The 57671-nt window shown below is 65.1% G+C and carries 47 protein-coding genes (1 of these 47 running past the window's edge); 30 read left to right on the top strand and 17 right to left on the bottom strand.

What is annotated here, in order from left to right:
* Positions 1-96, top strand: partial view of a methyl-accepting chemotaxis protein gene (locus tag FURADRAFT_RS17605; RefSeq protein ID WP_008955530.1) — the 3' portion only. It extends 1854 nt beyond the left edge of the window; only the last 96 of its 1950 coding nucleotides appear in the window; the start codon falls outside the window, past its left edge; its stop codon occupies positions 94-96.
* 337 nt (positions 97-433) lie between these two features.
* Here FURADRAFT_RS17605 and FURADRAFT_RS17600 read toward each other — a convergent pair whose 3' ends face one another.
* Both FURADRAFT_RS17600 and FURADRAFT_RS17595 read right to left on the bottom strand, forming a co-directional pair.
* Positions 434-1540 (bottom strand): Gfo/Idh/MocA family protein, encoded by a 1107-nt coding sequence (locus tag FURADRAFT_RS17600; RefSeq protein WP_008955529.1) that lies wholly within the window; start codon positions 1538-1540, stop codon positions 434-436.
* Complete coding sequence (locus tag FURADRAFT_RS17595; RefSeq protein ID WP_008955528.1) at positions 1537-2346, bottom strand: ThuA domain-containing protein; 810 nt, start codon at positions 2344-2346, stop codon at positions 1537-1539. The genes FURADRAFT_RS17600 and FURADRAFT_RS17595 overlap by 4 nt, the downstream gene beginning before the upstream one ends.
* A 151-nt stretch (positions 2347-2497) precedes the next feature.
* Here FURADRAFT_RS17595 and FURADRAFT_RS17590 point away from each other — a divergent pair, with 151 nt between their 5' ends.
* The 4 genes from FURADRAFT_RS17590 to FURADRAFT_RS17575 all read left to right on the top strand — a co-directional run bounded on the left by FURADRAFT_RS17590 (position 2498) and on the right by FURADRAFT_RS17575 (position 6318).
* Complete coding sequence (locus FURADRAFT_RS17590) at positions 2498-3481, top strand: helix-turn-helix transcriptional regulator (protein ID WP_236261625.1); 984 nt, start codon at positions 2498-2500, stop codon at positions 3479-3481.
* A 160-nt stretch (positions 3482-3641) separates the two neighbouring features.
* Entirely contained in the window at positions 3642-4304 is a 663-nt protein-coding gene (locus tag FURADRAFT_RS17585) for a dienelactone hydrolase family protein (protein ID WP_008955526.1), read from the top strand.
* Positions 4305-4402: 98 nt separating this feature from the next.
* The gene (locus tag FURADRAFT_RS17580) at positions 4403-4999 is read left to right on the top strand and encodes an isochorismatase family protein (RefSeq protein WP_008955525.1); all 597 of its coding nucleotides are present in this window, start codon (positions 4403-4405) and stop codon (positions 4997-4999) included.
* Positions 4996-6318, top strand: a complete 1323-nt coding sequence (locus FURADRAFT_RS17575; RefSeq protein WP_008955524.1) for a nicotinate phosphoribosyltransferase — start codon at positions 4996-4998, stop codon at positions 6316-6318. Before FURADRAFT_RS17580 ends, FURADRAFT_RS17575 begins: the two co-directional genes overlap by 4 nt.
* A 28-nt stretch (positions 6319-6346) precedes the next feature.
* Here the strand turns inward: FURADRAFT_RS17575 and FURADRAFT_RS17570 are convergent, their stop codons facing one another.
* Positions 6347-7342, bottom strand: coding sequence for a CapA family protein (locus FURADRAFT_RS17570; RefSeq protein WP_008955523.1), 996 nt, complete (start codon positions 7340-7342; stop codon positions 6347-6349).
* A gap of 183 nt (positions 7343-7525) precedes the next feature.
* Between FURADRAFT_RS17570 and FURADRAFT_RS17565 the strand changes: the two genes are divergently transcribed.
* Both FURADRAFT_RS17565 and FURADRAFT_RS17560 read left to right on the top strand, forming a co-directional pair.
* The gene (locus FURADRAFT_RS17565) at positions 7526-7969 is read left to right on the top strand and encodes an archease (RefSeq protein ID WP_008955522.1); all 444 of its coding nucleotides are present in this window, start codon (positions 7526-7528) and stop codon (positions 7967-7969) included.
* A 20-nt stretch (positions 7970-7989) separates the two neighbouring features.
* Positions 7990-9423: an RtcB family protein gene (locus FURADRAFT_RS17560; RefSeq protein WP_008955521.1), complete on the top strand. Its 1434-nt coding sequence runs from the start codon at positions 7990-7992 to the stop codon at positions 9421-9423.
* 213 nt (positions 9424-9636) lie between these two features.
* Here FURADRAFT_RS17560 and FURADRAFT_RS17555 read toward each other — a convergent pair whose 3' ends face one another.
* A complete protein-coding gene (locus FURADRAFT_RS17555; protein WP_008955520.1) occupies positions 9637-11235 on the bottom strand; it encodes a DUF3369 domain-containing protein in 1599 nt (532 codons plus the stop codon).
* Positions 11232-12731 carry a sensor histidine kinase gene (locus FURADRAFT_RS17550; protein WP_008955519.1) on the bottom strand — a complete coding sequence of 500 codons (1500 nt, stop codon included), beginning with the start codon at positions 12729-12731 and terminating at the stop codon, positions 11232-11234. The genes FURADRAFT_RS17555 and FURADRAFT_RS17550 overlap by 4 nt, the downstream gene beginning before the upstream one ends.
* 257 nt (positions 12732-12988) lie before the next feature.
* Between FURADRAFT_RS17550 and FURADRAFT_RS17545 the strand changes: the two genes are divergently transcribed.
* A complete protein-coding gene (locus FURADRAFT_RS17545; RefSeq protein ID WP_008955518.1) occupies positions 12989-13774 on the top strand; it encodes a substrate-binding periplasmic protein in 786 nt (261 codons plus the stop codon).
* A gap of 45 nt (positions 13775-13819) precedes the next feature.
* On the opposite strand, the gene FURADRAFT_RS17540 is transcribed toward FURADRAFT_RS17545, so the two are convergent.
* Positions 13820-14707 (bottom strand): LysR substrate-binding domain-containing protein, encoded by an 888-nt coding sequence (locus FURADRAFT_RS17540; protein WP_008955517.1) that lies wholly within the window; start codon positions 14705-14707, stop codon positions 13820-13822.
* Positions 14708-14830: 123 nt separating this feature from the next.
* On the opposite strand from FURADRAFT_RS17540, the gene FURADRAFT_RS17535 reads away from it, so the two are divergent.
* Together FURADRAFT_RS17535 and fghA are read left to right on the top strand one after the other, a co-directional pair.
* On the top strand, positions 14831-15949 hold the full coding sequence (locus FURADRAFT_RS17535) for an S-(hydroxymethyl)glutathione dehydrogenase/class III alcohol dehydrogenase (RefSeq protein WP_008955516.1): 1119 nt from the start codon (positions 14831-14833) through the stop codon (positions 15947-15949).
* Positions 15950-16285: 336 nt separating this feature from the next.
* Entirely contained in the window at positions 16286-17125 is an 840-nt protein-coding gene (gene fghA / locus FURADRAFT_RS17530; RefSeq protein ID WP_201441970.1) for an S-formylglutathione hydrolase, read from the top strand.
* 234 nt (positions 17126-17359) lie between these two features.
* On the opposite strand, the gene betA is transcribed toward fghA, so the two are convergent.
* Together betA and betB are read right to left on the bottom strand one after the other, a co-directional pair.
* A complete protein-coding gene (betA, locus tag FURADRAFT_RS17525; RefSeq protein WP_008955514.1) occupies positions 17360-19102 on the bottom strand; it encodes a choline dehydrogenase in 1743 nt (580 codons plus the stop codon).
* A 192-nt stretch (positions 19103-19294) separates the two neighbouring features.
* Positions 19295-20758: a betaine-aldehyde dehydrogenase gene (betB, locus tag FURADRAFT_RS17520; protein ID WP_008955513.1), complete on the bottom strand. Its 1464-nt coding sequence runs from the start codon at positions 20756-20758 to the stop codon at positions 19295-19297.
* A 632-nt stretch (positions 20759-21390) separates the two neighbouring features.
* Between betB and FURADRAFT_RS17515 the strand changes: the two genes are divergently transcribed.
* The 11 genes from FURADRAFT_RS17515 (at position 21391) to malG (ending at position 34591) form a co-directional block, all read left to right on the top strand.
* Positions 21391-22326, top strand: a complete 936-nt coding sequence (locus FURADRAFT_RS17515) for a carbohydrate kinase family protein (RefSeq protein ID WP_008955512.1) — start codon at positions 21391-21393, stop codon at positions 22324-22326.
* Positions 22327-22356: 30 nt separating this feature from the next.
* Positions 22357-23955 carry an alpha-amylase family glycosyl hydrolase gene (locus FURADRAFT_RS17510; protein WP_008955511.1) on the top strand — a complete coding sequence of 533 codons (1599 nt, stop codon included), beginning with the start codon at positions 22357-22359 and terminating at the stop codon, positions 23953-23955.
* Between the two features lie 93 nt (positions 23956-24048).
* Positions 24049-24300, top strand: coding sequence for a hypothetical protein (locus tag FURADRAFT_RS17505; protein ID WP_008955510.1), 252 nt, complete (start codon positions 24049-24051; stop codon positions 24298-24300).
* A 246-nt stretch (positions 24301-24546) separates the two neighbouring features.
* Positions 24547-24867: a DinB family protein gene (locus FURADRAFT_RS20350; protein ID WP_086007389.1), complete on the top strand. Its 321-nt coding sequence runs from the start codon at positions 24547-24549 to the stop codon at positions 24865-24867.
* Positions 24868-24950: 83 nt separating this feature from the next.
* On the top strand, positions 24951-25964 hold the full coding sequence (locus tag FURADRAFT_RS17495; protein ID WP_008955508.1) for a substrate-binding domain-containing protein: 1014 nt from the start codon (positions 24951-24953) through the stop codon (positions 25962-25964).
* A gap of 625 nt (positions 25965-26589) precedes the next feature.
* Positions 26590-27870 (top strand): maltoporin, encoded by a 1281-nt coding sequence (locus FURADRAFT_RS17490; protein WP_008955507.1) that lies wholly within the window; start codon positions 26590-26592, stop codon positions 27868-27870.
* 93 nt (positions 27871-27963) lie between these two features.
* Positions 27964-29568, top strand: a complete 1605-nt coding sequence (locus FURADRAFT_RS17485) for an alpha-glucosidase (protein ID WP_008955506.1) — start codon at positions 27964-27966, stop codon at positions 29566-29568.
* A gap of 123 nt (positions 29569-29691) precedes the next feature.
* Entirely contained in the window at positions 29692-30828 is a 1137-nt protein-coding gene (locus FURADRAFT_RS17480; protein ID WP_008955505.1) for an ABC transporter ATP-binding protein, read from the top strand.
* Between the two features lie 51 nt (positions 30829-30879).
* The gene (malE, locus tag FURADRAFT_RS17475; RefSeq protein ID WP_008955504.1) at positions 30880-32088 is read left to right on the top strand and encodes a maltose/maltodextrin ABC transporter substrate-binding protein MalE; all 1209 of its coding nucleotides are present in this window, start codon (positions 30880-30882) and stop codon (positions 32086-32088) included.
* 78 nt (positions 32089-32166) lie between these two features.
* Positions 32167-33690: a maltose ABC transporter permease MalF gene (gene malF / locus FURADRAFT_RS17470; protein WP_008955503.1), complete on the top strand. Its 1524-nt coding sequence runs from the start codon at positions 32167-32169 to the stop codon at positions 33688-33690.
* 10 nt (positions 33691-33700) lie between these two features.
* Positions 33701-34591 (top strand): maltose ABC transporter permease MalG, encoded by an 891-nt coding sequence (malG, locus tag FURADRAFT_RS17465; RefSeq protein WP_008955502.1) that lies wholly within the window; start codon positions 33701-33703, stop codon positions 34589-34591.
* A 70-nt stretch (positions 34592-34661) separates the two neighbouring features.
* Here the strand turns inward: malG and FURADRAFT_RS21275 are convergent, their stop codons facing one another.
* From FURADRAFT_RS21275 to FURADRAFT_RS17450, 4 genes are all read right to left on the bottom strand, one after another.
* Positions 34662-34928: a methyl-accepting chemotaxis protein gene (locus FURADRAFT_RS21275; RefSeq protein ID WP_081455969.1), complete on the bottom strand. Its 267-nt coding sequence runs from the start codon at positions 34926-34928 to the stop codon at positions 34662-34664.
* Positions 34929-35217: 289 nt separating this feature from the next.
* Positions 35218-36684 carry an MFS transporter gene (locus FURADRAFT_RS17460; RefSeq protein WP_008955501.1) on the bottom strand — a complete coding sequence of 489 codons (1467 nt, stop codon included), beginning with the start codon at positions 36682-36684 and terminating at the stop codon, positions 35218-35220.
* Positions 36685-37136: 452 nt separating this feature from the next.
* Positions 37137-37898 (bottom strand): ABC transporter permease, encoded by a 762-nt coding sequence (locus tag FURADRAFT_RS17455; RefSeq protein ID WP_008955500.1) that lies wholly within the window; start codon positions 37896-37898, stop codon positions 37137-37139.
* The gene (locus FURADRAFT_RS17450; protein WP_008955499.1) at positions 37895-38821 is read right to left on the bottom strand and encodes an ABC transporter ATP-binding protein; all 927 of its coding nucleotides are present in this window, start codon (positions 38819-38821) and stop codon (positions 37895-37897) included. The genes FURADRAFT_RS17455 and FURADRAFT_RS17450 overlap by 4 nt, the downstream gene beginning before the upstream one ends.
* A gap of 195 nt (positions 38822-39016) precedes the next feature.
* Here FURADRAFT_RS17450 and FURADRAFT_RS17445 point away from each other — a divergent pair, with 195 nt between their 5' ends.
* Complete coding sequence (locus FURADRAFT_RS17445; RefSeq protein ID WP_008955498.1) at positions 39017-39991, top strand: LysR family transcriptional regulator; 975 nt, start codon at positions 39017-39019, stop codon at positions 39989-39991.
* A gap of 22 nt (positions 39992-40013) precedes the next feature.
* On the opposite strand, the gene katG is transcribed toward FURADRAFT_RS17445, so the two are convergent.
* From katG to purU, 3 genes are all read right to left on the bottom strand, one after another.
* On the bottom strand, positions 40014-42194 hold the full coding sequence (katG, locus tag FURADRAFT_RS17440; protein ID WP_008955497.1) for a catalase/peroxidase HPI: 2181 nt from the start codon (positions 42192-42194) through the stop codon (positions 40014-40016).
* Between the two features lie 352 nt (positions 42195-42546).
* The gene (locus FURADRAFT_RS17435; RefSeq protein ID WP_008955496.1) at positions 42547-44523 is read right to left on the bottom strand and encodes a helicase-related protein; all 1977 of its coding nucleotides are present in this window, start codon (positions 44521-44523) and stop codon (positions 42547-42549) included.
* Between the two features lie 131 nt (positions 44524-44654).
* A complete protein-coding gene (purU, locus tag FURADRAFT_RS17430) occupies positions 44655-45518 on the bottom strand; it encodes a formyltetrahydrofolate deformylase (protein WP_008955495.1) in 864 nt (287 codons plus the stop codon).
* A 374-nt stretch (positions 45519-45892) separates the two neighbouring features.
* Here purU and FURADRAFT_RS17425 point away from each other — a divergent pair, with 374 nt between their 5' ends.
* From FURADRAFT_RS17425 to FURADRAFT_RS17405, 5 genes are all read left to right on the top strand, one after another.
* On the top strand, positions 45893-47146 hold the full coding sequence (locus FURADRAFT_RS17425; protein ID WP_008955494.1) for a sarcosine oxidase subunit beta family protein: 1254 nt from the start codon (positions 45893-45895) through the stop codon (positions 47144-47146).
* 10 nt (positions 47147-47156) lie between these two features.
* Positions 47157-47453, top strand: a complete 297-nt coding sequence (locus tag FURADRAFT_RS17420) for a sarcosine oxidase subunit delta (RefSeq protein ID WP_008955493.1) — start codon at positions 47157-47159, stop codon at positions 47451-47453.
* Positions 47450-50467 carry a sarcosine oxidase subunit alpha family protein gene (locus tag FURADRAFT_RS17415; protein ID WP_008955492.1) on the top strand — a complete coding sequence of 1006 codons (3018 nt, stop codon included), beginning with the start codon at positions 47450-47452 and terminating at the stop codon, positions 50465-50467. Before FURADRAFT_RS17420 ends, FURADRAFT_RS17415 begins: the two co-directional genes overlap by 4 nt.
* Positions 50460-51134, top strand: coding sequence for a sarcosine oxidase subunit gamma (locus FURADRAFT_RS17410; RefSeq protein ID WP_008955491.1), 675 nt, complete (start codon positions 50460-50462; stop codon positions 51132-51134). Before FURADRAFT_RS17415 ends, FURADRAFT_RS17410 begins: the two co-directional genes overlap by 8 nt.
* Before the next feature lie 338 nt (positions 51135-51472).
* Positions 51473-52441, top strand: a complete 969-nt coding sequence (locus FURADRAFT_RS17405) for a dipeptidase (RefSeq protein ID WP_008955489.1) — start codon at positions 51473-51475, stop codon at positions 52439-52441.
* A gap of 234 nt (positions 52442-52675) precedes the next feature.
* On the opposite strand, the gene FURADRAFT_RS17400 is transcribed toward FURADRAFT_RS17405, so the two are convergent.
* Together FURADRAFT_RS17400 and FURADRAFT_RS17395 are read right to left on the bottom strand one after the other, a co-directional pair.
* Complete coding sequence (locus FURADRAFT_RS17400; RefSeq protein ID WP_008955488.1) at positions 52676-53194, bottom strand: ComEA family DNA-binding protein; 519 nt, start codon at positions 53192-53194, stop codon at positions 52676-52678.
* Between the two features lie 293 nt (positions 53195-53487).
* Positions 53488-54141, bottom strand: coding sequence for a peroxiredoxin (locus FURADRAFT_RS17395; protein ID WP_008955487.1), 654 nt, complete (start codon positions 54139-54141; stop codon positions 53488-53490).
* A 448-nt stretch (positions 54142-54589) separates the two neighbouring features.
* On the opposite strand from FURADRAFT_RS17395, the gene FURADRAFT_RS17390 reads away from it, so the two are divergent.
* The 3 genes from FURADRAFT_RS17390 to FURADRAFT_RS17380 form a co-directional block, all read left to right on the top strand.
* Entirely contained in the window at positions 54590-55645 is a 1056-nt protein-coding gene (locus tag FURADRAFT_RS17390) for an HAD family hydrolase (protein WP_008955485.1), read from the top strand.
* Positions 55646-55733: 88 nt separating this feature from the next.
* The gene (locus FURADRAFT_RS17385; RefSeq protein ID WP_008955484.1) at positions 55734-56582 is read left to right on the top strand and encodes a glycine betaine ABC transporter substrate-binding protein; all 849 of its coding nucleotides are present in this window, start codon (positions 55734-55736) and stop codon (positions 56580-56582) included.
* A gap of 517 nt (positions 56583-57099) precedes the next feature.
* On the top strand, positions 57100-57671 hold a 572-nt coding region (locus FURADRAFT_RS17380), incomplete at its 3' end, for a type VI secretion system Vgr family protein (RefSeq protein ID WP_008955483.1).

The raw sequence follows: 57671 nt of genomic DNA, 5'->3' as shown, positions 1-57671 counted from the left end.
GTGTCGCACCACGCCGACGAGGCGGCGAGCCACAGCGTGCAGCTGGTGGAGCTGGCGGGCGGGCTGGGCCAACTGGTGAGCCGCTTCAAGACCTGAGAACCGGTTTACGGTCTGCTGCGCTTTGGCGATACGGCGTTAAAAACGGCTTTGGAAGGCTCGTTTACACCTTGTAAACGCCGCTTCCTCAGCCGTTTTTGCCTTGTCTCGCGCTAGCTCGCGAGATCGTAAACAGGTTCTGAGCCTGGAGCCGGTGACCGCTGCTGGGGGCAGGGAGGAACAGGCTCAGCGAACGATTCGATGTTTCTCCCGATCTGTTGCTGTTGCACGCTGTCGATCGGGGCCATTGTTCCTGCCTGCTAAGGTTGGCCGAAGACGGCGTGCGGCCGGCCATTGCCGCCACCTTGGATGTGGCGCGTCAGGCCGGTCGCTGCTGTTAGCCGCGGGCCGCGCTGCCGATCCTCACCGGTTCGCCCGAGCGGGCGCTGGCGTAGATTGCGTCGAGGATTTCCATCACGATCAGCCCTTCCTCGCCCGGTGCCGGGTGAGGATGCTCGTTCAGGATCGCCTCGGCGTAATCGTGCATCGCCGAGTGCGCCGGTGTCGCCGCTGGATTGAGGCGCATGTCGAACTGCGCGCCGTCCTGCTCCAGGAAGATGTGCGCGTCGAAGGTGTAGCCCTCGCCGACGTTGTGCTGCAGCAGGCCGGCCCGGGTGCCAAGGAGGCGCGTCTCCATCAGTTCGGCTTCGCGGATATTGGCGGCCCAGGACGCTTCCAGCGCCAGCGTGGCGCCGTTGTCGAAACGGATCAGCGCGCAGGCCAGGTCCTCGACGTCGAAGTCCTTGCCGGATTGCGCCGCCAGCGGCCGCGCGATGTGGTCGTAGCTGCCACCCATTACCCAAGTCGGCTTGGGGTAGCCCATCAGCCACAGGGCCAGGTCGAGGCGGTGCACGCCGAGGTCGATCAAGGGGCCGCCGCCGGCCAGCGCCTTGGTGCCGAACCAGCCGCCGAAACCCGGCATGCCGCGCCGGCGGTGCCACACCGAGCGCCCGAAGTAGAAGTCGCCGAAGCGCCCGGCGTCCACCTGCGCCTTCAGCGCGCGCGACTGCGCCGAGAAGCGGTAGGAGAAGTTGATCATCAGGCGCTTGCCAGCGCGCTGTGCCGCGGCGAGCATCTCGCGCCCCTCGTCCGCGTTGAGCGCCATCGGCTTCTCGCACAACACGTGGCAGCCGGCCTCGAACGCCGCCAGCGTCAGCCCCTTGTGGTACTTGTTCGGGGTACACACGCTCACCACGTCGAGCCGCTCCGCCGCCAGCATCGCGTCGGCGCTGTCGTAGCGCGCCGCGATGCCGAACTGCTCGCCGACCTTGGCCAGCCGCTCGAGGTCGGGGTCGCAAATCGCCGCCACCTCCACCTGCGGGTGCTGCAGCCAGCCCTCGATGTGCAAGCGGCCGATGCCAAGGCCGATCACGCCGACGCGCAGGCGGCGGCCGTCGTCGGCGCGCGGTGCGTCTTTCACTTCCACCTTGTAGTCGTCGTTCATTGGATATCTCCCTTGCCTTGCAGGATGCCGACTTTGCCGAAGCTCACGGTCTTTTCGCTCAGCTTTTCCAGCGGCGGCGACATCGGGCAGCGATCGACGATGTTGACGCGCGGGGTGGCCCACTGCACCGCGTTGGCCAGCACGCGCTGCACGTTGGCGTCGTGGTAGGTCGGGTAGGCCTCGTGGCCGGGTCGGAAGTAGAAGATGCGGCCGTGGCCACGCTCCCAGCAGCAGCCGGAGCGGAACACCTCGCCGCCCTCGAACCACGAGATGAACACAGTGCTGTCCGGCTGCGGAATGTCGAAGCGCTCGCCGTACATCTCTTCGTTCGGCAGCTCGAAGTACTCGCCGAGACCGGCGGCGATCGGGTGCGACGGCTCGACCACCCACACGCGTTCCTTCTCGTCCGCCTCGCGCCACTTCAGCGAGCAGTTCGTCCCCAGCAGGCGGCGGAAGATCTTCGCGAAGTGGCCGGAGTGCAGCACGATCAGCCCCATGCCTTCCAGCACGCGGCGCTGCACGCGCTCCACCACGGCGTCGGACACTTGGTCGTGCGCCTTGTGGCCCCACCACAGCAGCACGTCGCAGCCGGCCAGGCGTTCTTCGGACAGGCCGTGCTCGGGCTCGTCGAGCGTGGCGGTGGCAATCTCCAGCGGCAGCGCGCCGGGGTTGAGCGCCGGCGTCTCGGCGAGCGCGGCGGCAATGGTGGTGTGCAGCCCGTCCGGGTAGATGGCGCGTGCCGCCTCGTTCTCCCGCTCGTGGCGGAATTCGTTCCAGACAATGACAGAAATCTTGGTTTTTAGCACAATGCTCCTCCAGGGTGGTTTCACCGCCAGGCAATAACCGAGTTCCGGTCTTCTTGGCTGGTGGTGCCGAATGGTGTGGTCCGACGTGAAAAAGAGTAGCCGTCCGTCGGGCCTTCTCTCAATCTGAAAGAGCGCGAAAAAACTGCGAAGAATGTCAAAAAACCTGGATTCATTGCCGCCGCCGTTCGAAGCGACCGTCCGGCAGCCGAGCCCGCGCCAGGCCGCGCCCGAACAGGCCCCCCGGATGCGCCGCGAGCTGGCGGCGTTTGTACACGGCCTGGCCGACGGAACCCGGCCCTTGCGGCTGCCCGGCGCGGCGGGTGAGTGGGCGGCCGGCGGCGACGGGCACTTCCATCTGGCGCCCGAGCTGTTCCTGCAGGTGGCGGGGTGGACGCGCTTCCGCTTTCCGCACGGTGAGCTGCGGCTGGGGCCGGGCGAGGCGCTGGTGCTCCCTCCCAAGCTGCTGCACGCCGAGCGCGTCGGTGCGGCGGAGGACGGCACGCCGTTCTGCAATATCGTGGTGTACGCCGAGGGGGCGACGCTGATCTGCCACATCGCCCACGAGGAAGCGCCGGGGCAGCCGGGCATCCTGCACCTGGAGGCGCGCCAGCATGCCCAGGCGCACGGCATTCACGACTGGCTGGCCGATGCCGCGCGCCTGGGGCGCAGCTCCGGTGCGGCGACGAACACGGAGCCGGCCTGGGCCGCAGCCCAGGCGCGAGCGCTGGTGGTGGCGGCCACCGCCGGGGTGCTGCGCGCGCTCGACGACGCCAGCGCCGACACCCGGCAGGAGCCGCCGCTGGTGGCGCGGGTGCGCGTTCTGGTGCAGAACCAGCTGGGCGATCATCAGCTCAGCGTGCGGCGTCTCGCCGCGCAGTCGGGCTGCACCGCGGATTACCTGTCGCACCTGTTCAGCCAGACGACCGGCGAACACCTCGCCGCCTTCATCAACCGCCAGCGCATGGAGCGCGCCGCCCGTCTGCTGGGCGAGAGCGCGCGGGCCGGCAAGGAGGTGGCGTGGGCTTGCGGTTTTGCCACCCAGAGCTACTTCATCCGCACCTTCCGGGCGCATTTCGGCGTGACCCCCAAGGCCTGGCGGGCGGCTCGGGAGCAAGGGACTGCGGAGCGCTCATAGCGATCGCTAGGGAGGGGCGAGTCGCCGTGCGCCGCCACGGTGCGGCCATCGCCGCGTGCCCGGCTCCAGGCCCCGGATCATCGCCCGGCACGCAGCGCCATGGGCTACAGTGAAGGGACGATACACCGGCTGACCGGCGTGCCGGTGGCGAGGGGGCAAGATGCAAAGCGGCAAACGTGAAGTGGCCATTCCGGTGCAGGAGGCCTGGCTCGAGGGGCACCTCGAGATTCCCCTGGGGGCGGTCGGCGTCGTGCTGTTTGCCCACGGCAGCGGCAGCGGCCGCTTCAGCCCGCGCAACAACTACGTGGCCGAGGTGCTGCAGGAGGCCGGTATTGCCACGCTGTTGTTCGATCTGCTGACGCGCGAGGAAGACCAGGTCTACCAGACGCGCTTCGACATCGCCCTGCTCACCGAGCGGCTGGAGGCCGCCACCGCCTGGCTCAAGCGCCAGCCCGACACCGCCGCGCTGCCGGTGGGCTATTTCGGCGCCAGCACCGGTGCGGCCGCGGCGCTGCGCGCGGCGGCGCATCAGGGCGCGGACATCGCCGCCGTGGTGTCGCGTGGCGGCCGCCCCGACCTGGCCGGCGCGGCGGCGCTGGCGCAGGTGCACAGCCCGACCCTGTTGCTGGTGGGCGAGCTCGACACCGAGGTGATCCGCCTCAATCAGGAGGCGCAGGCCCACATGCACAGCCCGACCTCGCTCGTCATCATTCCCGGTGCCACCCACCTGTTCGAGGAGCCGGGCACGCTGACCGAGGTGGCCGAGCAAGCCGCGCGCTGGCTGCGCTTTCACTTTGCCCCGGGCCATGCACCGGTGCCCTGAGGCACTTGCTCCGCGGCGCGCAGCCCGGCCCCGCGTCGGCTGCGTCGGGACGGGGCGTCTACAATAAAGCGAGATCGTGTTGCTTCGGGGTAAAAACCATGTCCCCTGCGTCTGTCATAGCGCTGTCGTCGCGCGATGCCCTGATCGTGGTCGACGTGCAGAACGATTTTCTGCCCGGCGGGCACCTGCCGGTCGGCGACGGCGACGAAGTGGTGCCGGTGCTGAACCGCTACATCGACATCTTCGTCGCGCAGGGCCTGGCCGTGTACGCCACGCGCGACTGGCATCCGGCTGGGCACTGCTCGTTCACCCTGCAGGGCGGGCCGTGGCCGGTGCATTGCGTGGCCGGCAGCGACGGCGCGCTGTTCCCGCCCACCCTGCACCTGCCGCGTTCCGCAGTGATCGTGTCGAAGGCGACGCAGGCGGAGCACGACGCCTATTCCGGCTTTGACGGCACCGAGCTGGCCGCGCAATTGCGACGTAGCGGCGTCGAGCGCGTGTTCGTCGGCGGGCTCGCCACCGACTATTGCGTGCTCAACACCGTGCGCGATGCCCTCAAGCAGGGCTTCACGGTGTGTCTGCTGGTGGATGCGATCCGTGCCGTCAACGTCGATCCTGACGACGGCATGCGCGCTGAGGGCGAGATGTGCCGGCTCGGCGCGCATCCGGTGGTGTTTCAGGATCTGGCGGCATGAGCGACTCGTCCGGCAGCGTGCTCCTCACCGACTGGTACCAGCTCACCATGCTGCAGGCCTATTTCGACGAAGGCATGGCGGAGACCGCGGTATTCGAATGCTTCGTGCGCAGCCTGCCGCCGGGGCGCGATTTCCTGATCGCGGCGGGCCTGGAGCAGCTCTTGCAGTATGTCGAGACCCTGCGCTTTACCCCCCTGGAACTGGACTGGCTCGCCGGCCAGCACCGGTTCAAGCCGGCGTTTCTCGATTACCTGCGCGACTTTCGTTTCTGCGGCGACATCGATGCCATGCCCGAGGGCACGCTGTTCTACCCCAACGAGCCGATCCTGCGCGTCACGGCGCCGATCGCCCAGGCCCAGCTGATCGAGAGCCGGCTCATCAACCTGGTGCATTTCCAGACCGTGGTGGCGTCGAAGGCGGTGCGCTGCGCGCTGGCCGCGCCGGGCAAGCGCCTGGTGGATTTCGGCTTTCGCCGCACCCACGGCGGCGAGGCCGGTCTGATGGCGGCGCGCGCCTGCTACCTGGCCGGGTACGACGGCACGGCGACGGTGCAGGCCGGGATGCGGTTCGGCATCCCGGTGTTCGGCACCATGGCGCATTCTTATGTCGAGGCGCACGCCACCGAGGTCGAGGCCTTCGAGCACTTTGCCCGGTCGCAGCCGGACAACGTGGTGCTCCTGATCGATACCTACGACACCGAGGCGGCGGCGCGCAAGGTGGCGGCACTGGCGCCCCGGCTGGCGCAGCAGGGCATCCGCATCGGCTCGGTGCGGCTCGATAGCGGCGACCTCGCCGCGCACGCCCGCGCGGTGCGGGCCATCCTCGACGCGGCCGGCCAGCAAGGCATCGGCATCTTCTGCAGCGGCAACCTCGACGAGGACGAGCTGCGTTGCCTGCTCGCCGCGGGGGCGCCGATCGACGGCTTCGGCGTCGGCACGCGCGTCGACACCGCCTGCGACAGCCCCTACCTCGACTGCGTCTACAAGCTGCAGGAATACGCCGGCACGGCGCGGCGCAAGCGCTCCACCGGCAAGGCGACCTGGCCCGGCCGCAAGCAGGTGTATCGCTGCTACGCCGCGGACGGCCGCTTCGACCACGACGTGGTGGCCTTGCTGGACGAACCGCCGCCGGCCGGCGAGCCCTTGCTGCAAAGCTGCATGCGCCAGGGGCAGCGCGTGGGCGCGGCGGTGACCCTGGCGCAAAGCCGCGACCACGTTGCCGCCCAGTTGCGCCGCTTGCCGGCCACGCGGCCGTATCGCGTCGAGATCAGTCCTGCGCTGCAGGACCTGGCGCAACAGCTCGATCGGGAAGAGCACTAGCTTTCTTCATGTACGGGCGGTGGCGAGCCTACGCCCCCGCATCCCCGCCATCCCCCGCCTGCCAGCGCAGCCGTTCGCCGGCCTCGATCAAGTCGGTGCCGAATTCGGCCGAGAGCGCCCGCATGCGGCGGCACAGCGCGGAGCGCTCGGGCTCCGGCGCGCACTGGACCCGCGCCAGCGTGAGCAGCGCCGGCACCAGCTCCAGCCGCGTCAGTCGGCCGTGTTCGAACGTCACCAGGAACAGGAAGCTCCAGTCGTTGCGCCACCACGGGTCGACCGCGTAGTCGTCGAGGAAATCGCCGGTGTCGTACAGGATGGGTTTGCCGTGGTGAATCTCGACGCCTTGGCACAGGTGGGCGCTGTGGCCGTGGAACAGGTCCACCCCCAGGTCGACGGCGGCGCGGGCGAAAGCGCAGAAGTGCGCCGGCGGGCGCTCGACCATGTTCGGCCCCCAGTGGCAGGACAGCACCACCAGCGCCGCACCGGCGCCGCGTGCGGCCCGCACCTGCTGTTGCAGCGCCGGCAGGCTGGCCGGATCGATCGGCAGGTAGCGCGTGCCGGGGCGTTCGCTCGTGGCGGCGAACGGCGGTTCGTTGTCGGTGATGGCGATCAGCGCCACGCGGCAGCCGCCGGCATCGACCAGCGCCGGCTGGCAGGCTTCGGCCAGGTCGTGGCCGGCGCCGGCGTGGGCGATGCCGGCGCGGTCGAGATACTGCAGGGTGTCGAGCAGGCCGGCCTCGTTGTAATCGAACACGTGGTTGTTGGCGAGCGCGACGGCGTCGATGCGCGCCACGTGCAGCACCTCGATCACCCGTGGGTCGGCGCGGAAGTGAAACACCTTGTCGGTGCGCGTCCAGCGCTGGCGGTGCCGGGTGATGGCGCATTCCAGGTTGACGAGGCGGGCGTCGGCGCCGCCCATGATCGCCAGCAGATCGCCCCAGGGCTGGGCCGGCGGGTTCTTGATCACGATATCGCTCACCAGCCGTCCCAGCATCACGTCGCCCGCCAGCGCCAGGGTGGTCATCGCGCTCTCCTTGCCGTTCGCTCCCACTTCATAGGCTAGTCCGCCGTGACGCCGGGCGGGCGGAAAGAGGCGGATTTTTTGGCGGCCGGTACGGGGGCGCGGCCGCCGTCGCCCGGACGGCTTCATATAATGAAGGATTCACGATGCCCGCTCCCGGACGGGAGCGGGGCGGGAGGCGATGCCATGGCCCCACCCGATGTGCCGGTGACGACGACAACGCCGCGCTACGGCTATTTCGACCACGACGCCGACCTCGGCATCGAGGCCTGCGGGGCGACCCCCGAGGCGGCGATGGAGGCGGCGGCCGAGGCGATGTTCGCGGTGATGACCGATCTCGCCGCGCTGCGCCCGGAGCAGCAGCTGGAGCTGGACTTCGACGAGGCCGACCCGGAGCTGGCGCTGGTGACCTGGCTCAACCTGCTGCTGGCGGAGGCGCAGAGCCGGCGTCTGGTGTGGTGCCGCTTCCGGCTCCAGCGCGACGGCAGCCGCTGGCATGGCGTAGCGGCGGGGCAACCGTGGACGGCGGAACTGGAGCGCGGCGTCGAGGTCAAGGGCGCCACCCTGACGCAGCTCTCGCTGACGCCGCAGGACGGTGGCTGGCGGGCGCGCTGCGTGGTGGACGTGTAGCGCTAGGGGGGGAGGAGACGATGGATATCGCGCGCTTGCGGCAGGCCGGACCGTACGAATGGACGCTGGCGCCGTCCCGCGCCGAGGCGGGCGGCGAGGTGCGGCTGTTCGCCGACGCCGAGCTGTTGCGCGGCATGGACGACAAGGTGCTGGAGCAGATCCGCAACGTGGCGCGGCTGCCGGGGCTGGTGGGCGCGGCGATGACCATGCCCGACGCGCACTGGGGCTACGGCTTCCCGATCGGCGGCGTGGCCGCCTTCGACGCCGACGCCGGCGGGGTGGTGTCGGCGGGCGGCGTGGGCTTCGACATCTCCTGCGGCATCCGCTGCCTGCGCACCGACCTGAGCTGGGAGCAGCTGGCGCCGCAACGGCACCACCTGGCCGACAGCCTGTTCCGCGAGATACCGGCCGGAGTCGGCGAGGAGGGGCGGCTGCGGCTGGCCGTCAGGGAGCTCGAACAGGTGATGCGGCAGGGTGCGCACTGGGCGGTGGCACAGGGTTTCGGCCCGGCCGACGATCTGCCCTACATCGAGGAGCGCGGTTGTGTCGGCGGCGCCGAGCCGGGCTGGGTGTCGGACCTGGCCAAGAAGCGCCAGCTGGGCGAGATGGGGACGCTGGGCTCCGGCAACCATTATCTGGAAGTGCAGGTGGTGGACCGCATCCACGACGAGGCCGCGGCGGCGGCCTTCGGCCTCCGGGTGGGGCAGGTGCTGGTGTCGATCCACTGCGGTTCGCGCGGGCTCGGGCACCAGATCGGCACCGATTACCTGCTGCTGCTGGCCAAGTCGGCGGCCAGCCTCGGCCTGACGCTGCCGGACCGCGAACTCGCCTGCGCGCCGATCCGCTCCGAGGCCGGGCAGCACTACCTGGGCGCGATGAACAGCGCCATCAACTGCGCGCTGGCCAACCGCCAGATCCTGGCTGCGCTGACGCGGGGCGTGCTGGCGCGCTATTGGCCGAGCGCCCGTCTCGATACGCTGTTCGACGTGTCACACAACACCTGCAAGGTGGAACGGCACCGCGTGGAGGGACGCGAACGCACGCTGTACGTGCACCGCAAGGGCGCGACGCGCGCCTTCGGTGCGGGCCACGCCGGCCTGCCCGACGCCTACCGCGCGGTCGGCCAGCCGGTAATCATCGGCGGCAGCATGGGTACCGGCTCCTACATCCTGGCCGGCAACCCGCCCGGGCAGAACCACGCCTTCGCCTCGGCCAGCCACGGCGCCGGGCGTGCCATGAGCCGCCACCAGGCGCTGAAGTTCTGGCACGGACGGCAGCTGCTGGACGATCTGGCAGCACAGGGCATCCTGATCCGCACTGGCTCGCTGCGCGGCGCGGCGGAAGAGGCGCCGGGGGCGTACAAGGACGTCGACCGCGTGGCGGAAGTGACCGAGGCGGCCGGGCTGGCGCGGCGCGTGGCGTTTCTGAGACCGAAGATCTGCATCAAGGGATGAGCGCTTGTGAATAAATCTGCTGCGCATCCCTGATCGGGGCTCATGTGCTCTGCGTGCAAATCTTGCATTCGCTCTGCGATGCGGAATCCTCATGGACTCCAGTCCATTCCGGTTCCTGTGCTGCTCTTCACCCCGCTGAGGGAGGCTCGCGACGATTTCTTTCACAAGCTTTGGGGCGGGGCTTCGGCCAACCTTCGAATAGCCCGCCCCCCCTCACGCCGCCTTCGCCGGCGGCAGCACCAGGTCGGGGTGTTCTTCCCGGATCAGCTCGAGAAAGATTTCCACCACCTCGGGGTCGAAGTGTTCGCCGGCGTGGTCGCGGATGTAGGCGACCGAATCCGGCAAGGGCCACGGTTCCTTGTAGGGGCGGCGGTAGAGCAGGGCGTCGAACACGTCCACCACCGCGACGATGCGCGCCGACAGCGGAATCGCGGTGCCGGCTACCCCGTTGGGATAGCCCTTGCCGTTGTAGTACTCGTGGTGGCCGGCGGCGATTTGCGCGCCGATCGACAGGTAGCTCTCGCCCTCCACCATGCTGGCGGATTTCTCCAGGATCTTGGCGCCGATGCTGGCGTGCTGCTTCATCACCTCCCATTCTTCCGGGTTGTGCTTGCTCGGGTTGTGCAGGATCAGGTCGGGGGTGCCGACCTTGCCGACGTCGTGCAGGATGCTCGCCATGCCCACCATTTCGAGAAAGCTCGGCGTCAGGATGTCGGGGTGCAGTCCCTTGGCCGCCATGCGGTGGGCGATGGCGTCGGTCAGCCGCTGCACCCGCAGCACATGGTCGCCGGTGGTGCTGTCGCGGTATTCGGCGAGGTCGGCCAGCGCCACCACGGTGGCCTCCTGGGCGTTCTTCATCTGGGTGTGGTAGTAGAGGTTGTCGAAGGCGGCGGCGATGCGGTTGCAGTACACCTTGAGCAGCTCCTGGTCCACCTCGGACAGCGGGCGCGGCGGGGTGAAGTAGATCACGAAGGTGCGCCGCGAGTGGGTATCGAAATACAGCACCGAACCGGGGTGGTTGAAAATGCAGCTGTGCTTCTCGGCGGCCTGCTGCATGGCTTGGAAGATGGCGCTGCTGCTGTCGAGCTGCCCGCTCTGCTGCAGCTCGGCAAACAGGCCGGTGGCCGCGATCACCTGCAGCGTGCCGCCGGCGATGGCGGCGTCCTCGCAGACGCACAGCACGCCGTCGGTGCCTACGTCGAGGATGGCGCTGATCTGGCGCAGCACGCCCGAGGCGAACTCGCGCAGCGACTGGATCTGGTACAGGTTGGAGGTGGCGGCCAGGATGGCGTCCAGTCCCTGGCGGCTGCGCTCGATGATGAACAGGCTTTCGTAGGCGCGCAGCGAGGCGATCACGGTGGTGAACAGCTTCTGCGCGGTGAGTTCGGTCTTGGCCTTGTAGTCGTTGATGTCGTAGGAGACGATCACCTCCTGTTCCGGCGCCTGGCCCGGCTGGCCGGTGCGCAGCACGATGCGCACCAGGCGGTTGCCCAGCCCCTCGCGCACTTCGCGCACCATCTCCAGCCCGGCGTGGTCGCTCTCCATCACCACGTCGAGCAGTACCAGCGCGATGTCCGTTTCCGTGCGCAGGATATCCATGCCTTCCTTGGCGCTGTAGGCGCTCAGGAGTTCGACGGCGCGGTCCTTGTAGCTGACGCCCTGCAGCGTCAGGCGGGTCACCGCGTGCACGTCTGGCTCGTCGTCCACCACCAGCACGCGCCAGGGGCGCAGCAGGGGAGGTGGCGGCGTGGTGCCCGCTTCGTCCTCGATCAGCCAGTCCTCCTGGCTCGTTACCGTTTCGGCGCTGTTCATCCCTTGCCCTCGCTGACCGCCGGCGCCACCGCCGGAAACTGCAGGGTGAAGCGCGTGCCCGCGTTGGGCCGGCTCTCCACCTGCAACCGTCCACCTAATTTACCGGTGACGATGTTATAGACAATGTGCAGCCCCAATCCGCTCCCGCCGGCGCTGCGCCGCGTGGTGAAAAACGGCGTGAACACGCGCGGCAGGTTCTCCGGCGCGATGCCCTTGCCGTTGTCGGCGAATTCCAGCGCGATCTCGCCGCCCAACTGTTGTGCCCGGATCGTGACCTCGCCCGGCTGTCCCTCGTCGAAGGCGTGGGTGAGCGAGTTGACCAGCAGATTGGTGATGATCTGGGCCAGCGCGCCGGGGTAGCTGTCGAGACGGATGCCCTCGGCGCAGTCGATGCTGACGCGGATGGCGCTGTGCTTGAACTTGGGGCGCAGGCTGGCGATGACTTCGTGCAGGTAGCCGGCGAGATCGAACTCGCGGCGCTCCTCGCTCATCTGGTCCACCGCCACCTGCTTGAAGCTCTGCACCAGGTGCGCCGCGCGCTCGGCGTTGACCTGGATCAGCCCGACGCTTTCGCTCGCCGTCTGCACGTAGCCCTGCACGTCTGATTTTTTCAGCTGCCCCGCCTCCAGCTGGCCGGCGAGCTGGCGCGTCTTGTCGCCGAGCAGGCTGGCGCAGGTGAGGGTGATGCCGACCGGGGTGTTGATCTCGTGCGCGATGCCGGCGACCAGCCCGCCCAGCGCCGCCAGCTTCTCGCTCTGCATCAGCGTGGCCTGGGCCTGCTTGAGGTTGTCGTAGGCCAGGCGGATTTCGGCCTCGGCCTGGCGTCCCTTTTCCACGTCTTCGGCCAGGCGCTGGGCGATGCGGTTGAAGCTGCGCACCACCTCGCCGAACTCGTCCTGGCGCTCGGTGAGCAGGGTGAGACTGTCCTCGCCGCCCTGGTGCTCGGCCGCCAGAGCCAGGGCGTCCTTCAGCGTCTCCAGCGGGTTCAGCACCATGAGACGCAACGCGATCGAGAGGGCGATCAGCAGCACCGCGTCCAGCGCCAGGATTTCGGCCACGCGGTTCAACACCTGGCTGCTCAACTGCGCCTCGATGCTGGCGCGCGACAGCCACACGCGGGCGTGGCCGAGGGCGTGGGTCTGGTTGAACTGCTTGAGGGCGAGCGGAACGTCGAGCCGCTCGGCGGCCGCCGCCTCGACCGGCTCTGCGCCGCGCGCCAGCAGCAGCTTGCCGTTTTCCTCGTACACCGCGATGCGCTCGACCGGGCTGGTCAGCTCCGCCGTCAGGTTCTGCTGCAGCAACGCCGTGTCGAGGTTCCAGATCGGCAAGGGCAGGTTGGTGCGCAGGCGCTGCTGCACGGCGCGGCGCGCTTCGCTGTACTGCTGCTCCAGCTGCTGGCGGGTGTTGAGGTAGGTCAGCCAGCCGGACACGCTCAGCACCGCCGTGACCAGCAGCACGAACAACAGGTTGAGGCGAAAGCCGATGCTGTGTTTCATCGAGAAGAAGGGTCTCGGTGGATGGAGGGCGTGGCCGGCGCGGGCTCACAGTTTCAAGATAGAACAAGGATGCGGCCGCCAAGAGCCTGTTCGCACCCTGGCGGCGCTTTCCGGGGCGAGGTGACGGCCGGGTGGCCGACGCGGGAGGAAAACGGGGTTGATGCCGGGCTGTTGCCTGCAAAATCAGGGCGCTAGACTGAAAGGGGCGGCCACCGGCCCCGTTTTGGCCGGCACGGGAGCGCCGCGGGAAAAACGCCATGCCAAACGATGCGGTGAGCGGATGGATCGTGCGTGCCGGTCGCAAGGGGCTGGCGGCGCTGTTGCTGGGCGCGCTCGCTGCGCTGTGCCCCGGCGCGACACTGACCCTGCTGTCCACCGAATACCCGCCCTATACCAGCCCCTCGCTGCCGCGGCAGGGCATCGCCACCGCCATCGCCGTGGAGGCGTTCCGCCGCGCCGGGCACCAGGTGGTGATCCAGTACCGCCCCTGGGCGCGTGCCCTGTACGAGGCCAAGGAGGGCAGCAGCGACGGCGTCGTCGGCCTGTGGCACTCCAGGGAGCGCGAGGCGTTCCTGGCGTACAGCCAGCCGCTGGTAGACAACGTGGTCGGCTTCTACGCGCGTGCCGATCGGCGCCACGACGTGCGCCGCCTGCCGCGGCTTCGCTCGCTCACCATCGGCGTGGTGCGCGGCTACCTCAAGCCACCCAATGTCGAGGCCGCGCGGCTGCGGACCGAGGAGGCTATCGACGACGAAGCCAACCTGCGCAAGCTGGCGGCGGGGCGCGTCGACCTGGCGCTGATCGACAAGGGGGTGGCCAGCTACCTGCTGCGCTACCGCCTGCCGGAGCAGCGCGGGCGGCTGGTGTGGCTGGAGCCACCGGTCTACTCGCTGCCGCTCTACGTCGGGTTCTCGCGGCGCGTGCCCGGCTGGGAACAGCGTCTGGCCGAGTTCAACGCCGGGCTGGCGGTGATGCGCCAGGACGGTTCGCTGGAACGGCTGCGCCATGAACTGGCCATGGAACCGCCGTCGGCTGGCAAATGAGGCGGCGCCCGGCCTTCGGCCAACCTGCGCGGTGCCGCCGCCGGGTCAGCGGTACTCCGGCAGCTTGGCCAGGCCCTCGCGCAGATGGTCGACCATCAGCCGCAGCTTGGCCGAGAGGTGGCGCTGCTGCGGGTAGACCGCCCACACCGCGGTGTTGGGCGGGGTGTGCGCCGGCAGCAGTTCCACCAGCCGCCCCTGGCGCAGCGGCTCTCGCACGTAGTAGTCCGGCAGCTGGCACAGGCCGAAGCCGCGCAGCGCGGCGTCCAGCACCGCCTGGCCGCTGTTGCAGCGCCAGCGCCCCTGCGGCTTGAAGTGCCAGGGGCGGCCGTCGAGGCGGAAGCTCCACACCGTCGAGGTACCGATCAGGCACTGGTGGCGTGCCAGTTCGCCCAGCGTGTGCGGCGTGCCGTGGTGCGCGAGATAGGCGGGAGCGGCGCACAGGTGCATGGTGCGGGGGGCTAAGCGCGTGGCGACCAGGCTGGAGTCGGCCAGCTGGCCCAGGCGGATGGCGAGGTCGAAGCCCTCGTGCAGCAGGTCGGCGGTGCGGTTGGTGAGCTCGATCTCCACCGCGAGTTGCGGGTGCCCGGCCATGAAGTCGTTCACCAGCGGCACCACGAAGCGCTCGCCGTAGGTGACGGCGCAGGTCATGCGCAGCAGGCCCTTGGGGCTGCTGTGCAGCGCGTTGACGGCGAGAAAGGCCTCGTCGCGCGCCTCCTGCAGCTGCTGGCAGTGGCTGAAGAAGGTCTGCCCGGCCTCGGTCAGGCTGACCTTGCGCGTGCTGCGGTAGAACAGCCTTGCCTGCAGCCGCTCTTCCAGCCGCATCACCTGGCGGCTGACGTGCGACGACGACACCCTGAGCCGTTCGGCCGCGCGCGAGAAGCTGCCGCTCTCGGCCACCGCGACGAATTCCGCTATGCCTTCCCAGCCGTCCATGTGCATCCTTTCCTCGAGTCGCCCATTATCCCTCAGTGGCAATAATGTTTCCCGAAAATCGCCTTTTAAACCCGGAGAGGGCAACCGATACTGTCGAGATAACTTCTTACCGTGGAGAACATCATGATCAAATCGCGTGCCGCCGTGGCCTGGGGCGCCAAGCGCCCGCTGGAAATCGAGCTGGTGGATGTGGAAGGCCCGAAAGAGGGCGAGGTGCTGCTGCGCATGGTGGCGACCGGCGTCTGCCACACCGACGCCTACACCCTGTCCGGCGCCGATCCGGAAGGCATCTTCCCGGCCATTCTCGGCCACGAGGGCGGCGCCATCGTCGAGGAAGTCGGCCCGGGCGTGACCTCGGTGAAGCCGGGCGACCACGTCATCCCGCTCTACACCCCGGAATGTGGCAAGTGCAAGTTCTGCCTGTCGGGCAAGACCAACCTGTGCCAGGCGATCCGCGCCACCCAGGGCAAGGGCCTGATGCCGGACGGCACCAGCCGCTTCTCGAAGGACGGCAAGCCGATCTACCACTACATGGGCACCTCGACCTTCTCCGAGTACACCGTGCTGCCGGAGATCGCCGTCGCCAAGATCAGCAAGGAAGCCCCGCTGGAGAAAGTGTGCCTGCTGGGTTGCGGCGTCACCACCGGCATGGGCGCGGTGATGAACACCGCCAAGGTCGAGCCGGGCTCCACCGTGGCCATCTTCGGCCTGGGCGGCATCGGCCTGTCGGCGATCATCGGCGCAGTGATGGCCAAGGCCAGCCGCATCATCGGCATCGACATCAACCCGGACAAGTTCGAGATCGCCAAGCAGCTGGGCGCCACCGAGGTGATCAACCCGCTCGACTACGACCGTCCGATCCAGGAAGTGATCGTCGATCTGACCGACGGCGGCGTCGACTACTCGTTCGAGTGCATCGGTAACGTCAAGGTGATGCGCTCGGCGCTGGAGTGCTGCCACAAGGGCTGGGGCGAGTCGGTGATCATCGGCGTGGCCGGCGCCGGCGAAGAGATCAGCACCCGTCCGTTCCAGCTGGTGACCGGGCGCGTGTGGCGCGGTTCGGCCTTCGGCGGCGTGCGCGGCCGCTCCGAGCTGCCGAGCTACGTCGACCGCTACATGAAGGGCGAGTTCGAGCTCGACACCTTCATCACCCACACCATGGGGCTGGACGACATCAACACCGCCTTCGACCTGATGCACGAAGGGAAGAGCATCCGCTCCGTGATCCTGTTCGACCGTTGAAAACCAGCTCACGATCCTGCTGCGCGCCCCTGATCGGGGCTCATATGCTCTGCGTGCGAATCTATCGCTGAGCCAATCGAAGATTGGCACGCAGGGATTCGCCCAGCGATGCGGAATCCTCATGGACTACGTGTCCATTCCGGTTCCTGTGCTGCTCTTCACTCCGCTGAGGGGCGCTCGCGACAGATCGTGAACAGGTTTTGCCTGCCAATTCATCTGAGGCGGCATCGCAGGATGGGTTTCGCTGCGCTTCACCCATCCTGCGGCACTCGATGGCCTGCTGAAGCAGGCACCCCATCCCCACCGATACACAAGGCCAAGACGATGACCGATACCCTGAAACTGGTGTCGTGCAACAAGAGCTTCGGCGGCTGGCACAAGCGCTACGCGCACCACTCCAGCACGCTCAACTGCACCATGCACTTCTCCATCTACCTGCCGCCTTCGGCCAACCCCGAGGCGCGGGTGCCGGTGCTGTACTGGCTGTCCGGCCTGACCTGCACCGACGAGAACTTCATGCAGAAGGCCGGCGCGCAGCGCGTGGCGGCCGAGCTGGGCATCGCGCTGGTGGCGCCCGATACCAGCCCGCGCGGCGAGGGCGTGCCGGGCGACCCGGCCGGCGGCTGGGACTTCGGCCTCGGCGCCGGCTTCTACCTCAACGCCACCCAGGCGCCGTGGTCGGCCCACTACCGCACGCACGACTACGTGGTGCACGAGCTGCCGGCGCTGATCGAGGCGGTGTTTCCGGTGGACGGCCGGCGCGCGGTCTCCGGGCACTCCATGGGCGGCCACGGCGCGCTGGTGTGCGCGCTGCGCAACCCGGGGCGCTACCGTTCGGTGTCGGCCTTCGCGCCGATCGCCAACCCGGTCAACTGCCCGTGGGGTGAAAAGGCGTTCAGCGGCTACCTCGGCCCCGAGCGCAGCCGCTGGCGCGAGTGGGACGCCTCGCTGCTGCTGGCGAGTGCCGAGGAGCGCCTGCCGCTGCTGGTCGACCAGGGCGACGCCGACGACTTCCTCGCCACCCAGCTGCACCCCGAGGCGCTGCGCCAGGCCGCCGACAAGGCCGGCTATCCGCTGACGCTGCGCCTGCAGCCGGGCTACGATCACAGCTACTACTTCATCGCCAGCTTCATCGAAGAGCACCTGCGCTTCCACGCCACGGCATTGCAGGACTGAAAACGCGGGAGAGGGCAAACGTTGGCCGAAGCCTTGCAAGACACAGCCGGCGCACCGATCACTCGGCGCGTCGGCTTTTTTTGTGGCGCAGGACATAGGCTCGGCGGTGTGCAGCGCGACCCATAGGCCGAGGTCGACGCCCCGCAGCCAGGGTTGGCCGAAGCCCGCACAAAAAAACCGGCGCATCGTGTCAGCGATGCGCCGGTTGTGTCCGGTGTGCCGTGCCTAAGCGCCTCAGCCCCGCGCCGCCACCTTGGGCGGGTAGAGCAGCAGCCCACCGCCGTCTTTCTTCTTGCCGCCCGCCTGGCCCAGCTTGGGCGGGGCGCCGTCGGCGACGAAGTAGGGCGCCTGCGAGCGCGGCAGTGGCGTGCGGCCGCGAATCTTGTCGGCGATCTTCTCGGCCATCATGATGGTCGGCGCGTTGAGGTTGCCGGTGACCACGCGCGGCATGATCGAGGCGTCCACCACGCGCAGGCCCGAGAGGCCGTGCACCAGGCCCTCGTTGTTCACCACCGCCATCGGGTCGCTGGCGTCGCCCATCTTGCAGGTGCAGGACGGGTGCAGCGCGGTCTCGGCATGGCTCTTGACGAAGGCGTCGATCTCGGCGTCGCTCTTGGCGCCGATGCCGGGCTGGATCTCCTTGCCCCGGAACGGGTCCATCGCCTTCTGGTTGATGATCTCGCGCGTCAGGCGCACCCCGGCGCGGAATTCCTTCCAGTCCACCGGGTCGGCCATGTAGTTGAACAGCAGGCGCGGCTTGTCACGCGGGTCGCGGCTCTTGAGCTTGACGTAGCCGGTGCTGGTCGAGCGCATCGAGCCGACGTGGCACTGGAAGCCGTGCGCCTTCACCGCATTGCTGCCGTCGTAGTTGGCCGCCAGCGGCAGGAAGTGGTACTGCAGGTTGGGCCAGGCGAACGAGGCGTCGCTGCGGATGAAACCGCCTGCCTCGAAGTGGTTGCTGGCGCCCGGCCCGGTGCCCTTCAGATACCACTCGAGGCCGATGCCGGGCTTGTTCCACCATTGCAGCGCCGGGTAGAGCGACACCGGCTGCTTGCACTCGAACTGGACGTACATCTCGAGGTGGTCCTGCAGGTTCTCGCCGACGCCGGGCAGGTGGACGACCGCCTGGATGCCCGTCGCCTTCAGTTCGTCGGCGTTGCCGACGCCGGAGCGCAGCAGCAACTGTGGACTGGCGATGGCGCCGTTGCTGACGATCACCTCGCGCCGCGCGCGCGCTTCCCTGGGCTGGTCGCCCTGGATGTAGCGCACGCCGACGGCGCGCGAGCCCTCGAACAGGATGCGGTCGGCCAGGGCGCGGGTCTGCACCGTCAGGTTGGCGCGCTCCTTGGCCTCGTCGAGGTAGGCGCGCGAGGTGGAGCAGCGCTTGCCGTCCGCCGTGGTGGTGCGGTCCATCGGGCCGAAGCCTTCCTGGCGGTAGCCGTTCAGGTCGTCGGTGCGCGGGTAGCCGGCCTGCTCGCCGGCCTGGACGAAGGCCTCGAACAGCGGGCTGACGTCGGCCTTCGGCGTGGTGACGTGCAGCGGGCCGCTGCCGCCGTGGTAGTCGTTGGCGCCCTTGTCGTAGGTCTCGGCCTTGCGGAAGTAGGGCAGGCAGTCCAGATAGCTCCAGTCTTCCAGCCCCTGGTTCTCGGCCCAGCCGTCGTAGTCCAGCGCGTTGCCGCGGATGTACACCATGCCGTTGATCAGCGATGAGCCGCCCAGGCCCTTGCCGCGGCCCTGGGTCATGATACGGTTGTTCATGAACGGCTCGGGCTCGGTGGTGTAGGCCCAGTTGTAGGTCGTGCCCTGCAGCGGGTAGGCCAGCGCGGCCGGCATCTGGGTGCGCCAGTCGAGCCGCCAGTCCGGGCCGCCGGCTTCCAGCAGCAGCACGCTGACGTCGGCGTCCTCGGTCAGGCGCGCGGCCAGCACGCAGCCGGCCGAACCGGCGCCGACGATGATGTAGTCGAATTCCGTTTTCATCACTCTTCTCTTCGTAGCGAGTCGCTAACACAACCTGATGTAGCGGACCGGGCTAAGCGCCGCCGCCGACACGAGGCATGGCCGACGTGTCTGTACCGCGACATGCCGCTCGTCCGCCCCGGGCGTGGGGCGAATCCCGGCGCGGGGTTCGCTCGCCAGCGCCACAACGCCAGGACGGTTGTTGTCAGTGGCTCATTCGTACGGGCAGGCCACGCCGGACAGTTCCACGTACACGCTCTTGAGTTGGGTGTAGTGGTCCAGCGTCACCAGGCTGTTCTCGCTGCCGATGCCGGATTCCTTCAGGCCGCCGAACGGCATCTCGATCGGGGTGATGTTGTAGTTGTTGATCCAGCACACGCCGGCCTGCAGTTTGCCGACCACGCGGTGCGCGCGCGAGATGTCCTTGGTGAACACCCCGGCGGCGAGCCCCAGACGGGTGTCGTTGGCGCGGCGGATCACCTCGTCTTCATCGCTGAAGCGCAGCACCGACATCACCGGCCCGAAAATCTCCTCGCGCACGATGCTCATGTCGTCGGTGCAGTCGGCGAAGATGGTCGGCGCGATGAAGTTGCCGCCCTCGCAGCCGGGCACCGTCACGCGGTTGCCGCCGGCCAGCAGCCTGGCGCCTTCGGCCTTGCCCAGCTCGACGTACTGCATCACGCTGTCCGCATGGCTCTTGGACACCTGCGCGCCTACCTGGGTTGCCGGGTCCATCGGGTCGCCGATCTTGAGCTTGCGCGTGCGGCTCACCAGCTTCTCGAGGAAGGCGTCGTAGATCGAGTCGTGCACGAACACGCGCGTACCGTTGGTGCAGATTTCGCCCTGGGTGTAGAAGTTGGCCAGCATCGCCGCCGAGACCGCCTGGTCGAGATCGGCGTCGTCGAAGATCACCAGCGGCGACTTGCCGCCCAATTCCATGGTGATGCGCTTCAGCGTCTTGGCGGCGTCGGCCATGATCGCCTTGCCGGTGTCCACCGAGCCGGTGATCGACACCTTGGCCACCTCGGGGTGGGCGATCAGCTGGCGCGCCGCCGCCGAGGTGCCCTGGATCACGTTGAACACGCCGTCCGGCACGCCGGCCTCGGTGTAGACTTCGGCCAACTTGGCCGCCGTCATCGGGGTCAGCGAGGCCGGCTTGTAGATCATCGCGTTGCCGCAGGCCAGCGCCGGGCCGGACTTCCAGCAGGCGATCTGCAGCGGGTAGTTCCAGGCGCCGATGCCGAAGCAGATGCCGAGCGGCTCGCGCCGGGTGTAGGCGAAGGCGCCCTTGAGCGGGAACTGCTGGCCGTGGATGCTGGCGGCGAGGCCAGCGAAGTATTCGATGCAATCGGCACCGGACAACACGTCCACCACCTCGGCTTCCTGGATCGGTTTGCCGTTGTCGCGCACTTCCAGTTCGGCCAGTTCGCGGTTGCGTTCGCGCAGGATCTGTACCGCACGGTTGAGGATGCGGCCGCGCTCGGCACCGGTCATGGCCGACCACACTTCGAAGCCTTGGCGCGCAGCCTCGATCGCCAGCTGTACCTCGGCCTCGCCGGCCTGTTGCACACGGCAGATCACCTCACCGGTGGCCGGGTTGATGTTGTCCACCAGCGGCAGGGAAGGGTTGTCGATATATCGTCCACCGATATAGCTGCGCAGAATGTTGTCGCTCACTGTAGCTCCTTTGTCGTTGACCCTTGCGTGGCTGTCTTTGGCTCATGCCGCAACGCGCCTTTATACGACCTAGATTGAGCCACGTCACCCCCTGCGGCCACCTGTCTGTTTCCGACGTCAACCCCTTCTGCGGCGACACTCGCCAAGGTGCGGGCGTGGTGGTGGGCCTGCAGGGCGAAGAGGTTATGCCTGATAGCTCTGGTAGAATATATTCATATGCCAATAGTCAATAATACCGTTGCGCCGCCCGAGGTTGCCGGAGTCTAGCGGTTATCGACCCGACCGGATACTGGCCTGCTGGCTGATCGTCTCGGCCGCATCGGCACCCTGCGCGGTCCGACTTTGGCCGGGCTGATCCTGCCATTGTGGGGGCTGGGCGGGGCGTTCATGCTCGGCACCACCTGCTTTGCGCTGGCGGCGGTCGTGGTGTATCGGCTCGGGGTGGAAACGCGCGGATGTCGCTTGAGTTTGCCGGCTTCCGGGCGGCGGCCCTTCACGCGGGGCATGAAGAACCCCGTCTCCTAATCTAATCCGGACGTTTTTTCTGTGCTGGTTCTTCGGTTAATTGCAATTCAAACCGGTTTGATAATATAAAAGAGCTTCATCATGAGCCGAAGCTGGCAGGAGGAAGCATGCAGGAGGCAGCAGCCGCGCCACAGCCGCGGGACTATGACGTCCTGGTGGTGGGGGGAGTGGGGATCGATACCATCGTACGCGTGCCGGAGCTGCCGTTGCCGCTCGCCGATTCGGTGCACGTGCCGCCGGTGCGGGACTACGTGGCGCATACCGGCAACGGCGTAGCCCAGGCTTGCCACATGCTGGGACTGAAAACCAAGTTCATCGACTACATCGGCGCCGATCCGCAGGCGCAGCAGATCCTGCGGCGTTACGCGGCGATTGGACTCGATTTCAGCCATCTCGTACATGAGAGCGGCACCCGCCGCAGCGTCAACTTCGTCGATGCGCAGGGGCGCCGGCAATCGTGCTATGACGGCCGCCATCCGGCCGAGCTGCGCATGCCGCGCGAGTTCTACCTGCCTTTTTTGCGCCATGCCCGCCACGCGCATTTTTCGATCATGCACTGGGTGAGCGAACTCTACGACGATGCGCGCGAGGCTGGGGTGACAGTGTCGACCGATCTGCACGATTGGGATGGGCTGAATGATTATCACCGCCAGTTCGCCCTGCGCTCGGACTTGGTGTTCGTCAGCACCGCCGCATTGGGCGCACGGCGCGATGCGGTCATGCGCGCCATTCTGCGGGACGGCCGCGCTCGGGTGGTGATCGCGATGGCGGGCGGGGAGGGCAGCTATCTGCTGACGCATGAACACGAGGTCCCGCGTCATTTCCCGGTGGTGGACCTGCAACGCCCCATCGTCGATAGCAACGGCGCCGGCGATTCCTTCGTCGGCGGCTTTCTCCATGGTCTGTTCCAGGACAAGCCATTGGCCGAGTGCATGCGTTATGGCTCGATCGGTGGCGCCTATGCCTGCGGCTGCCATGGCACGCATGAGGAGTTCCTGACGCGGGCCGGCTTCGAGCGCTACTACAAGCAGCTGTTCGGCTAAACCGCATCATTTTCGATAAAGGGGGGGAGAATGAAACCAAGCACACTCAAGAAAGCTGCCGGCGTGCTGGCCGCCGTGGCCGGTTTGCAAATGGCGGCGCCGGCCGGCGCCGCCGCGTCCATGCCGGGCATGCCGGATCTGGGGCCGGTCGCCATCGAGCGGCACGATAGCGGCCTGCCGGCCGACTGGATGCGCAAATCTGTGTTCATGGAAATCCTGGTGCGCGCCTATCAGGACAGCAACGGCGATGGCGTGGGCGATCTGCCCGGCCTGATCCGCCGCCTCGACTATCTCAAGTCGCTCGGCGTCGGCGCACTCTGGCTGTTGCCGATCTACCCGAGCGCCGATCGTGACCACGGCTATGCCGTCACCAATTACCGCGACGTGGCGCCGGAATTCGGCAGCCTGGCTGACTTGGACCGCCTGGTGCAGGAGGCGCACCGACGCGGCATCGCAGTGATCCTCGACTACGTGATCAACCATAGCGCCGACAGCCTCCCGCTGTTCGAGGCGGCCAAGGCCGATCCCGCCTCGCCGTGGCGCGACTGGTACGTGTGGTCGGCCGCCAAGCCGGAAGGTTGGACCACTTACGGCGGCGACCCGTGGCACGCCGGTGCCGGTGGCTACTATTACGCTGCGTTCTCGCCGCAGATGCCGGACTTCAATTTCCACAACCCGGCGGTGCTGGAGTTTCATCTGAACAATCTGAAGTTCTGGCTCAACCGCGGCATCGACGGCTTCCGTTTCGACGCGGTCGGCGCGCTGGTGGAAAACGGCCCGCTCGCCTGGGAGAACCAGCCGGAAAACCTCCGGATCATGGCCAGCATCCGCGCTCTGGTGGAGCAGTACGGCAAGCGTTATATGGTGGCGGAGGTGCCGGGCGCGCCGGCCGAGTTCGCCGCGGCCGATTCGGCCGGCAGCGCCTTCGCCTTCGGCCTGCAGCACGAGATCGTCAAGAGCGCCCAGCTCGGCCGTGTGCAGCCGGGCCTGCTCGATTATCTCAAGCACAATCCGGTGGAGCGCATGGGCACTTTCCTGGCCAACCACGACAGCTTCGCCGGCGCGCGGCTGGCGCAGCAGTTCGATGGCGACGAGGCGGCCAACGAGCTGGCCGCCGCTACGCTGTTGACCCTGCCGGGCATTCCTTTCCTTTACTATGGCGAGGAAATCGGCCAAGGGCCGTCGGAGGCGGTGCAGTACGAGGATCAGCGCCTGCGCGGGCCGATGAGCTGGGACGGCAGCGGCGCCGGCTTTTCCGCCGGTAAGCCGTTTCGCCCGCTGGCAGACAATGCGCAAAGCCACAATGTGGCAAGCGAGGACGGCCGGGCGGATTCGTTGCTGAACCGCTACCGGGCTTTGATCCGACTGCGCCGCGAGCAGCCGGCGCTGAGCATCGGAACTCTGCAGTTGCTGAGCAATGATGATGACCCGGCCTTGGTGTTCGAGCGGTCGCTGGAGAAACAGCGGCTGTTGGTGGCGATCAATTATTCGTCCGGCGAGGTCCCGCTGAAATTGCCAGCGGGGCGCTGGCGGCCGGTGCATCCTGCACCGGCTGCAGGTTTGGCCATTGCCGCCCCGCTACGCTTGGCGCCGCAGCAGGTGGCGGTGTTCAAGTCGTCGGCCGAGTGAGGGCATGGATGGGGCTGGGGGAATTATCAATTTGACATCGGCATTTTATGTCTTGTGGTTTTCTCATCCCCAGCACCTTCCCGGGCATGAGTCATGAGCATCGAGTCGCGTCACCACGCCATCAGCATGTTTCTTGCGTTCGTCGCCATCCTGGGCATTGCGGCGTTGTTCGCCCGCTATTACCAGGTTCCCCTGAAAGACCTGCTCAGCGTCGGACCGTATCTGCTGATTGGCATGTTCGGCTGTTTCGGCTACGCGGCGCATACTGTGGTCCGCACCGTTCTGGCACGCCGCGCCGGGGTGTTTTATAGCACCGCTGGTGCGGCACGAGCGCTAGCTCGCTGAAAGGGGGGAAAGCATGAATTACGCACATACCCTGACCCGTTACAAGGCATGGGCGGACCAGGCCTTCCTGGCGGTGGTCGGCGAACTGCCGGAATCCGCAAGCGTGTTGCTCGTGCCGCGTCGTATCCTCTTTGGCGTTCTGCTGCGCCCGCTCAACCATTCCTACGCGATGGATCACGTCTGGCAGTGCCACCTGCTCGGCAAGCCGCATGGCTTGACCACGCGTAATCCGTCAACCCGCCGCCGATGGCGGAGCTGGACTTCCTGCAGAGGGAAATCGACCAGTGGTATATCGGCTATGTGGATTCCTTGTCCGCCGCGGAACTGGAACAAGTGGTCGAGTTCGAATCCATCGGCGGCGGACATGGCGCGATGTCGCGTAGCGATATTCTGCTGCACGTGGTCAATCACACTACCTATCACCGTGGTCATGCGGCAGACATTCTTTACCATCTGGGGATGGTGCCCCCTCCACCGACCTGCCGGTGTTCCTGCGGGAAGTCGCCCGGGCCGGTGCTTGGCGCAATGGCCGATTGTGCCAAGGGGCTGGCACGATCGCCGCGATAGCGGCGGCGTATCCGGCGTAGCGATTCCACGTTACCATACCGCCATCATGCCGCCAGTTCTGTATAACGCTCAGCCATAACAAGATGAATCTCCGCCAGTTTGCCGCCCTGTTGAATCTGTCTCCCACCACAGTCAGCCGCGCCCTGAATGGTTTCCCCGAAGTGAATGCGGAAACGCGCGAGCGCGTGCTGGCTGCCGCCGCCCAGTACGGCTACCGGCCAAACACGGTGGCGCGGCGCCTGGCTACCGGCCGTACCGACAGCATCGGCCTGATCTACCCATTCGAGCCGAGCGACCTGGGCGACCCGGTATTCCTGGACGTGATCGCCGGCATTACCGAGCGGCTGGCCGAGGAGCAGATGGACCTGGTAATCGTTTCGGCCGCCAAGTCGAACGAGTTGGCAACCTACCACCGCGTGGTGTCCGGCAGCAGGGTGGACGGCCTGATCGTGGCGCGTACCCAGGTGGACGACCCGCGTCTCAGTTATCTGCAGGACAAGAACTTTCCTTTCGTCGCGCACGGCCGCTCGAACCTCAAGCAGCCTTACCCCTGGTTCGACTATGACAACGAGGCCGGCATGCGCATGGCAGTGGAGCGGCTGGCCGGCTTCGGCCACCGCGATATTGCGCTGGTCAGCTCCCCGCTCAACATGAACTTCGCCGCGCAGCGTCGCCAGGGCTTTTTGCTCGGCCTCGATGCGGCCGGGCTTGAGGCAGTGCCGGCACACTTGGTGGTGGGCGGCCTGAGCTCGGAGCAAGGCAGGGAAGCGATGGAGCGGCTGCTGGTATCGTCGCCGCGGCCCACTGCCGTGGTCGTCGACAACAACGTGGCAGCGGTCGGTGTGCTGCAGGCGCTGCGCCGTGCCGGCCTGGCGCTCGGCCGCGACATTTCTGCGATCGTGTTCGGCAATATGCCAGCGCACGACGGCGAGGCCAGCACGGTCAGCGCCGTCGTGCAGCCCGAGCCGCGCAAGGCCGGTCGCACCCTGGCCGAGCTGATGTTGGCACGTCTGGCCGGCAAGCCCATAGCCGAGCTGACGCAGCTGTGGAAGCCGGTGCTAGTGGCCGGTGATACCGACGGGCCGTTGCCCGGCTGACGTCGCGAGTCTCTTTATGCCTGGAGCGCCCTGGGTGAGTGCTCCCAGTGCTGATGTCCCTCTCCCCTCCTTGTTGTCTATCCCCGCCCATTCCAACGCTGGATCGCCCAGCGCCTGGCTGCGGGGCGGTGATCCGCATGTCGGCGACCGCCTTATCGGCTCAGCTCCTTCGGCATGTGTGCATTGCCCTGTGTCACTCCTGTTGCTTGTGCTGTGCGCCGGGCAAGCGAGGAGGCATACATTTGTCAGTCCATGGTGTATGTTCAATCCAAACCGGTTTGATTTATTGTATTGCAGCAATTTTTGTTTCTTTGTTTTGCTTAGCTGATTGTTATTGAAGGAAATTTTATTTTTCGCCTTTTTTGATTTGCTGCGAATGCACAATTGTTTGCAAAAAAGAAACACAAAAACTTACATTTTTTTGGCTTTTTGCTGCCACGCCATATTCAAACCGGTTTGAAACAAATATGATCACGACACCAAATCCAAACCGGTTTGGGTGAAAATTAAACCGGTTTGATATTGGGTGATTGGCGCCGTATGTGCTTGCTTTCGCACATTTTGTGCCTGTTCGGCGCCGTTGGAGAAATAGTCAATAGGGTTCCATAAAACCCAGGGGTAAAAGATGAGACAACAACGTATCCTCCCACTCGCGCTGGCCTTGGCTATGGCCGGCTCGGCTGGTGCCACTTTTGCTGAAGTCGCTCCGCTCGATTTCCACGGCTACCTGCGTAGCGGCGTCGGCTCCAACCAAGACGGTGGGGGTTCGCAGGCCTGCTTCCAACTGGCTGGGGCCGGTTCCAAGTACCGTCTCGGTAACGAGTGCGAAACTTACGCCGAACTGGCGCTGGGCAAGCAGGTGTTTGAAGACAAGGAAACCGGAGCGCGTTTCCGCGTCGACTCCCGCATCGCCATGTCGGCCAAGCAGTGGCAGGACTGGGAGGATACGAGCGGAGACGAATCCAAGGCGAAATTTGCGTTGCGTGAAATGTTCGTGACTGCTGAAAACATTGGCCTCGGTGAAGCCAAGGTGTGGGCCGGCAAGCGCTTCTACGACCGTCACGACGTGCACATCAACGACTTCTACTTCTGGGACAACTCGGGCCCGGGGGCCGGCATCGAGAATATCGACGTGGGCATCGGCCGCCTGGCCTACGCCTGGCGCCAGAATACCGTCGACTCCGGCCGCACCTCGGTGGATGGCCTGGATCATAAGGTGGGCGTGAGCGGCCACGATTTCCGTCTGTCCGGCATCAAGACCAACCCGGGGGGCGAGCTGACGCTGGGCCTGGACTTCCGCCGCGCTAGCAAGGACGACGCCGATACCGTCAACAAGGCCACCAGTGGCGTGGCCTTCAACGTGATGCACAACCAGAACGGCGTGCTTGGTGGCTTCAACACGCTGGCACTGCAGTATATGAAAGGCAGCATCGCCGGCAGTTTTGGCTACCCGAACCCGAACGCCGACAGCAACGACAAGCGCTACCGCATTGTCGAGGCGCTGCAATGGCAGCCGGCCGGCAGCAACTTCTCCGGCATGGGCGTGGCCATCTGGGAAAAGACCCAGCCGGCCAGTGGCGCGGGTCAGGTGTGGACCTCGATCGGCCTGCGCCCTGAGTATGCCTTCACCAAGCACCTCGGCGCTGCGCTGGAACTCGGCTACGACCAGGTGAAGCCGGATAACGCGGAAACCCGCAAGTTGGCCAAAGTGACTGCCGCCTTCCTGATCTCGCCAGACAAGGGCTTCTGGAGCCGTCCGCAGTTGCGCCTGTTTGCCACCTACGCCAAGTGGAACGAAGCCGCTCAGGCTTCCGCCGGCACCGGCGACGCGCTATCCACCAGCGGCGTATTCGGCGACAAGACCCACGGCATGACCATCGGCGCCCAGGCAGAAGCCTGGTGGTAAGCCGGTCATAGCTTGAACCGAGGGAGGCGGGTGCGCGCCCGTCCCCCGGCAAGACAAACTGTAATGGCCCGGCTGGGCAGGAACTGAATAAAGATGAAATCTAACGGCGCATGGTGGCGCGGCGGGGTGATCTACCAGATCTACCCGCGCAGCTTTGCCGACAGCAACGGTGACGGCGTGGGCGACCTGCCCGGTATTATTGAGCATCTGCCATATGTGGCGAGCCTGAGCGTGGACGCGATCTGGGTTAGCCCGTTCTTCAAGTCGCCGATGAAAGACTTTGGCTACGATGTTTCCGACTACCGTGCGGTTGACCCGTTATTCGGCCACATCGAAGACTTTCGCCGCCTGGTGACCGTGGCGCATGAACTCGGTCTCAAGGTGATGATCGACCAAGTGCTGTCGCATACCTCGGAAGAGCATGCGTGGTTCAAGGAAAGCCGCGTCAGCCGAGACAACCCGCGCGCCAACTGGTACGTATGGGCTGATGCCAATGCTGACGGTACCCCCCCCAACAACTGGCTTTCGGTGTTCGGCGGCTCGTCCTGGCAGTGGGATACCCGGCGGCGTCAGTATTACCTGCACAATTTCCTGGCCAGCCAACCCGATCTCAACTTCCATGAGCTCGCGGTACAGGAGGCCATCCTGGCCGAAGTGCGCTTCTGGTTAGAGCTCGGCGTGGATGGTCTGCGTTTCGACGCCTGCAACTTTCACTTTCATGACCCGCTGCTGCGCAGCAACCCGGCAGCGGAACAGCGCGACAACGCCACCGTCACGGCCGGCAACCCATACAGCTACCAGTCGCACCAGTTCGACAAGTCGCAGCCGGAGAACTTGCCGTTTCTCAAGCGCCTGCGGTCTTTGCTGGACGAATACGGCGCAGTGGCGCTGGGTGAGATCGGCGACGACGACAGTCTGGCGCGCATGGCCGAATACACCGCTGGCAACGACAAGCTGCACATGGCCTACAGCTTCAACCTGCTGACGCCAGAATTTTCCGCTGCGCATATCCGCAGGCAGGTGGAAGAACTGGAGGCGCAGATCGGCAGCGGCTGGGCCTGCTGGACCACCGGCAACCACGACTCGATCCGGGTCTTGACACGCTGGGGCCGCAACGTGGAGCATCCGCGCTTTTCGCGCACCATCCTCGCCATGTTGTTGTCTCTGCGCGGCTCGGCCTGCTTGTATCAGGGCGAAGAGCTGGCGCTGCCGGAAGCCGAACTCAACTTCGAACAATTACAGGACCCGTACGGGATCGCCATGTGGCCGGAATTCAAGGGCCGCGACGGCTGCCGCACACCGATGCCGTGGCGCCACGACGCGCCGCATGGTGGCTTCAGCTCGGCCGAGCCGTGGCTGCCGGTTCCGGCCGGGCACCTGGCGCGCGCCGCAGACAAGCAGGATGCCGAGGCGGATTCGGTGTTGCAGTTCTACCGCCGCTTTATCCCATGGCGCCGCAGCCAGACGGAGTTGGTGTCCGGCAATATCCGCTTTCTCGACGGCAACGACGCGGTGCTGGCGTTCACGCGTGACGACCGTGTGGTTGCGGTGTTCAATCTGAGCGCCGCGCCGCAGACGCTGACCTTGCCGTTCGACGTCGTCGCGCTGGATGGCCATGGCCTCGATGGCGCTGTGCTACAGGGCCACACGCTCGAGCTCGACGCTTGGGGCGGCTGGTTCGGCAGGATAGGGCGTTGACATGGCTGTAGGACGGAAAAGCGCAGCGCGTTTCCGTCTTACTCGATAAGGCAACCATTCGGACGGCCTATCGGCAAGCAAACAGAAAAAGCCGGAACAACACGGCACAAGCAGGAGAAAACTATGGCAGCAGTCAGCCTACAAGGCATCGAAAAGGACTTCGGCTCGACCCGAACCCTGTTCGGCATCGACCTTGAGATCGCCGATGGCGAGTTCGTGGTGTTTGTCGGCCCGTCCGGCTGTGGCAAGTCGACGCTGTTGCGTTCGATTGCCGGGCTGGAGGAAATCACTGGCGGCGAGCTGAAAATCGACGGCGTGCGCGTCAACGATCTACCACCGGTCAAGCGCGGCATCTCGATGGTGTTCCAGTCCTATGCGCTTTATCCGCACATGTCGGTGTTCGAGAACATGGCATTTGGCCTCAAGCTCGCCGGCAAGCACAAGCGTGATTACACGCCGCAAGTCGAGCAGGTGGCCAAGGTGCTGCAGATTGAGCACCTGCTGCAGCGCAAGCCCAAGGAGTTGTCGGGTGGCCAGCGCCAGCGCGTGGCGATCGGCCGTGCCATCGTGCAGCGCCCCAAGGTGTTTCTGTTCGACGAACCGTTGTCGAACCTCGACGCCGCGCTGCGCGTGCAGATGCGCATCGAAATCGCCCGCCTGCACCGCGAGCTCAAGACCACGATGATCTACGTCACCCACGACCAGATCGAGGCGATGACGTTGGCCGACCGCATCGTGGTGCTGCGCGCCGGCAAAATCGAACAGGTCGGCACGCCGACCGAACTCTATTACCAACCGGACAATCTTTTCGTGGCGGGCTTTCTCGGTTCGCCGTCGATGAACTTCCTCAAGGGCACGCTGGCCGGCATCGATCCGCAAGGCGCCACGGTCGTGCTGCCCAATCAGCAGCACGTGCGTGTCAGTGTCGACGCCAGTACTGCCCAACTCGGGGACGAAGTCACCGTGGGCGTGCGGCCCGAGCATCTGAGCCTGGCGGAGGGGGGCAACGGCTTCGCCGGCCAAGCCATCGCCATCGAGCATCTGGGGGAGTCCTCGGTGCTATACCTCGATGCGTCGGGCAGCCAGGAGCCCGTCTCAGCACGCCTGCCACCGCTGGCCCAAGTGGAACCGGGCCAAGCCTGCCGGCTAGTGTTCGACCCGGCCAACGGCCACCTGTTTACCACCGACGGCCAGGCTTTGCGCCGCCTTGATCCGGTCAACCAGAAAAATTCACGCCCCACCGAAGCCTGCCCGCAATAAGCCGGCTTTCCAGAACTTGCCAATGAGCAAGAAAACGAGAGGAGAAATAGCATGAGCATGACCCGCCGCCATTTTGGCAAAACCGCGATACTGTCGCTTTCGCTGGCTGTTGCCGGTGCCTTTGCTGCCCCTTATGCCGCCGCTGCCGACAACGGCAAGCTGGTGATCTGGATCAACGGCGACAAGGGCTACCGCGGCCTCGCAAAGGTGGGTGAGGAATTCACCAAGAAAACCGGCGTGCCCGTGGTGGTAGAGCATCCGGAAGACGCGCCGTCCAAGTTCCAGCAGGCCGCCGCTGCCGGTAAGGGCCCGGACATCTGGATCTGGCCGCATGATCGTCTGGGCGAATGGACCGGTGCCGGCCTGCTGAGCCCAGTCAGCCCAAGCAAGAAGGTGCGTAACGAGATCGAAGACATGGGCTGGAAGGCATTCACTTCCGGTGGCAAGGTGTGGGGCTACCCGATCTCAATCGAATCGGTAGCGCTGATCTACAACAAAGACCTGGTGCCGACCCCCCCCAAGACCTTCGAAGACGTGTTCGCGCTCGACAAGAAGCTGTCTGCCAGCGGCAAGAAAGCCATCCTGTGGGACTTCACCAATACCTACTTCACCTGGCCGTTGCTGGGCGCCGGTGGTGGGTATCCGTTCAAGCTGAAAGGCGATGGCACGTATGATCCACAGAATGTGGGTGTCAACAACGCCGGCGCAGCGGCTGGCGTGAGCACGCTGATGAAGCTGATCAACGCTGGCGTGATGCCGAAGAGCGCGTCCTACGCCGACATGGAGGCTGGTGTCAACAAGGGCAAGGTCGCCATGATGATCAGCGGCCCGTGGGCGTGGGACAACCTGAAGAAGAGCCGCATCAACTTCGGCGTGGCACCGATCCCGACCGTGAACGGCAAGCCGGCCGCGCCGTTCGTCGGGGTGCTGGGCGCGATGATCAATGCCTCAAGCAAGAACAAGGAACTGGCCACCGAATTCATCGAGAACAGCATGCTGACGGTGCAAGGACTCAAGATGATCAATGATGACGTGGCGATCGGCGTGCCGGCCAACAAGGCGTTCTACAACCAGCTCAAGAGCGACCCGAATATCCAGGCCACCATGATGAGTGCCAAGGGGGGCGCGCCGATGCCGAATAACCCGGAGATGGGCAAGTTCTGGTCGACCATGCAGACCACCCTGCAGAACATCACGCAGGGCCGCCAGGACGTCAAGGCCGGCCTCGATGCCGCGGCGGAGCGTATCAAGGCCAAGTAAGTCAAGCGTTGTTGCCTGCGAGCGGGATACCGATGTATTCCGCTCGCTCGCCTTGCTGCAACTCAGGGAATTATTAGCATGCAACGGATCAATCGGCGCCTCGCCTGGATGGTATTGGGCGCTCTACTTTTGATGACCGGTTTCTGGCTGGTTTTCACCGTGTACCGGGCCGGCCATTACTGGTTGGCGCTGGGTGGGTTGACGCTGCTCGGTGTCTCGGGCTGGGTGTTTACCTCGCCGCGCGCTTACGCCTGGCGTTATCTCTACCCGGGGGTGGTGGCGATGCTGGTGTTCGTGCTGTTTCCGGCGCTCTACACCGCGCGAATCGGCTTCACCAATTACAGCTCGACCAACCTGCTGACCTTCTCGCGAGCCACCGCCTATCTGCTCGATCAGACTTATTCCAGTGGTGGTGACCCGCTGCAATTGTCGCTGTACGCGCACGGCAAAAACTATCAGCTGCGCCTGAGCAACGAGGCCGGCCAGGTCTGGCAATCGGCCGATGTGAAGCTCGATGGCGCGAAAAAGCAGACCGTCACGCTGCACGAAGCCAGCGTGGCACCGGTCGGCGACAGGGCGTCGTTCAGAGAGGTGATCGCCCAGCAGGCTGCACTCAAGGCTCTCACCCTGTATTTACCCGGCTCCAACGAACCTTACCGGCTGGTCTCACTGAGCGGGTTTGCGCCGGTGTCACCGCTCTACCGGCAGGCGGCCGATGGTCGTCTGACCAACCTGAAAACCGGCGAGGTGTTGCGGCCCAATTTCGAGACCGGATTTTATGAAACGGCTGCCGGAGAGCAGATCGCGCCGGGCTTCCGCGTCAACGTAGGCTGGAGCAATTTTGAACGCTTGTTCGGCAGTGCCGAACTGCAGGCGCCATTGCTGAGCGTCTTCATTTGGACAGTGCTGTTTGCCGCGCTTACCGTACTGTTTACTTTCAGTGTCGGTTTCGTGCTGGCCACCGTGCTGAGCTGGGAGGCGCTGCGCTTCAAGACGGCTTACCGCGTCCTGCTGTTCCTGCCGTATGCGGTACCCGGTTTCATTTCCATCCTGATCTTCCGCGGGTTGTTCAACGAGAATTTCGGCGAGATCAACATGGTGCTGAATGGCCTGTTCGGCATCAGTCCAAACTGGTTTTCCGACCCGCTGCTGGCCAAGATGATGCTGCTGATCGTTAATACCTGGCTCGGCTACCCGTACATGATGCTGTTGTGCCTGGGGCTGATCAAATCGATCCCGTCTGACCTGTACGAGGCATCAGCCATCAACGGCGCGAGCGCGTGGACCAATCTGACCCGTATCACGCTGCCGCTGATCGCCAAGCCTATCATGCCGCTGCTGATTGCCTCGTTCGCCTTCAACTTCAACAACTTCGTGCTGATTTCGCTGCTGACCGACGGCCGCCCGGACTTTACCGACAGCGTCGTGCCGGCCGGCACCACCGATATCCTGGTGTCGTATACCTACCGTATCGCATTCCAGGATTCGGGCCAGAACTTCGGCCTCGCCGCAGCCATCTCCACGCTGATTTTCATCCTGGTGGCGGTGCTATCGCTGATCAACTTGCGTCTGTCGCGTGTCAACGCGCCGGAAAAGAAATAAGGAGAGCATCATGGCCATGGTGCAGGATAAAACCCATACCGGCCGGCTAGCGCTGGCCCATGTCGGGCTGATCGCCTTTCTGGTTCTGACACTGTTTCCGTTCCTGATGATTGTGTCGATCTCGCTGCGTCCGGGCAACTTCGCCGCCGGCAGCATCATCCCCGATACCATCAGCCTCGAACACTGGCAGCTCGCGCTCGGCTTCTCGTATACCGACAGCACCGGCCGGGTAATCGAGCCACCGTTCCCGGTGCTGCTATGGCTGTGGAACTCGATCAAGATCGCTTCCATCAGCGCTACCGTCATCCTGCTGCTGTCGACCACCTGCGCCTATGCTTTTGCCCGTCTGCGTTTTCGCGGCCGCCAGCTCGGCTTGAACGCGCTGCTGCTGATGCAGATGTTTCCGGCGGTGTTGTCGCTGATCGCGATCTACGCGGTGTTCGACCAGATTGGCAGCTACGTGCCGTGGCTCGGCATCGACAGCCACGGCAGCCTAGTGCTGGCTTACGCTGGTGGCATCGCGCTGCATATCTGGACCATCAAGGGCTACTTCGACACGATTCCGACCGAAATTGAAGAGGCGGCCATCGTCGATGGCGCCAGTCACTTCCAGGCATTCTGGCACGTGCTGCTGCCGATGGCGCTGCCGATCCTGTGCGTGGTGTTTCTGCTCGCCTTCATCGGCGCGATCATCGAATATCCGGTGGCATCCATCCTGCTGCACCAGGAACAAAACCTGACGCTGGCAGTGGGGTCGAAGCTGTATCTGTATACGCAGAACTATCTGTGGGGCGATTTTGCCGCGGCCGCCATCCTCTCCGGCCTGCCGATCACCGCGTTGTTCGTGGTGGCGCAGCGCTGGATGGTCAACGGGCTGACCAGCGGGGGCGTGAAGGGGTGATTGTGTGAGCAGCATGTAAGAGTGATGTTCTTCTCCTCGGCCGGTCCTGATCAGACCGGCATTTTTTTGCTTACGATCGGTGTTGTGGTTCTTGTCGCATGGGCCCTACGGCAAAACCACGCCCGACTTTAGCGGAATGCGCAGGCTCGATCGCGGTGTTGAGCGCGAGCAGGGTAATCTGGCTAGCGATGTCCTGAATGTTGCCGACGATCTTGCCAATGGGTTCGGACTGTACCGAAATTCGAGGAATAGCCCCACGCTGTGCTGTGTGAGTTGTGCACCCTGCATCGGTTTCGGGACAGGTCAATACATGATGTCTAGACGGCGATAAACGCATAATTGGCTTTGGACATCTGCAGGCCTATAGCTGTGGCGGCATGCACGTTTTTGTCGTTGGGAGTCATTGGGAAAATCAAGGTTTTGAAGATCAAGGAGAAAAAGGGTCGATTGTCGGTTCACTACGACATTGAAGAGCGTGGCTAGCGTGCTCTGACAGAAGTCGATCTTCGACTGACTGTCGGGTATGCGGTGGCCGAGCCAGGCAAGGGCGGGCGCAGACTTGCCGCACCGTCAAAGCATTACAGCCCACCGCATCCGCCCATCCCTGTGCTCTTAGGGGGCTTGTGTCACGCCCCATCCCGGATCGCATCGAGCGCGGGGCGGGGCGTGAGAGCACGGCTACCCGCCGCGATGGCGAGCGCGACGACGATCAGCAGCGTCGCGGCGGCGAAGGTCAACCGCATGCCGCTGGCCACGGCGCCGGGGTGTGCCGAGGCGATGTCGCTCGTCCCCGTGGCGAGCACGAACACGGCGCCCATGGCGGATGCCCCGCTGACCAGCCCGAGATTGCGCGACAGGCTGAGCAGGCCGGCAATGACGCCGCGCTGGTCCGGCGCGACATCCCTCATCACGGCCGTGTTGTTAGCCGCTTGGAAGAGCTGGTAGCCGGGAGTCAGGAGGGCGATGGCGGCCAGGTAGCCCGCCACGCCGAATACCCCGGGGAGCAGCGCGAGTGCCGACAACCCCGCTGCCATGACGACCAGCCCCGCGGTGGTCATGGCGGCCGCACCCCAGCGGTCGACGCCGCGCCCCGCCGGGACACCGCTCAATGCCGAAATGATCGGGCCCAGCGCCAGGACGATTCCGACCGCCGCCTCGCCCAGGCCGAGCGCGCGTGACAGGTAGAACGGCCCGACCACCAGCGTCGCCATCATCACCGTCGAGACGAGCCCGTTCATGGCGAGACTCGCGCTCAGCTCGGTGTTGCGGAACGCCGCCAGGCGGATCAATGGCGACGCCACCCGCGCCTCCACCAACACGAAAAGGCCCCCAGCCAGAACCGCTGCCAGCAACAGGGCCAGGTTCAGTCCAGTGAAGCGGCCTCTCCCCAGCGTCACGGCGAGCGCATAGGCCGCGAGCGAAGCCCCAAGCAGCAGCGTGCCCACTGTGTCGAAGCCGGCCCGATCCGTCTGCGATGCCCGGCGGTCGATGGGCAGGGCGCGATAGGCGAGCAAGAAAGCCAGGATGCCCAGCGGCACGTTGACGAGGAAGATGGCGCGCCAGCCGAAGCCGGCGATGAGCGTGCCGCCGAGCGCTGGCCCCAGCGCGGTGCCCATCGCGGACATGGTGCCGAGCAGGCCCATGGCGCTGCCGGTCTTGTTCTTCGGAACCGCGTCCCCGACAAACGCCATGGTGAGGGCCATCATGATGGCCGCGCCCAAGCCCTGCGCTGTGCGCGCGGCAATCAGCAGCCCCAGCGTGGGCGCCACACCGCACAGCACCGAGGCCAGCGTGAATAGAAAGAGGCCGAACAATAACAGCCGGCGTCGCCCGGCCAGGTCGCCGAGCCGCCCGACGCTGACGATCAGGGTGGTGATGGCAAGCAGATAAGCCAGGACGATCCACTGGACCTCCTGGAAGGAAGCGGCGAACGCCTTGGCCAGCGTCGGCAGGGCGACATTGGCGATGCTGGTGCCGAGCGAGGACAGCAGCATGGAGAGCGACAGGCTGGCCAGCACCCATGTCGTCGACGGTGGGGCTTTCCACTCGGCGGCGACGGCCTCGTCGCCTGCTTGAATGAGTAGTTTCAACATGAACTCCTTCTTCCGGGTGCCCCGAAGCGGGGCTTTCAGAGAGGAGTCTAGGTTGCTGGCGAATAGGGCGGAAGGCGCAGTATTTGCACTTAATTCGTGCATTAAACGCCATCTTACGATCAACCGTGCCAAGGCTGGAGCACGTTTTGTTCCTGTCTATTAAAGTCGGAAACTGAACGGCCCCGGGTGTCGTGGCTGGCCTCTTCGCATCGGCGGCCCGACAGCGGGTGAGGGCAGCGGCCCGGTTACCTCGCCTGCCCGTGCCGCGCGTATTTCGAGGGCTTCGTCATGGGTCCGGGGTGCCGGATTGACCGGCCGGTCCTGCCTGCTGTCTCCGGGCTCGACCTGCCAGGGCGCTACTTCAACCAGACCTGTTGGCATGACTTATCGAATCCGCACTCTGAGTGTGTCAGTTATTGGCTCTCAGAAAGAAACAGGATGCGGATGATGGCCTAGGCCTTGATGCGATAGCCGGTCTTGAAAATCCACGCCACGATCGCCGTGAACAGCGCCAAAAAGCCGATCGTCATGGCGAGGCTGATGCCGACGCTGACGTCGGCAATACCATAGAAGCTCCAGCGAAAGCCGCTGATCAGGTAGACCACCGGGTTGAACAGCGCGGCGGTCTGCCAGAACGGCGGCAGGATATCGATGGAGTAAAAGCTGCCGCCGAGAAACGTCAACGGCGTGATAATCAGGAGAGGGATGATCTGCAGCTTTTCGAAGCCATCCGCCCAGATGCCGATGATGAAGCCGAACAGGCTGAACGTTACCGAGGTCAGCACCAGGAACAGCAGCATCCACAGAGGATGGGCCACCTGCAGCGGCACGAACAGGCCCGCCGTCGCCAGGATGATCAGGCCGAGAATCACCGACTTGGTCGCCGCCGCCCCGACATAGCTCACCACCAGCTCCAGATAGGAAACCGGCGCCGACAGCAACTCGTAGATCGTCCCCGTGAACTTGGGGAAATAGATGCCGAACGAGGCGTTGGCGATGCTCTGCGTCAGCAGCGACAGCATGATCAGCCCCGGCACCAGGAACGCACCGTAGCTGATGCCGTGGGTTTCGGGGATGCGCGAGCCGATGGCGGCGCCGAACACGACAAAATAGAGCGAGGTGGAGATCACAGGGGAGATGATGCTCTGCATCAGCGTGCGCCCGGCGCGGGCCATCTCGAAGCGGTAAATCGCACAGACTGCATACAGGTTCATTTTCTCTCCCTCACCAGGCTGACGAAGATGTCCTCCAGCGAGCTTTGCGTCGTTTGCAGGTCCTTGAAGCGTATCCCCGCCGCGTTGAGAGCCTGCAACAGCGCGAGGATGCCGGAGCGTTCGCCCTGCGCGTCGTAGGTATAGACCAGCTCGCTGCGGCCATTCGCCAGATCCAGCTCGTAGCCGCCAAGCTCGGAAGGAATGCTCTCGAGCGGGGCCTCCAGTTGCAGCGTCAGCTGTTTCTTGCCGAGCTTGCGCATCAATTCGGCCTTCTCGTCCACCAGGATGATCTCGCCCTTGCGGATCACCCCGATGCGGTCGGCCATCTCCTCGGCTTCGTCGATGTAGTGGGTGGTCAGGATGATGGTCACCCCCCGCTCTTGCAGCGAGCGCACCAGCTGCCACATGTCCTGGCGCAGTTCGACATCAACCCCCGCCGTTGGCTCGTCGAGAAACAGGATCGACGGCTCGTGCGACAGCGCCTTGGCAATCAGCACGCGCCGCTTCATGCCGCCCGATAGCGTCATGATGCGGTTGTCCTTCTTGTCCCACAACGACAGCGCCTTGAGCACTTCTTCGATGTAGGCCGGGTTCTTGCGTTTGCCGAACAGGCCGCGGCTGAACGACACCGTGGCCCACACCGATTCGAAGGCGTCGGTGGTCAGCTCCTGCGGCACCAGGCCAATCATGGCGCGGGCCGCGCGGTAGTCGGTCACGATGTCGTGGCCATCAACCAGAATCCGGCCTTCGCTCGGATTGACGATGCCGCAGATCGTGCTGATCAACGTGGTCTTGCCGGCCCCGTTCGGGCCCAGCAAGGCGAAGATTTCTCCGCGCCGGATCTCCAGATTGACGCCCTTCAAGGCCTGGAAGCCTGAAGCGTAGGATTTGGAGAGATTCGATATGGTGATGATGGGTTGCATAGATAGGACGATAGCAGATGGCGGGCTTTTGGTGGCGTCGGCGGCGGCGCATTTTATCCAAACGGTATTGATCGTATGGCCCGGCATGCTATCAATGGTGCATTCACCTCCAGCCTGCTGGCGTGCTCCTTAACCGGGCCTCTGGACGCCTTGCGGGAGCTGGAGCTTGCTTTCGAATTCAATAGGCCAGAATACATGTCGACACCCGATTTCAATTTGCTTGTCACCCTTGACGTGCTGCTCGCCGAAGGCAGCGTGGCGCGCGCTGCCCGGCGCTTGCGGCTGAGCCCCTCGGCGATGAGCCGGGCGCTGGCGCGCTTGCGCGAGACGACGGGCGACCCCTTGCTGGTCAGGGCGGGGCGCGGGCTGGTGCCCACCCCGCGTGCGCTTGAACTGCGCGAGCAGGTCAGCCAGCTCGTTCAGGACGCCGCAGCGGTGCTGCGCCCGGCAGAGAAGCTCGATCTCACCCAGCTCGTCCGCACCTTCACGCTGCGCGTCGGCGATGGTTTCGTGGAAAATTTCGGGCCGAGCCTCATCGCTCGCGTCGGCGAGGCTGCTCCCGGGGTCCGGCTGCGTTTCATGCCGAAATCGAACAAAGACACCGCGCCGCTGCGCGACGGCAGCGTCGATCTGGATACCGGCGTGGTGGGGGAGGGAACAGGCCCGGAGGTGCGTGTGCGCGCTTTGTTCCAAGACCGTTTCATCGGTGTCGTGCGCCAGGGGCACCCGCTCTGCCAGGGGGAGATCACCCCCGCCCGTTATGCGGCGGGCCGGCATGTCTTGGTCTCCCGGCGGGGGACCGACAAGGGGCCGGTTGATGAAACCTTGAGGGCGATCGGGCTGGAACGGGAGATCATGACCATCGTCGGTGGTTTTGCCCCAGCACTGGCGTTGGCGCGGGCCACGGATCTGGTCGCCACGGTTCCCGAGCGCCATACCGGCACCCTGCGTGACGGGATGCACAGCTTTGCCCTTCCGTTTCCCGCTCCCGAGATCACGGTTTCCCTGCTCTGGCATCCGCGGATGGATGCCGATCTGGCGCATCGCTGGCTGCGCGGTTGCGTGCGGGAGATTTGCGCAGCATCGCTCGCCGATTCAGTGACAGTGGCAAGCGCAGCCGCTGAGGGCGTGTCATCTCGGTTATCCGACTCTGCGTCGGAGAAACACTAGACGACACGCCTTGGGGCGAGCATCACACCAGGTCGAAGCGGTCGAGGTTCATCACCTTGTTCCAGGCGGCGACAAAGTCATGGACGAACTTCTCCTGGGCGTCCGCGCTGCCATAGACTTCCGCCAGGGCCCGGAGTTGGGAATTCGAGCCGAAGACCAGATCGACACGGGTGCCGGTCCATTTGAGTTGCCCCGTGGCGCGATCGCGCCCTTCGAACACGTCCTTGGCGTCTGACGTGGCCTTCCACTCCGTGCCCATGTCGAGCAGGTTCAGGAAGAAACCGTTGCTCAACACCTCTGGCCGCTGAGTGAAGACCCCGTGCCGGCTCTGCCCGACGTTGGTGCCTAGAACCCGCAGGCCGCCCACCAGCACCGTCATCTCCGGCGCCGTCAGCGTCAGCAATTGCGCCTTGTCGACCAGTAGGGCCTCGGCCGAGACAGCGTATCTGCCCTTGAGGTAGTTGCGGAAGCCGTCCGCGATGGGCTCGAGCACCGCCATGGAGACCACGTCGGTTTGCTCTTGGGAAGCGTCCATGCGGCCCGGGGCAAACGGCACCGTCACGGTGTGGCCAGCCTTCTTCGCCGCCTGCTCGACGCCGGTGCAACCGCCGAGCACGATTAGGTCGGCGAGCGAGATCTTCTTGCCGCCGGACTGGGCGTTGTTGAACTCGTGCTGAATGCCTTCCAGAGTCTCGAGTACTTTCGCCAGTTGCTCGGGCTGGTTGACTTCCCAATCCTTCTGCGGCACAAGGCGAATACGGGCACCGTTGGCACCGCCGCGCTTGTCGGAGCCACGGAAGGTGGACGCCGATGCCCAGGCGGTGGAGACCAGTTGCGAGACGGACAGGCCCGACGCCAGAATCTTGCCCTTGAGGGCGGCAATGTCCTGTTCGTCGATCAACTTGTGATCGAGCGCGGGGATGGGGTCTTGCCAGAGGAGCTCTTCTGCCGGCACTTCCGGGCCGAGATAGCGTGCGCGCGGCCCCATGTCGCGGTGCGTGAGCTTGAACCACGCCCGGGCAAACGCGTCGGCGAACTGGTCCGGGTTCTCGTAGAAACGTCGCGAGATCTTTTCATAGGCCGGGTCGAAGCGCAGCGAAAGATCGGTGGTCAGCATCGTCGGAGCGTGATGCTTCGACGGATCGTGCGCGTCCGGAATGGCCCCCGCACCCGCGCCGTCCTTGGCGACCCACTGGTGCGCGCCGGCCGGGCTCTTGCTCAGCTCCCATTCGTAGCCGAACAGGTTCTCGAAGAAGTTGTTGCTCCACCGGGTCGGCGTGGTGGTCCAGGTCACTTCCAGGCCGCTGGTGATGGTGTCGCCGCCTTTGCCGGTGCCGAAGCGGCTCCTCCAGCCGAGCCCCTGCTCTTCAAGGCCGGCGGCTTCCGGCTCGGCCCCTACATGGGATGCCGGGCCGGCGCCGTGGGTCTTGCCGAAGGTGTGGCCGCCTGCAATGAGCGCCACCGTCTCTTCATCGTTCATCGCCATGCGGGCAAAGGTCTCGCGGATATCCTTGGCCGCCGCGAGCGGGTCCGGGTTGCCGTCCGGGCCTTCCGGGTTCACGTAGATCAGGCCCATCTGCACGGCGCCGAGCGGATTTTCCAGATCCCGCTCGCCGGAATAGCGTTTGTTTTCCAGCCAGGTGGTTTCGGCGCCCCAGTAGACGTCTTCTTCCGGCTCCCAGACGTCTTTCCGCCCGCCGGCGAAGCCGAAGGTCTTGAACCCCATCGACTCCAGCGCGACGTTGCCGGCGAGAATCATCAGGTCGGCCCAGGAGATCTTCCGGCCGTACTTCTGCTTGATCGGCCACAGCAGCCGGCGCGCCTTGTCGAGGTTGGCGTTGTCGGGCCAGCTGTTGAGCGGGGCGAAGCGTTGCTGGCCGGCTCCGGCGCCGCCACGGCCGTCGCCGATGCGGTAGGTGCCGGCGCTGTGCCAGGCCATGCGGATGAACAAGGGTCCGTAGTGACCAAAATCCGCCGGCCACCAGTCCTGCGAGTTAGTCATCAGCACCAGGAGGTCCTTCTTCACGGCCGCCAGATCGAGATTCTTGAATGCTTTGGCGTAGTCGAAGTCCTCGCCCATGGGGTCGGACAGCGACGAGTGTTGGTGCAGGATTTTCAGGTTCAGCTGATTGGGCCACCAGTCCTGGTTCGACGTGCCACCGCCTGCGGTATGTTTGAAAGGGCATTTCGATTCAGTCGACATGGGTTCTCTCCTGGGGACATTGGCACTCACACCCGGCTCCATGTGGAATACATGAGCCTCTCCTAAAGAGTAAGTAGTCTCAATTTAGTCGGGAAATTGATTTATTCGATGACCAGGAAATAAAAAAACTAAGACCCGTGTTTAGCTGTCTTCGAGGCCCTATTCAACGATCGCGAACAGGTTCTAACGTCACCTTCACGGCATGGCTTCCTGTTGCGGAGCTGGGCATGAGGCTAACCGCGGTAGGCGCCGAGGGGGCGAGACGGGGGTGAGACGGGGTGGCAAGAGGCCCCGTTCCCGGAAGCCAAGCAGGCCACATCCCCGCCTGGGCTTCCGGTCTCGGTATCCGGGCTCAGCGCCGCCCGGGCTTGAACTGTCTGGGCTTGCCGCTGCCGGGCTGGCGGCGTTGGTCTTGCGGCGCGCGGCGACCGTGGCGGCGGGTGTTCTGGGCCTGCAACAAGGCGTCGATCTTGTCGGAGGTGGACTGCATCAGCGTCTGCGCCATCTCGCCGTGCGGGAAGGTGTCGGCCATGCGGTAGCCCAGCCAGGCGTAGGCGGCGTAGAGCTTGCAGGTGTCTTCGAGGTATTGCAGTTCGTTGCGTCCGCCCATGCCTTCCATGCGCAACAGCGGCGCCTCGCGGCCGTCGGCGCGGTACTGCGCCCAGTCCTGCAGCGCGCGTTCCAGCATCGGGATCTTGGTCGATACCGGGCACAGGCTGAAGGTGAAGCGGTCGGCCAGCGTCAGCGGCAGGGCGTCGAGCCAGCGCGCCTTCTCGATCTGGTCTGCGAGGTTGGCAGGCAGGAAGAATTCGTCGTGCACGTTGATGTGCTTGGTGAACAGCTCCAGCAGCGCCTGCAGCTTGCTCTGGCCGGTGGCGGCGGCGATTTGCTGCAGGTAGTCGAGGCTGGGCGCGACGTAGAAGCCGGAGGCGGGCAGCGGCTCGGTCGTTTCCTTGAGCAGGTTGGCGATGATCTGGTGGGTATGGCTGTCGAGCCCGGCGACGTAGCCCGCCTCGTGCGCGCCGAAGCGGCCGGCACGCCCGGCGATCTGCTTGGCCAGCGCGGCCGGGATTTCGCCTTCGCTGTAGCCGTCCCATTTGCTGGCGGTGGTGAAGATGACGCGCCGCGCCGGGGTGTTGAGGCCCATGCCGATGGCGTCGGTGCCGACCACGATCTTGGTTTCGCCGTCGATGAAGCGTTCCGCCTGTGCCTGGCGCACTTCCGGCGACAGGTTGCCGTAGATCGCCGACACCGCGAAGCCCTGTTCGATGGCCTGGTCGCGCCAGTTGAGCACTTCGCGGCGCGAGAAGGCGATCAGCACGTCGCCCGCCTGCAGGTTCTTGAGCGAACCCAGCGGTTTCTTTTCCATCACCAGCGGCGATTTGCGCTGCAGCTTCTTCACTTCCAGCGTGCCGCCGACGCGCTTGACCAAGGCTTCGATCGCCGGCTCCGCTTCCAGCGCGCCCAACAGGTACACGGTGCTGGCCGGCACGCCGCACACCGCGGCGGTCCAGGCGGCGCCGCGGTCGGGGTCGTCGAGCAGCTGGATTTCATCGATCACCGCCACGTCGAGCGGGCGGTTCGGGTTGAGCATCTCCACCGTGCTCGCCACATGGGTGGCGTCCGGGTGCAGCTTGCGCTGTTCGCCGGTGATCAGGCTGACCGCCACGCCGGCGTCGAGCAGGCGCTGGTAGTTTTCCAGCGCCAACAGCCGCAGCGGGGCGAGATAGGCGCCGGTGCCGGCCTGGGCCAGGTGTTCCATCGCGGCGTGGGTCTTGCCGGAGTTGGTGGGGCCCAACACGGCGATGAAGTGGCGGCGCATGCTTTGCGCCAGCGTGAACGATTCCGGGTAGAGCGACAGGTTGACCGCGTTGCGGGTCTTTTCGGCCTGACGCGTGGCGGCGTGGCTGTCGCGCAGCGCGGCGATGCGATCGAGCGCCAGCGAGCAGCGCCGCTTCGCCAGTTCGTACTTGGCGAGAAAGGCCTGCAGCGCGCCGCTGGGGTCGAGCTCGTATTGTTCGGCCAACGTCAGCACGCGCTCGGCGCACTCGCGCACGTGCGCTTCCAGCCGGGCGCGCGTCGCGCTGTTCCAGCGTTCCTGCACCAACGCCAGGCGCGCCGCATCGTCGAGCTTGCGCCACTTGGCGGTCTTGCCGAGGAAGCCTTCGTCCGGCACCAGGTGATAAGGCACGCGGCGCGCGCCGACGAGGATGTCGCCGTGCACCGACAGGGCGTAGCTGCCGTCGGTAGTGACCAGTTTGGCCTGGTGGGCGTCGAGGTAGGCGTCGAGGGCGGTGATATCGGCGATATCGGTGGACGTGTCGGTCATGGAGCGGGGGAGGAAATGAGGCAAATGACCGGCATGATAGGGCAGGATGCCGTGCGCGAACAGTGCGTTGCAGCAAAAGCGTTGCAGGGCCCCGCGGACGACGTGCCAGCGCCGCCGCGGGGCAGGGTGGGTCAGCGCAGTACCACGGTACGGTTGCCGTTGAGGAACACGCGCCGTTCGAGGTGGAAGCGCACCGCGCGCGCTAGCGCCAGGCACTCCATGTCGCGCCCGGCGGCCAGCAGCTGCTCCGGGCGGTAGGCGTGGTCGACGCGTTCCACCACCTGCTCGATGATCGGGCCTTCGTCCAGATCGTCGGTGATGTAGTGGGCGGTGGCGCCGATCAGCTTGACGCCGCGCTCGTGCGCCTGGTGGTAGGGCTTGGCGCCCTTGAAACCGGGCAGGAAGGAGTGGTGGATGTTGATGGCGCGTCCCGAGAGCTTCTTCGACATCTCCGGCGACAGCACCTGCATGTAGCGCGCCAGGATCACCAGCTCGGATTGGGTTTTTCGCACCAGTTCCAGCAGTGCCGCTTCCTGTTGCGGCTTGGTGTCGTGGGTGACCGGCAGGTGGTGGTAGGTCAGGCCGTGCGCGGCGGCGATCGGCGCTAGGTCGGCATGGTTGGAGACGATCGCGGTCACTTCCATGTCGAGGTCGCCCATCTTGCAGCGGTAGAGCAGGTCGTTCAGGCAGTGGTCGAGTTTCGACACCATGATCAGCACGCGCGGACGGGTGTGCGTGTCATGCAGCGTCCATTGCATGTCGTAGTGGCCAGCCATGTCGGCGAGGCCGGCTTCCAGTGCGGCGCGGTCGAAGCCGTCGCCGAGCGAGTGGAAGGTGCAGCGCACGAAGAAGCGCTGGGTGTCCTCGTCGTCGAACACCGCCAGCTCGTCGATATAGCAGTGGTGCGCGTCGAGCAGTTGCGTGGCGCGGGCGATCTGGCCCGGGGCGCTTTTACAGGTGAAGGCCAGGATGTATCTGAGTTGGGACTGGGACATGTTCGTTTTCTCGGTCACCGGCTGGCGGTGTGCCGCTCCTTTGGCTATCCGTTGATCGACGCGGTCGTTGGTCGGTTTGTTACCGACGACGCTGCTTCACCTTAGCGCGCGCGAAAAGGGGGCTCTGGCCGTCAGCCGCCAGGTTTTGTCGTTTTTTGGACATGGATTTTGGCGGGGCATGGCGAGGGTTTCGGCCAACCTTGGGTGCCTTGCCGAGGCTTTCAAGGGGGCGAGGGGATAAATATCGGGTAAATGATCTGGGTCAAGGGCGCTTTGTCGTAAATCGGCAAGTGATCGTCCTTTCCAGTCAATCGGAACGGGGCCGGCTCGCCAAGAATGAACTCACCTTGGCACCTCAAATACGGACCCGTCCCATGGCAAACCGTTACTCCCTCTGGAGCCTGTTGAAGAACGGGCTCAAACATAATGAAAGCTGGCAGCCGGCCTGGCGCAGTCCGCAGGCGAAGCCTCGCTACGACGTGATCATCGTCGGCGGCGGCGGCCATGGTCTGGCGACAGCTTATTACTTGGCCAAAAACCACGGCGTGAAGAATGTCGCGGTACTGGAAAAAGGCTACCTCGGCGGCGGCAACACCGCGCGCAATACCACCATCGTGCGTTCCAACTATCTGTGGGACGAGGCGGCGCAGTTGTACGAACACGCCATGAAACTGTGGGAAGGCCTGTCGCTGGATTTGAACTTCAACGTGATGTTCAGTCAGCGCGGGGTGATGAACCTCGGCCACACCCTGCAGGACATGCGCGACATCGAGCGCCGCGTCAACGCCAACAACCTGAATGGTATCGACGGCGTGGTGCTTTCGCCGAAGGAAATTCAGGACATCGTGCCGCTGATGGACATCAGCGCCAAGACGCGCTACCCGGTGATGGGCGCCAGCTACCAGCCGCGCGGCGGCGTGGCACGCCACGACGCGGTGGCCTGGGGCTTCGCCCGCGGCGCCAGCGAGCTGGGCGTCGACATCATCGAGCAGTGCGAAGTCATTGACATGATCATCGAAGACGGCCGCATCAAGGGCGTCAAGACCACCAAGGGCGACATCTTCGCCGACCGTGTCGGTTGCGTGGCCGCCGGCAACTCGACGCCGCTGGCCAAGATGGCCGGCGTGCGCCTGCCGCTGGAAAGCCACCCGCTGCAAGCGTTCGTGTCCGAATCGATGAAGCCGTGCCTGGACACGGTGGTGATGTCGAACGCTGTGCACGGCTACGTCAGCCAGTCCGACAAGGGCGAGCTGGTGATCGGCGCCGGTATCGACAGCTATCTCGGCTACGGCCAGCGCGGCAGCCCGCACGTGATCGAGCATACCGCGGCGGCGATCATCGAGCTGTTCCCCAGCTTCTCGCGCGTGCGCATGAACCGCCAGTGGGGCGGCATCGTGGACGTGGCGCCGGATGCCTGTCCGATCATCAGCAAGACCAAGGTCAAGGGCCTGTACTTCAACTGCGGTTGGGGCACCGGTGGCTTCAAGGCCACCCCGGGTTCGGGCTATGTGTTCGCGCACACCATCGCCAACGATGAGGCGCATCCGCTGAATAAGGCGTTCGCGCTCGACCGCTTCAATACCGGTCATCTGATTGACGAGCACGGCGCCGCCGGCGTTGCGCACTAAGGAGCCGCAGATGTTCCAGATTCATTGTCCGCACTGCGGGGCAACCCGCGAGGAAGAAGAATTCAGTTACGCCGGCGAGGCCTACATCCCCCGTCCGGCCAACCCGGAAGAGGCGACCGAAGCCGAATGGGGTGATTACCTGTTCATGCGCAAGAACACGCGCGGCTGGTTTTGGGAGCAATGGCAGCACACCGCCGGTTGCCGCAAGGTGTTTGCGGTCAAGCGCAACACCGTGAGCTATGAAATCGCCGGCACCTGGACGCTGGCCGCAGGCAAAGAGCTGTATCTGAAGGAGAGCGAAGCATGAGCGCTTACCGTGTCCACCGTAGCAGCCAGCGCATCAACGAAAAGGCGCCGCTGACCTTCCGCTTCGACGGCAAGAAATACCAGGCCTTCGCCGGCGACACGCTGGCCTCGGCCCTGATCGCCAACGGCGTGAAACTGATCGGCCGCAGCTTCAAGTACGGCCGCCCGCGCGGCATCGTCGGCCACGGCGCCGAAGAGCCGAACGCGCTGATCCAGCTCGAGACCGGGGCCCATACCGTACCGGACCTGAAAGCGACCCAGGTGGAGATGTACGAGGGGCTGTCCGCCACCACCACCACCGGCTTCCCGTCGCTCAACTTCGACCTGAAGGGGCTGGCCGGCCAGTTCAGCCGCTTCATGCCGCCCGGCTTCTACTACAAGACCTTCATGGGTCCGGCGAAAGCCTGGCCGTTTTATGAAGAGATCATCCGTAAGGCCGCCGGCTACGGCCGCGCTCCGGTCGATCCGGATCCGGAATTCTACGACCACCTGCACCACCACGTGGATGTGCTGGTGGTGGGCGGCGGCGCCTGCGGCCTGTGGGCCGCTACGCTGGCCGGCCGTGCCGGCCTCAAGACCCTGCTGGTCGACGAGCAGAGCGAAGCCGGCGGCTGGATGCTGTCCGATGCCCGCGCCGTGATCGACGGCAAGCCGGCGATGAAGTGGGTCAGTGAGCGCCTGGCCGAATTGAAGAGCCTGTCCAACGTCACCGTGCTGACCCGCACCACGGCGTTCGCCCACCATGAGCAGAACCTGGTGCAGGCGGTCGAGCTGGTGCAGGACCACCTGCCGATCGCGCAGCGCGTCGCCACCCTGCCGCGTCAGCGCCTGCACAAGATCCGCGCGCACCACGTGGTGCTGGCCACCGGCGCCATCGAGCGTCCGCTGGTCTACGGCAACAACGACCGCCCGGGCGTGCTCACCGCCGCCGCCGGCCAGACCTACCTGAACCGCTACGGCGTGGCGGTCGGCCGCAAGGTGCTGCTGCTCACCCATAACGACGCGTCGTACGACACCGCGCTGGACCTGGCCGAGGCCGGCAGCCGCGTGACCCTGATCGACACCCGTCAGCGCGGCGCCGCCGCTTGGCGCCTGGATGCGGCGAAGAAGGCCGGCGTCGAGCTGCTGCTCGGCTACGGTATCGCCGAGGTGCAGGGCGGCAAGGCCGCCAGCGGCGCCAAGCTGGTCAAGCTCGACCCGCACTGCCTGACCGTGACCGGCAAAGGCCCGACCCTGTCGGCCGACGCCATCCTGTCCTCCGGCGGCCTGACCTCGACCGTGCACCTGTTCTGCCACAACAACGGCCGCCCGTACTGGAACGAAGAACGCCTGTCCTTCGTCACCCCGGACGAAGGCCGCCAGGGCATCAGCGTGGCCGGCGCCATCACCGGCCGCTGGGGCCTGGGTGAGGCGCTGGCGCAGACGCACGCCTCGGTCAGCGCGATGCTGATCGGCTTCGGCCGTACGTCGTCCAGCACCTGCCCGGTCAGCGAAGACAAGGACATCCAGCCGACCCGCCGCGTGTTCCGCGTGCCGGACGGCAAGCCGGAAGGGCACGGTGCCAAGGCGCTGGTCGACTTCCAGAACGACGTGGCCGCCGCCGACATCCATCTGGCCGTGCGCGAGAACTACCGCTCGATCGAACACGTCAAGCGCTACACCGCGCTGGGCTTCGGTACCGATCAGGGCAAGCTGTCCAACGTCAACGGCTTCGCCATCGCCGCCGAGGCGCTCGGCATGCCGATCTCGCAAGTGGGCACCACCACCTACCGTCCGGCCTACACCCCGGTGACCTTCGGTGCGCTGGCGGGCAGCCACGTCGGCGATACCTTCGACCCGCGCCGCTACACCGCGATGCAGTCGTCGCACGTCGCCCGCGGTGCGCTGTTCGAGACCGTTGGCCAGTGGATGCGCCCCTGGTACTTCCCCAAGGGCAACGAAACCATGCACCAGGCGGTGGACCGCGAGTGCCTGGCGACTCGAAATAGCGTTGGCGTGATGGACGCGTCGACCCTGGGCAAGATCGACATCAAGGGCCCGGATGCGCGCGAATTCCTCAACCGCATCTACTCCAACGCCTGGACCAAGCTCGACCCGGGCAAGTGCCGCTACGGCCTGATGCTGGACGAGAACGGCATGGTGATGGACGACGGTGTGACTGCTTGCATCGCCGACGACCACTTCTACATGACCACCACCACCGGCGGCGCCGCGCGCGTGCTGAACTGGCTGGAGCGTTGGCACCAGACCGAATGGCCGGAGCTGAAGGTACGCTTCACCTCGGTCACCGACCACTGGAGCACCACCGCCGTGGTCGGCCCGAAGAGCCGTGCCGTGCTGCAGAAGCTCTCCAGCGACATCGACCTGTCCGCCGACACCTTCAAGTTCATGGACTGGCGTGAAGGCACCGTCGCCGGCGTGCCGGCCCGCGTGTGCCGCATCTCGTTCTCCGGCGAGCTGGCGTATGAAATCAACGTCGACGCCTGCTACGGCCACTACATCTGGGAACAGGTGATGGAAGCCGGCAAGGAGTTCGGCATCACGCCGTACGGCACCGAGACCATGCACGTGCTGCGTGCCGAGAAGGGCTTCATCATCGTGGGCCAGGACACCGACGGTTCGATGAGCCCGATCGACCTGAACATGGCCTGGGCGGTGGGCATGAAGAAGCCGTTCAGCTTCCTCGGCAAGCGTTCGCTGTCGCGTTCCGACACCTCGCGCTCCGACCGCAAGCAGCTGGTGGGCCTGTACACCGAAGACCCGAAGGTGGTGCTGGCCGAAGGCGCGCAGATCCTGTCGAGCCGCAACACGCAGGCGCCGGCCGACATGCAGGGCCACGTGACTTCCAGCTACCACAGCGCCTTCCTCGGCCGCTCCATCGCGATGGCGGTGCTCAAGGGCGGTCTGAAGCGCGAAGGCGACACGGTGTACGTGTGGGCGCATGGCAAGATGCACCCGGCCAAGGTGGTTTCCTCCGTATTCGTCGATCAAGAAGGGGTGCGTCAACATGCCTAACTTCCAACCCTACCTGCAATCGCCGCTGGTCAACTTCAACCTGCCGGCGCTGACGGTACCGGCCGACGCCAGCCAAAAGGTGCGCGCCAACGAACTGCCGCTCTTGGGCTACATCGTGTTGCGCGGCGACCTCTCCGACGCTGCCGTGGCCCAGGCCATCAGCCAGGCCACCGGCCTGGCGGTGCCCGCCGCCAGCCGCTTCAGCAGCGGTGAGGCCGGCGTGCTGATCTGGCAATCGCCGGACGAATGCCTGCTGATCACCGCCCGCGCTGCCGTGCCGGCGCTGCTGGCGGCCTGCGGCAAGCACTTCGACGGGCTGTTCGCCCAGGCGGTGGACAACAGCGGTGGCCTGACCACGGTCTACCTGTCCGGCGTCGAGCACGTCACGCTGCTGCGCCACCTCGGCGTGTACGACTTCGAATCGATCGAGGCGGGCGACGCGGCCAGCACGGTGCTGGGCAAGGCCGGCGGACTGGTGTGCCGGGTGGACGGTGACGGCGTGTTCCTGGTGATCCGCCGCAGTTTCGCCGACTACCTGTGGCTGCTGATCACCAAGGCGGCGATACCGTACCGCTTCGCCGTGGCCAAGCTGCCCTCGGCCGGCAAGAGCCCGTTCCTGCGGCTGGTCGATGCGGGCAGTCCAAGCAAGCGCCCGGTGGCGGCCTGACCTTTTGAGTCGCTAACAAAACCCTCTTGGCGTTGTTGCGCGGCCTAGCCGTACTACGTGTACTGTCTGCGGCCGCGCGCCTAGCCAAGACCGTTGCACTGGGTTTTGTCGGCGACTCTAAGCTGGTGATGACGGCCGAGAAGTGGCCGGCTGGCCGTAACGTTTTGTTCCCGGTGGTTATTACCATCCCTTCATGCCCCTTCGGGGGCTTTTTCATTTCTCTTGTCGCGCCATGCCATGTCGGTCTGCGGCAAAAACCGGTCGCTGCTGCCGAGGTTGGCCGAAACCGCCTCGTGCACCATTTCTCAAGGCGGGTGAGGTGCCCGCGAGGAGAAAAAATGTCACTGCATAACGACAGCATCGTCATCGACGGCCTGATCATCGCCAAGTGGGAACGCTCGGTGTTCGACGACATGCGCAAGGGTGGCCTCACCGCCGCCAACTGTACCGTGTCGGTGTGGGAGGGCTTCACCGATACCGTCGACAACATCGCCGAGATGAAGCAGAAGATTCGCGACTACAGCGACATCCTGTCGCTGGTACGCACCACCGAGGACATCCGCCAGGCCAAGCGCGACGGCAAGACCGGCATCATCCTGGGCTTCCAGAACGCCCACGCCTTCGAGGACAACATCGGCTACATCGAGGCGTTCGCCGACATGGGCGTGCGCGTGGTGCAGTTGTGCTACAACACGCAGAACCTGATCGGCACCGGCTGCTACGAGCGCGACGGCGGCCTGTCCGGCTTCGGTCGCGAGGTCATCGCCGAGATGAACCGCGTCGGCATCATGGTGGACCTGTCGCACGTCGGCAGCCACACCTCGAAAGAGGCGATCCTGGAATCCAAGAAGCCGGTGACCTACTCGCACTGCCTGCCTTCGGGCCTCAAGGAGCACCCGCGCAACAAGAGCGACGAGGAGCTCAAGTTCATCGCCGACCACGGCGGCTTCATCGGCGTTACCATGTTCCCGCCGTTCCTCAAGCGCGGCATCGAAGCCACGGTGGACGACTACGTCGAGGCGATGGATTACATCATCAACCTGGTGGGCGAGGACTGCGTCGGCTTCGGTACCGACTTCACCCAGGGCTACGACAAGGGCTTCTTCGACTGGATCACCCACGACAAGGGCCGTTACCGCCGCCTGACCAACTTCGGGACCATTTTGAATCCGGAAGGCATCCGCACCATCGGCGAGACGCCGAACCTGACCGTGGCGATGGAGAAGGCCGGCTGGGGCGAGCGCAAGATTCAGAAGGTGCTGGGCGAGAACTGGCTGCGCGTGTTCGGCGAGGTGTGGGGCGCCTGACCCCGGTTCCGGTCACGCAAGAAGAACGGCGTGGGTGGCGACGGATGTCGCTCCCACGCCGTTTTTGCTGCGGCTGGTCGTGAAATGTCGGGGCCAATGCGGGCGGAAGAACCAGCCAGCAACAGGCTCCGCGCTGGCGTTAAAAAGCCCGGCCATGCCCAAGGGCCTGACCGAGCTGTATCCGGGTCAAGGGCGAGGCACTGATCTCAGTGCGCCCCAGAGCCGGGGATGGGGTTACTGGCCGATACCGATGCCAACGCCACCCTGGGTTTTGACGCCTGCGGCTCCGCCGCTGCTGCCGGCTCCAACACCGACACCAACCCCTACGCCGACACCGGCCCCAGCTCCAACTCCAGCGCCGGCATTGGCGCCACTGGAGGTTTCCATCGGACGCTGATCAGCAGAGGCGCTACCGGCCCCCGCGGCGCCGGTCTTGCCCGCGGGGGCTTGACCCGCTGCCGTGGCCGCGCCTTCGGCACGAACCGCCGCACTGGCGTCGCTATTGAGCTTGTCGTTCACTTTCTGAAGTGTCGCCTTGGTGACACCCTTGACCTTGAGTAAATCGGACGACGACCGGAAATCGCCATGCGCCTTGTGGTAAGCCACGATTCTTTCGGCCTGCGTCTTGCTGAAGCCGGCTTGCACCAGCTCAACAGAGCTGGCGGCATTGATATCCAGTGCCAGAGCGGCGGAACTGCTCACTGCGAGAAGCAGGGCACCAACGAGGTGGGAACGAATCGGATGGTATTTCATTAAGGCTCCTTTTCCCTGACGGGTTTTCAAAGGGACCTTGATGGTAGCCAAGGGGTTATTCGAAACTGTTAATGAATTCCTTCATTTTGTTAAGTTTCTTTTCGTGATGACGCGGAAGGCCGGTTCCGTTCCCCGCCGATAGCGGCCGCCACCCACGGCTGTAGCACGGCCACCGGCACGTCAACTCCCCATGCCGACACATCGCGCCGAGCAGCGGCCAGCCGCTGCCCGACAACGGAAGAGGGATATGCCAGGGCTGCCTGCGGCGACCCTGGCGCGCGGAGCATCAAGGTCTACTTCGGCTGCGCCACCATGCGCAGGTAGGGCTTCAGCGTCTTGTAGCCCTCTGGGTATTTCTTCTGCGCCTCCTCATCCGATACCGAGGTCGGGATGATCACGTCGTCGCCTGGGCGCCAGTTCACCGGCGTGGCGACGGTGTGCTTGGCGTTGAGCTGCAGCGCGTCGAGCAGGCGCAGCACTTCGTCGAAGTTGCGCCCGGCGCTCATCGGGTAGACCAGCATCGCCTTCACCTTCTTGTCCGGGCCGATCAGGAACACCGAGCGCACCGTGGCGTTGTCGACGGCGGTGCGCGGCCCGGGGCTGGCGTTGGGATGGATCATGTCGTAGAGCTTGGCCACGTTCAGGTCGGCGTCGCCGATCATGGGGTAGTTGACGGGGTGGCCCTGGGTCTCGGCGATGTCGCCGACCCAGGCCTTGTGGTCGCTGACCGGGTCGATCGAGAGGCCGATGATCTTGGTGTGGCGTTTGTCGAATTCCGGTTTGAGCTTGGCCATATAGCCCAGTTCGGTGGTGCAGACCGGGGTGAAGTCTTTCGGGTGCGAGAACAGGATGGCCCAACTGTCGCCGATCCATTCGTGAAAGTGGATGGTGCCTTCGGTGGTGTCGGCAGTGAAATCGGGCGCTTCATCGCCAATGCGGATTGCCATGATCTTCCTCCTTGTGTACGTCGGGCTGGCGCCGCCGAAGCGGCCGCGGGCGGATGCCTGCTGCGCGCTCACATCGCAGCAGGCGGAGTCAGTATAGATACTGCGGCGCTGCGTGCCGGACCATCTTCACCATGTCGTTCACTAACAAGAACAGGTCGTCACAATGCCGCTGGGCTGGAACAGGGTTCGGCACCATGGAGTACAAGGAAAGTTCGACGAGGCCTGCGATCGCCATGCGCGGCGACGGCCCAGCCCACATAGTCAGGTATGCCCATGTACATGTCGGAGACCGGTTGGGACGAGGCCAGGCAGCACAAGTTGCTGGGTGAGCACGACGTGCGCGTGCTCACGAAGGTAAGGGGAGAGTGAGTCGTGAGTTACCCGGCGTGCGAGGCATGCCGGGTTTTTTTGTTTCATCAGTGTCGGTCCAACCCACAGGAGTGAGCGGATGAGTCGTTTGAAACGCGTTGCATTGTCGTTGTCGTTGCTGCTGGCCACGGCCGGAGCCCAGGCCACCGAGCTCAAGCACTGGCCGGGCGACGTCGCCCAGAAGCTGAATACCATGATCGCCGCCAACGCCCACAAGGGCGCCTACGCGGTGTTCGACATGGACAACACCAGTTACCGCTACGACCTGGAAGAGGCCTTGCTGCCGTTCCTCGAGATGAAGGGCGTGCTGACGCGCGACAAACTCGATCCCTCGCTCAAATTGCTGCCGTTCAAGGACACGCCTGGCTTCAAGGAGAGCCTGAACAGCTATTACTACCGGCTGTGCGAGGTCGACGACCTAGTGTGCTATCCGTGGGTGGCACAGGTGTTCTCCGGCTTCACGCTGAAACAGCTCAAGGGCTACGTCGACGAGCTGATGGCCTACGACAAGCCGATCCCGATCAAGTACTACAGCGGCGACAAAGTGGTGGAGGGCACGGTTAACCGCCCGCGTCCCTACACTGGTATGCAGGAGCTCTACAACCGCCTGCAGGAAAACGGCATCGAGGTCTACGTCATGTCCGCCGCCGGCGAGGAGCTGGCACGCATGGTCGTCAGCGACCCCAAGTACGGCTACAACGTCAAGCCGCAGAACGTCATCGGCGTCAACATGCTGCTCAAGGATCGGACGAGCGGCGAGCTGACCAGCTCGCGGCTGCAGATCAAGAAGGGCAAGTACGACCCGGCGCGCAACCTCGACCTGGAGCTGACCCCCTACCTGATGAACCCGATGACCTGGTACGAAGGCAAACTGGGCTCCATCGTCGGCTGGATCGACCAGTGGAAGAAGCCGGTGCTGGTGGGGGGCGACACCCCGATCTCCGACGGCTACATGCTGCTCAACAGTACCGACGTCGAGAAGGGCGGGGTACGGGTATGGGTCAATCGCAAGGCCAAGTACATGCCAGCCATGCAGTCGTGGTGGGAAGAATCGGCCAAGCGCCAAGCTTCGCTGGGCCAGACGGTCACCGCCGACAAGAACTGGCTGGTGGTGAAGCCGGAAGACATCCAATAAATCAAACGATAAGCGGGACCACCCGCAGTAGCACGTAAAGCAGCAGAACGGGACTATTCCCATCTTTTATCCATGTAGAGGAGTTGGCATGAAGCAAGTTCGCAACAGTGTCAAGCTGCTGGCCGCCATCGGCCTGGTCTGTTCCAGCGCCAGTTGGGCGGCCGACAAACCGCTGATCAAGATCGGCTACGTCGAAGGCTGGGCCGACAGCGTGGCCACCACGCAGGTCGCCGCTGCCATCATCAAGACCAAGCTGGGCTACCCGGTGGAGCTGGTACCGGTCGCCGCCGGCATCATGTGGCAGGGGGTCGCGCGCGGCGATCTCGACGCCACGCTGTCGGCCTGGCTGCCGGTGACGCATGGTGACTATTACCAGCAGCTCAAGGACAAGGTCACCGATCTCGGGCCCAACTACCCCGGTGCCAAGATCGGCCTGATCGTGCCCGAGTACGTGCCGGCCAAGAGCCTGGCCGACCTCAACAAGTACAAGGACGCCTTCCAGGGCCGCATCGTCGGCATCGACGCCGGCGCCGGCGTGATGAAGAAGACCGAACTGGCGATCAAGGACTACAACCTCGACTACAAGCTGATGCCGAGCTCCGGTCCGGGCATGGCATCCGAACTGGCGCGCTCGATCAACGCCAAGAAGCCGATCGCGGTGACGGGTTGGATTCCGCACTGGATGTTCGCCAAGTGGAAGCTGCGCTTCCTGGAGGACCCGAAGAAGGTGTACGGCGAGGAAGAACACGTCGACACCGTGATCAACCCCGGCCTGAACGCCAAGGCACCGCAAGTGGTGAGCTTCCTGAAGAAATTCTCCTGGAAGCCGGAGGAAATCGGCGCGGTGATGCTGGAGGTCGAGAACGGCGCCAAGCCGGCGGCAGCGGCCGAGAAGTGGGTTGGCGCCAACGGCAAGCGCGTGGCGGGCTGGCTGTAAGCTTCGTTCCCGGTGGTAAATATTCTCTCTTGAAGCCCCTTCGGGGGCTTTTTTCATGGCTCCGTCGATTTGGCGTATTACCCGCCCGGCAAGCCGCGCCATTGTTGGGTTTTGTGATGGCTTGAACCCGAAAGCGGGGCCGGTGTGTGGTGTCGTCCCGCCGTTTCTCTGCTGGTCATTCAGGAAGAAACCGCTGAGCTGATGGCGGGGGAGGAAGAGGCGGACGGTTTGGTGCCGTTAGCACCAAGCTAGCTTTCGCTAAAAAACATTGTCATCAATTTTTCGGGTGCCGTCATGGTGACGGGTGCTCGTCGGATGCCTCCGGTCAGGCTATCCAGTGCGGACAAATGGCCTCCAAAGCATAGCCAGCCGATAGATGGAGTTGGATAGTTCCCGCTTTCTCTATCCGCGCAAGCTTGCCGTATGAAATTGCCAATAGCATAAATATTGCGGAAAATGCCGTATTCAAAATTGCTATTCTTGCCATCAGGCGACCCCGGCCATCCACCCGATACTCATGACCATTCACTCACTCCTTGCCAGCTTCGCCGCCGCCTTCAGCCAGGAGCAGCGCCTCCTCACCCTGCACCTGGGCGACGGCCAGCGCTGGGGCGAGACGCTGCTGCCACTCGCCGTGCACGGCGACGAGGCGGTCGCCGACAGCTACCGCTACCGGGTCGAGTGCCTGTCGCCCGACGCCGGCCTCGAACTGAAGTCGCTGCTCGGCGTGCCGGTGCGGCTCGGCATCGCCGGGGGGGACGGGACCGAGCAGGTGCGCGGCGGCGTGGTCAGCGCTGTCGACAGCTTGGGCAGCGACGGCGGCTTCGCCCAGTACGCGCTCACCGTCGAGCCGCCGTTCGCGCTGCTGCGCCTGCGCCGTACCTCGCGGGTGTTCCAGGACCTCTCGGTGCCCGACATCGTGCGCCAGGTGTTCGCCGAACACGCCGCCGCCAACCCGGTGTTCGCGGCGGTGCAGTGTCTCGACTTCGCGCTCGCGGGCGAATTGCCCTCCCGCAGTTACTGCCTGCAATACCGCGAGAGCGACTACGACTTCCTCGTGCGCCTGCTGCACGAAGAAGGGTTGGCCTG

The sequence above is a fragment of the Pseudogulbenkiania ferrooxidans 2002 genome (genome assembly GCF_000174355.1).
Lineage (GTDB): Bacteria > Pseudomonadota > Gammaproteobacteria > Burkholderiales > Chromobacteriaceae > Pseudogulbenkiania > Pseudogulbenkiania ferrooxidans.
Note: the sequence above shows the minus strand (reverse complement) of the source record. Positions and strands in the feature narration are given on the sequence as shown.

Bases quoted from the DNA above. Each gene is read 5' to 3' on its own strand.
- FURADRAFT_RS17600 (WP_008955529.1), bottom strand. From the start codon at position 1,540: ATGAACGACGACTACAAGGTGGAAGTGAAAGACGCACCGCGCGCCGAC.
- FURADRAFT_RS17590 (WP_236261625.1), top strand. From the start codon at position 2,498: ATGTCAAAAAACCTGGATTCATTGCCGCCGCCGTTCGAAGCGACCGTC.
- FURADRAFT_RS17585 (WP_008955526.1), top strand. From the start codon at position 3,642: ATGCAAAGCGGCAAACGTGAAGTGGCCATTCCGGTGCAGGAGGCCTGG.
- FURADRAFT_RS17580 (WP_008955525.1), top strand. From the start codon at position 4,403: ATGTCCCCTGCGTCTGTCATAGCGCTGTCGTCGCGCGATGCCCTGATC.
- FURADRAFT_RS17575 (WP_008955524.1), top strand. From the start codon at position 4,996: ATGAGCGACTCGTCCGGCAGCGTGCTCCTCACCGACTGGTACCAGCTC.
- FURADRAFT_RS17570 (WP_008955523.1), bottom strand. From the start codon at position 7,342: ATGACCACCCTGGCGCTGGCGGGCGACGTGATGCTGGGACGGCTGGTG.
- FURADRAFT_RS17565 (WP_008955522.1), top strand. From the start codon at position 7,526: ATGGCCCCACCCGATGTGCCGGTGACGACGACAACGCCGCGCTACGGC.
- FURADRAFT_RS17560 (WP_008955521.1), top strand. From the start codon at position 7,990: ATGGATATCGCGCGCTTGCGGCAGGCCGGACCGTACGAATGGACGCTG.
- FURADRAFT_RS17555 (WP_008955520.1), bottom strand. From the start codon at position 11,235: ATGAACAGCGCCGAAACGGTAACGAGCCAGGAGGACTGGCTGATCGAG.
- FURADRAFT_RS17550 (WP_008955519.1), bottom strand. From the start codon at position 12,731: ATGAAACACAGCATCGGCTTTCGCCTCAACCTGTTGTTCGTGCTGCTG.
- FURADRAFT_RS17545 (WP_008955518.1), top strand. From the start codon at position 12,989: ATGCCAAACGATGCGGTGAGCGGATGGATCGTGCGTGCCGGTCGCAAG.
- FURADRAFT_RS17540 (WP_008955517.1), bottom strand. From the start codon at position 14,707: ATGGACGGCTGGGAAGGCATAGCGGAATTCGTCGCGGTGGCCGAGAGC.
- FURADRAFT_RS17535 (WP_008955516.1), top strand. From the start codon at position 14,831: ATGATCAAATCGCGTGCCGCCGTGGCCTGGGGCGCCAAGCGCCCGCTG.
- betA (WP_008955514.1), bottom strand. From the start codon at position 19,102: ATGAAAACGGAATTCGACTACATCATCGTCGGCGCCGGTTCGGCCGGC.
- FURADRAFT_RS17515 (WP_008955512.1), top strand. From the start codon at position 21,391: ATGCAGGAGGCAGCAGCCGCGCCACAGCCGCGGGACTATGACGTCCTG.
- FURADRAFT_RS17510 (WP_008955511.1), top strand. From the start codon at position 22,357: ATGAAACCAAGCACACTCAAGAAAGCTGCCGGCGTGCTGGCCGCCGTG.
- FURADRAFT_RS17505 (WP_008955510.1), top strand. From the start codon at position 24,049: ATGAGCATCGAGTCGCGTCACCACGCCATCAGCATGTTTCTTGCGTTC.
- FURADRAFT_RS20350 (WP_086007389.1), top strand. From the start codon at position 24,547: ATGGCGGAGCTGGACTTCCTGCAGAGGGAAATCGACCAGTGGTATATC.
- FURADRAFT_RS17495 (WP_008955508.1), top strand. From the start codon at position 24,951: ATGAATCTCCGCCAGTTTGCCGCCCTGTTGAATCTGTCTCCCACCACA.
- FURADRAFT_RS17490 (WP_008955507.1), top strand. From the start codon at position 26,590: ATGAGACAACAACGTATCCTCCCACTCGCGCTGGCCTTGGCTATGGCC.
- FURADRAFT_RS17485 (WP_008955506.1), top strand. From the start codon at position 27,964: ATGAAATCTAACGGCGCATGGTGGCGCGGCGGGGTGATCTACCAGATC.
- FURADRAFT_RS17480 (WP_008955505.1), top strand. From the start codon at position 29,692: ATGGCAGCAGTCAGCCTACAAGGCATCGAAAAGGACTTCGGCTCGACC.
- malE (WP_008955504.1), top strand. From the start codon at position 30,880: ATGAGCATGACCCGCCGCCATTTTGGCAAAACCGCGATACTGTCGCTT.
- malF (WP_008955503.1), top strand. From the start codon at position 32,167: ATGCAACGGATCAATCGGCGCCTCGCCTGGATGGTATTGGGCGCTCTA.
- malG (WP_008955502.1), top strand. From the start codon at position 33,701: ATGGCCATGGTGCAGGATAAAACCCATACCGGCCGGCTAGCGCTGGCC.
- FURADRAFT_RS21275 (WP_081455969.1), bottom strand. From the start codon at position 34,928: ATGCGTTTATCGCCGTCTAGACATCATGTATTGACCTGTCCCGAAACC.
- FURADRAFT_RS17460 (WP_008955501.1), bottom strand. From the start codon at position 36,684: ATGTTGAAACTACTCATTCAAGCAGGCGACGAGGCCGTCGCCGCCGAG.
- FURADRAFT_RS17455 (WP_008955500.1), bottom strand. From the start codon at position 37,898: ATGAACCTGTATGCAGTCTGTGCGATTTACCGCTTCGAGATGGCCCGC.
- FURADRAFT_RS17450 (WP_008955499.1), bottom strand. From the start codon at position 38,821: ATGCAACCCATCATCACCATATCGAATCTCTCCAAATCCTACGCTTCA.
- FURADRAFT_RS17445 (WP_008955498.1), top strand. From the start codon at position 39,017: ATGTCGACACCCGATTTCAATTTGCTTGTCACCCTTGACGTGCTGCTC.
- katG (WP_008955497.1), bottom strand. From the start codon at position 42,194: ATGTCGACTGAATCGAAATGCCCTTTCAAACATACCGCAGGCGGTGGC.
- FURADRAFT_RS17435 (WP_008955496.1), bottom strand. From the start codon at position 44,523: ATGACCGACACGTCCACCGATATCGCCGATATCACCGCCCTCGACGCC.
- purU (WP_008955495.1), bottom strand. From the start codon at position 45,518: ATGTCCCAGTCCCAACTCAGATACATCCTGGCCTTCACCTGTAAAAGC.
- FURADRAFT_RS17425 (WP_008955494.1), top strand. From the start codon at position 45,893: ATGGCAAACCGTTACTCCCTCTGGAGCCTGTTGAAGAACGGGCTCAAA.
- FURADRAFT_RS17420 (WP_008955493.1), top strand. From the start codon at position 47,157: ATGTTCCAGATTCATTGTCCGCACTGCGGGGCAACCCGCGAGGAAGAA.
- FURADRAFT_RS17415 (WP_008955492.1), top strand. From the start codon at position 47,450: ATGAGCGCTTACCGTGTCCACCGTAGCAGCCAGCGCATCAACGAAAAG.
- FURADRAFT_RS17410 (WP_008955491.1), top strand. From the start codon at position 50,460: ATGCCTAACTTCCAACCCTACCTGCAATCGCCGCTGGTCAACTTCAAC.
- FURADRAFT_RS17405 (WP_008955489.1), top strand. From the start codon at position 51,473: ATGTCACTGCATAACGACAGCATCGTCATCGACGGCCTGATCATCGCC.
- FURADRAFT_RS17400 (WP_008955488.1), bottom strand. From the start codon at position 53,194: ATGAAATACCATCCGATTCGTTCCCACCTCGTTGGTGCCCTGCTTCTC.
- FURADRAFT_RS17395 (WP_008955487.1), bottom strand. From the start codon at position 54,141: ATGGCAATCCGCATTGGCGATGAAGCGCCCGATTTCACTGCCGACACC.
- FURADRAFT_RS17390 (WP_008955485.1), top strand. From the start codon at position 54,590: ATGAGTCGTTTGAAACGCGTTGCATTGTCGTTGTCGTTGCTGCTGGCC.
- FURADRAFT_RS17385 (WP_008955484.1), top strand. From the start codon at position 55,734: ATGAAGCAAGTTCGCAACAGTGTCAAGCTGCTGGCCGCCATCGGCCTG.